This is a genomic window from Pseudomonas sp. GW821-FHT01A09 (assembly GCF_058986725.1).
On sequence record NZ_JBYSWB010000017.1, the window covers coordinates 1 to 56,910 of the forward strand.

The following is a 56,910-nucleotide window of genomic DNA, read 5'->3' on the forward strand; positions in this document are numbered from 1 at the left end:
CCCCCCCCCCCCCCCCCCCCCCCCCCCCCCCCCCCCCCCCCCCCCCCCCCCCCCCCCCCCCCCCCCCTCACTACAGAGGAGCAAGCCTCTTACCAGAGTGGGGCAGTGCTTAGAGGACCACACCCTGACTGCGCAGGTAGTCATCGTATGTGCCGCTGAAGTCGGTCACGCCACTGGGGCTGAGCTCGATGATGCGGGTGGCCAGCGACGAAACGAATTCCCGGTCATGGCTGACGAAGATCAGCGTGCCGGGGTAGTTTTCCAGCGCTAGATTGAGCGACTCGATGGATTCCATGTCCAGGTGGTTGGTCGGTTCGTCCATGATCAGCACGTTGGGCTTTTGCAGGATCAGCTTGCCGAACAGCATGCGACCTTGCTCACCCCCGGAAATCACCTTGACCGACTTGAGAATCTCGTCGTTGGAAAACAGCATCCGGCCCAAGGTGCCGCGAATCATTTGTTCGCCTTGGGTCCACTGACCCATCCAGTCGAACAGGGTGACGTCGTCTTCGAAGTCGTGGGCGTGATCCTGGGCGTAGTAGCCCAGCTCGGCGGCGTCGGTCCACTTGATGCTGCCGGCGTCCGGGGTCAGTTCGTCGACCAGGGTGCGCAGCAGGGTGGTCTTGCCGATGCCGTTCGGGCCGATGATGGCGACGCGTTCGCCGGCTTCGACCTGGAAGCTGAAGTCCTTGAACAGCGGCTTTCCGTCAAAGCCTTTGGCCATGCGCTCGACGATGACCGCCTGACGATGGAGCTTCTTGTTTTGCTCGAAGCGAATGAACGGGCTCACACGGCTCGAAGGCTTGACCTCGGCCAGCTGGATCTTGTCGATCGCCTTGGCGCGGGACGTGGCCTGCTTGGCTTTCGAGGCGTTGGCCGAGAAACGGCTAACGAAGGATTGCAGTTCCGAAATCTGTGCCTTCTTCTTGGCGTTGTCCGACAACAGTTGCTCGCGGGACTGGGTCGCCACGGTCATGTATTCGTCGTAGTTGCCCGGGAACAGGCGCAGCTCGCCGTAATCCAAGTCAGCCATGTGGGTGCACACGCTGTTCAGGAAGTGACGGTCGTGGGAGATGATGATCATCAGGCTGGAACGCTGGGTCAGAATGTTTTCCAGCCAGCGGATGGTGTTGATGTCCAGGTGGTTGGTCGGTTCGTCGAGCAGCAGGACTTCAGGGTCGGAGAACAGCGCCTGGGCCAGCAGTACGCGCAGCTTCCAGCCAGGCGAGACTTCGGTCATGGGGCCGAAGTGCTGCTCCAGAGGGATACCCAGGCCCAGCAGCAGCTCGCCGGCGCGGGATTCGGCGGTGTAGCCGTCCATTTCGGCGAATTCGGTTTCGAGCTCGGCGACGGCCATGCCGTCTTCTTCGCTCATTTCCGGCAGCGAATAGATGCGGTCACGCTCGGCCTTGACCTTCCACAGCTCCTCATGGCCCATGATCACGGTGTCGATCACGGTGAATTCTTCGTAGGCGAATTGATCCTGGCGCAGTTTACCCAGGCGCACGTTCGGCTCCAGCATCACTTGGCCGCCGGTCGGTTCGAGGTCGCCGCCGAGGATTTTCATGAAGGTCGACTTGCCGCAACCGTTGGCGCCGATCAGGCCATAACGGTTGCCGCCGTTGAACTTGACCGAGACGTTCTCGAACAGCGGCTTGGAGCCGAACTGCATGGTGATGTTAGCTGTGGAGATCAAAGGGATTACCTATCAATAACTTACGGAGTGCTGTTGTCTGCCGATACCAATTTGCAGTTTCTCCAGCTCGCTCCAATCTGAACTTGAGTTGACCCAACGCGCATACGTTGTCGGCAGCATCTGCACACTGTGGCCGAGCTGCTGGACTATGACTGCGGGATTCAAACCGGACATTAAGCATATTGTCGCATAGGTGCGGCGGCAGTTGTACGGTGGGTGGTAACTGATTCCGGCGGCCTCCATGGCTCAAGGAGCCGTCTGCTACCGAGTTTCTGGCTGTCAGGGGCTGTCGTGCGTCCCGCACCAGCAGTGTCCAGGTAGGAAATATCCGAATCTCTGGTTTTTTCAGGCACGTGAGGTTGTTTAGCGAGCGGCGAGCGGGTTATTGAACGATGGGCCTGGGTATCGAGGTTGAGCTGGCTATGGGGCTGCACGACTCGGGGCCTGGGTAGAAACGTCTTTGCTTGCAGGAGTCATGCTGATGCCTATTGAATTAGATCGCAGTGTCAAGGGGGGGACGAATCCGCGCGAACGCCCCAAGACAGTCCGTCCTGCACCTTCCCCGCTATCGAGGGAGTTGCGTAGATGCACCAATGGCGTCGATCAAAACCGTCTGCTTCGCTATAGCATGGTGGGGGGCTCGGCAGGGGCTATAGCGAGCACACTGATACCTGTCTTCAGCAGTTGGATGCCGGTGGCTGCGCTCTCCGGTATGGGGACCATGCTGGGCGCTGCCATGGCCATCCGCGAAGATAAAGAGCTGCAATCCAGGATAGATGCTTACCCGCAGCGTCTGGAGGAGATTCGGTACCATCCTGGTTACGCCAAAGAGACTGTGGACTTGCCAAGCGATCTATCCAGATGCAACCCGACGCTACGCGCCAAGCGTGCGAATTTGATTCACGATTTCTACCAACGCTATATCACCAGCCCTGCGTACCAACAGGCCAGAGAATCCGCCGAAGGAGTGCTCGCGCAGTTCTGGCAATATCTGGAAGACGAGAAAGCCAAGCGCTCCGACATAACGTTCGAGGCGCTGTCCAAGAGGCAGGTGCAAACAGTGACCCGCACCATAAAAAGGCATCCCAAGTTGCAATGTGCGTTGGAGAATCGCCTGCTAGAGGATGGTCGAGGCAAGATCGATATCTTGTTCACTATCCCGGAAAAAGATCAGCACGCTGCGCAAACGCAACGGGACAGGGAGGAAGCGATCGAAGCGCATGAGCAGGCGTGCGATGAAGCGGGCAGCGAGAATGTGATCTCACTGGCGACGTGGTTCACCTTGCGGGGCGTGCCGTTCATTCATATCAATCCCGACCCGCTGCCAAGCACCGATGCGGTACGGCACGACACGTCAGCTGCCACTTCCGCGGTTTCCCCATTCCCCGCGCAACCCGCTTCTCAGCTACGTCAGCGACGAGGCAAACGGGCTAACGTCCATCCCGAACCCGCCGCAGCGTCCCCTGATCGCGGGCGGACAAAGCCGGCCAAGGCCGCTGCAGTCATCACCTATGGCGCAGCGATGCAAAGGCAAGTAGATCGACAATTACCCGCAGTATGTGCGGCGCAGTTGCAGAAAATCTCCCAGGACTTGTGCCTAGGGCGATGCGTGAGGAAGACGGTCAATGGCATGCTGGCCTACGACATTAGTATGGGGTCAGCCAATGGACGAGGAGCTTGGCGGCTACTGGTCAAGAAACTGCCCACGCCAGGGACTGCAGCCTACGAGTTCTATGGGATCGTGGATTATCACAAAGCAGTGCCGGAGTTCTGGTGACAGCTTGAACGCTAACGAGGCCTGCGGCCCATCCCACAGATGAAGAAAAACCCAGACAAAGAAAAGCCCGCGATGGGGCGCGGGCTGAAGGGATCACACAAAGGAGTGACTTGAAGATGCGCTTTGGCGCGTGAACGAGTCGTGAAATGGATGTCGATGAATCGGAAACTTGGTCTATTGACAAATCCCAGGCAAGAAAAAGCCCGCGATGGGAGGCGGGCTAAAGGGATCACACAAAGGAGTGACTTAAAGATGCGCCTCAGGGCGTGAACAAGGCGTGAAATGGATGTCGACGATTCGCAACACGTGACCATTCGTCGCCTACCACGAGACGCGCAGCCCCAGGGTGCCTTGCAGTGATTCCTCGGCGACGCTGTCGAGATTGCGACTGTAGCCGACGCTCAGATAGAACTGCGTGCTGTTATTCAGCCTTGCCGCGATGCCGCCGCCCATGTCCAGCGTGGTGCTGCGCTGGCGGCTATGCAGGGTTTCGGTGCGATCATAGGTCACGCCGTCGTCGCCCCCTGAAGTGCGCCACAGATCGGTACGCAGATACGGCTGCACTGGCACGCCGCGAATCTGGTAGTCGCCCAGCAGCCTGGCACCGAGGCGGCCGCGCCAGGTGGTCGGGTTATCGAAAGCCACCTTGGCGATCGCATCGTGGCTATCATCGAGGTCGATGCGCTGGGCGACCAACTGCGCCTGCGGCTCGACCCGCCAGTGAGGGCCGATGGGGAGGGGATAGCCGACCTCCGCAGAGGCGCTGACCGCGTGGCCGTCCAGATCGAGGGTCAAGCCGCGTTCCGACCGGCTGCGACCGTCGTAGCGGGTGCCCATCAGTACCAGGTCCAGGTACTGCTCTTTGGGACCGATCAAGGTCCAATAGGCGCCCAGGCTGTCGCCGTCCAGGCGCAGACGACCAGCGCGGGTGTTGTCGAAGCCCAGAGCGAAGCCTTTGACGTCGCCGCCCAGATGCGCGTGGCTGACGAATACGCCGCCGCGCTGCCAATAGCCGTCGTCGCTCAGGTGAGCGTAAAGATCATGACCTATCTGATAGCCGTCGATGCTGGCGTTCAGACTCGGCGCGGCATCGCCGGCCCAACGCTGGCGCAGGCTGTTGCCAAACACCCGGGCCCAGCCGGCGGGCGCCCATCCGGTCTCGTGCAGCAGGCGTTGGCTGCCTTGGCGCTCGTGGAAGGTCCCCAGGCTGGTTTGTGCCAGCAGCGCCGCGGCAGGAGGGACCGCGCTGTACAGTGGCACCTCGACGCGGTACAGCGCGATGCTCTGCCCTGGGGCGGCCACCGGCAAGACGGGGGTACCGACCGCTGCGATGGGTGCACTTTGCGCTATGGGTTCAGTAGGTGGAAAGGGCTCGCTCGGGGTGCCCGGCGTCACTGGCGTGACTGGCGAACCGGGCGAACCGGGCGTGACGGGCGGGATTGGCGGTGCAGCCGCCGGCAGTGCCACGACACTGGAACGCAGGTACCAGCTGTTCTCGCTGCCCGCCGTAACGCCGCCCTTGAACAGGTAATACTGATACGCCCCGGCGGATACCGCGCCAGCGAGGGAAAACGCCCCGTTGCTGCTGGTCGCACCGTTATTGGCCTCGACCACTTCAATACCGTTGGCGGTAGTGAGGGCGCCAGTGCCATTGAGGTTGGTGACGTTGATCGCCGTGGTGCCGCTCAACGTCCCTTGCGACACCATCAGCCGATCGGATGCCGCGCCATCGCCTGCCAGCACGCTTTGCACGCGTAATTGGCCGTTGCTGCCGGTGTAGTCGCCGATGATGGTCAGGCGATCGTCGGCGTTGCTGCCGCTGCGGGTCAGGTCGATCAACCCGGCGTTGTCGACGGTGACGTTCCGGCCTGCGGTGAAAGGCCCGACGCTGCCCTGACTGGCGCTCACCACGCTGCTGCCATCGATGCCAAGGCTGCCAGTGCCGGTCACCGTATCGCCCAGCACCAGGCGGTCGGCGAGATCCAGGCTCGAGGCGTTGGTGAGGTTGACTGCCTCGAAATTGCTATAGCGCGCGCCATTGCCGCTGCTGGTGTGGTCGAAGGTCAGGGTGTCGACGCCGGTGCTGCCATCGATACCGGCACTGCCGGCCAGCAGGGTCTCGTTGAGGCCGCTGAGCAATACGCTGTCAGTGCCATCGCCCATTTGAACAGTGCCGGCGATGGTACCGCCGTCGCGCCAGGTGAAGCGGTCGTCGCCGAAACTCATCAACACGTTGCCACCCACAATGCCGCCGCTCACGGTGACTACGTCGTTGCCACCGCTGACACTGATATTGCCGCCGATGCTGCCGCCGGTGACGCTGATGGTGTCGCGCCCGAAGCCGGTGACCAGATTGCCGATGATGCGCCCCCCCGGATAGCTCGAAGATATTGTTGTCCAGCTTCATGTCGACGCGCCCGATGGTGCCGCCAGTCATGGCCGCCACATCGCCATCTTCAAAGGCACCGACGATGGTGCCACCGGTCATGCGGAAGGTGTCGCGGCCGTCACCCTGGGCCAGCGACGCGATCCGCCCGCCGCTCATGACGAAGTCGTCGATGCCATCGCCCTGGTTGATGGCACCGCCGACGGTACCGGAGGCGATGGTGATCTGGTCGGCGCCAGCGCCAAAGATAACGGCGCCGGTAATGGTACCAGTGCCTGAGGCTGGCAAAGTCAGACGGTTGTTGCCCTGCAGGTCGGTGAGACTTGCAGCCGTGCCGCTGTCACAGACGTACGCATCGTCGCCCAGGGTGGGAGAGAAACTGCAGGCGCCGTGAGCAGCCTGGGCAAATACGACCAGCGACGTGAGCGTCGCCAAACCTGAAAACCGTAATACACGCATCCGCTCGCCTTCCATGCACAGGTGCGGGAGCGGTTCAATGCGAATAGGCCGGTAGCTCCGTACCTTGAGGACTCTTCTAGTCCGTAAGGTATAGATGCGTATCGGAACAGATACAACCTAGTAGTTCTGCGAGCTTGACTCAGGAGGCCTTCTTGGTCCGGCGGGTTGCCGGCTTGGTGGCGGGCGCAGCCTTGGCCGTGCGCTTGCGCGGTGCCGCTGCCTTGGCCGGCGCCTTGTCCTTGGCGGCCTTGGGCGCGGGTTTGCCACCCAGGCTACGCTTGAGCAGTTCAGTGAGGTCGATGACATCCGCACTCTGCCGTTCGTCCTGCGACTCGCCGGTCTCGACGTCCTCGATCTTGCCGTCCCGAGCCTTCTTGTCGACCAGGGCCATGATCTTCTCTTCGAACTGATCGACGTAATCCTCCGGCTGCCAATCGCCGCTCATGTCGTCCACCAGCCGTTGCGCCATGTCCAGCTCCTTTTTGCTCAGGTCGGCTTTCTTGACCGCATCGCCGAGCTCCAGGATCGACAGCTCACGTACTTCAGCGGGCCAGCGCAGCTTCACCAGCACCAGCGCATCGTCCAGCGGCATGACCGCCGCCAGGTACTGGCGGGTGTGCAGCACCACCTGGGCGAGGGCGACTTTCTGGCTGCGGATCAGCGTTTCGCGCAGCAGTGCATAGACCTTCTCGCCGCGCCGATCGGGTGCGAGGAAGTAGGGCGTATCGATGTTCTGCAAGGGGATCTGGTCACTGGCGACGAAGGAGAAGATCTCGATGGTCTGGGTCGAGACGGGGTGGGCGTTGCGAATCTCGTCCTCACTGAGCACCACGTAGCGGCCTTTTTCGTATTGCACGCCCTTGACGATGTCGTCCTTGTCCATCTCCTCGCCCGTTACCTTGTTGATGCGCTTGTAGCCGACCGGGTCCATGCTGCGCTTGTCGAGCCAGTCGAAATCGACTCCCTTGGAGGCAGTGGCCGACACCAGCGCCACGGGGATATGCACCAGTCCGAAACTGATCGCGCCTTTCCAGATTGCCCGTGCCATTGCCAGTACCTTTCAAAAGTGGAAGTGATGAACAGGGGACATTCGGGTGCGGCTACAAGTTGCAGGCGCTTCGCTTTGGGGCGCACGGCCATGCAAATTGCAGGGCGCATTTTCAGCCATCGTGCAATACGCATGCTGGCTTTTTAGCGAATTCTAAGCTTTATGATCTAACTGATTGATTTTCATAGTGGAGACGAACGGTATCAGCGCAGGCACAAAAGCTGCTGCTATACAGCAAGAGTCCACGGACGCGTTCATGTCGAACGAGCACTGGTTACGGTTAGGCAGCGGTTTGCCGCCTCTGTTCCCCGCGGGTGCCACGGACTCTAAAATTACAAGGAGATGTCGCTATGCTGTCCACTCTAGAACTTCGCAACATTATTGAAAGCAGCTTTCTGCCAATGCGCTGCCAATGCACCCAGGCTCAGGACAAATCCCTGACCGTGCGGGTGTTCGACCAGAAGACCGATCACGTCGACTTGACGGTTACCGGCATCAACACACAATCCTTGACCAGCAGCCGCGCCATTTCCAATCTGGTCGCAGGCTTGCGCAGCGACTTGGCGCTGAACCACAAGAAAGGCCAGATCGAACAAGCCAAGCGCGCCAGCGCAGCGCTCTGACAGCGACTACCCGACACCGGGCCGACATCAGATGAGCCGCCGACACCCTCGGGTGTCGGCGGCTTTTTCATGTTCGCTTGGTAGATGCGAGAGCACCCTCAGTCCCGGTAGAACACTTGAACCAGGTGGTAACCGAACTTGCTCTTGACCGGCCCATGCACCACGCGCAGAGGCTTTTTGAAGATGATCTGGTCGATGGCGCCGATCATCTGCCCCGGTCGCACTTCACCCAGATCGCCGCCGCGCTTGCCCGACGGGCAGATAGAGAACTTTTTCGCCAGCACATCGAAGGCTTCACCCTTGGCGATGCGTTGCTTGAGTTGTTCGGCCTCGTCGCTGGTCTTGACGAGGATGTGCCGGGCTTGTGCTTTCACGGGAGCGCTTCTTTCTCTGTAGGGTTGCATGGCTGGCGCAGCGAACTGCGCGTATTGCGAACTATGCAAAGCGAGCTAGGCATTGATCATGTCGCGAATCTTGTTCGCCAGGACGTCAATGGTAAAGGGTTTGGCGACCATGTCCGTAGCGTCGTCGAGAAAATGTTGTTTTTCCGCGGCCTTCTCGGCGTAACCGGTCATGAACAGCACCTTGAGCCCCGGCCGGTGCTGGCGCGCGATCTCCGCCAGTTGCCGCCCATTGAGGCCCGGCAGCCCGACGTCGGTAACCAGCAGGTCGATGCGCAGCGAGGATTCGAGCAGCGGTATGGCGGTGCGCGCATCGGCGGCGGGGTGGCCGCGGTAGCCCAGTTCGTCCAGTACGTTGAGCACCAGCATGCGCACGGCCGGATCGTCCTCGACCACCAGCACGCTTTCGCCTTGCTGGGCGCGCGGGATGTTTTCCGGTGTCTGCAACACGTTTTCCACTTCGGCGGTGTCCGCGTGGCGGGGGAGGTACAGGTGCACGCCGGTACCTTCGCCGACAGTGCTTTGCAGGGTGACATGGCCGCCGGATTGCTGGGCGAAGCCATAGATCATCGACAAGCCCAGGCCGGTGCCCTGGCCGGTGGGTTTGGTGGTGAAAAACGGGTCGAAGGCCTTGGCCAGCACAGCCGGTGACATACCCGAGCCGGTGTCGGTGACGCTGATCATCACGTACTCGCCGGCAATCACCGGCTCCAGGCCCAACTGCCTTGCGCTGCCATCGAGCACGCAGTTGGCGGTCTCGACCCGCAGCACGCCGCCATCGGGCATGGCATCGCGGGCATTGATGACAAGGTTGAGCAGGGCGTTTTCGAGTTGGTTGGCATCGGTGTCGACGGGCCAGATGTCGTGACCGAAGCGTATGCGCAATTCGATGTGCTCGCCTTTGGTGCGGCTGAGCAGCTCTTCGAGGGAGTGCACCAACTGGTTGGGGTCGATGCGCTGGCGGTTCAGCGATTGGCGCCGCGAGAACGCCAGAAGACGGTGGGTAAGCGCGGCGGCCCGTTGCGCCGAGGTCACCGCGGCTTCGGCGAAGCGGGCGATCTCGGCGCTGCGGCCATTGGCGATATAGCGCTGCATCAGATCCAGGCTGCCAATGATGCCGGTCAGCATGTTGTTGAAGTCGTGAGCGATACCGCCGGTCAACTGGCCCACGGCTTCCATCTTCTGGGCATGACGCAGGGCGTCCTCGGCGCGCTCGCGCTCTTGCATCTCTTCCCGCAGGCGTTGGTGCATCTCGATGCTGGCCTGGGAGCGGCGTTGCAGTTCGGCCTGCACCTCCAAGCGTGCATTGGCCTCGATGGCGGTGACCAGGATACCGCTGATATGGCCGCTTTCGTCGCGCACCGGGCTGTAGGTGAGGTCGAGCCACACCTGGGCCTCATGGTCGCCACGGGGCAGCGAGAAGCCTTGCTCGACATAACTGCGGACTTCGCCGCCGAGCACCGCCTGGTAGATCGAATCGGTGAACGGGCGCAGTTCCGGCCAGATCAGATCGACCGGTTGTCCGAAGGCGCGGGGATGCTTGCTGCCAGCCAGCAGCGCGAAGCTATCGTTATACAGCTGGCACAACTGTGGCCCCCACAGCAGCAACATCGGCATGGGGGCGTGGATGATGATATCCACGGCGGTGCGCAGACTCTGCGGCCAATCCTGCGGCGCTGGCAGCGGACTGCCGCTGGCCTGCAGTCGCGAAACGAGCGTGGCTGCCATGCCGCCCTCGGACAATCCGGTCATTGCGTTACCCTTTATTTGCACGTTGGCCTGAAAAACCGCCAAGCTATAGCTTACTTCCTATCGATTGCCCGCGGACTTTGCCCCAATGGATATCCAGGCCCTGTTGAAAACCCTCGTCAGCCAGGACGGCTCCGATCTTTATCTGTCCACGGGAGCACCGCCTTGTGCCAAATTCAACGGCGTACTCAAGCCGTTGAGCAGTGAATCGCTGAAACCGGGCGAGATCGCCGTCATTGCCATGGACATCATGGACGCCGAACAGCGCGCGGAGTTCGACCGCGATCTGGAAATGAACCTCGCACTGTCGATGCACGGCGTCGGGCGCTTTCGGATCAATATCTTCAAGCAGCGCAACGAAGTGTCCATCGTTGCGCGCAACATCAAACTCGACATTCCCAAGTTCGAAGACCTCAAGCTGCCGCCGATCCTGCTCGACGTGATCATGCGCAAGCGCGGGCTGGTGCTGTTCGTCGGCGCCACGGGGTCGGGCAAGTCGACCTCGCTGGCGGCGCTGATCGACTATCGCAATCGCAGCAGTAGCGGCCACATCATTACCATCGAGGACCCGGTGGAGTATATCCACCGGCACAAGAAGTCGATCATCAACCAGCGCGAAGTCGGGGTCGACACCCGCAGCTTCCAGGCGGCGCTGAAGAATACCCTGCGCCAGGCGCCGGACGTGATCCTCATCGGCGAGATTCGCGACCGCGAGACCATGGAGCATGCGCTGGCCTTCGCCGACACCGGTCACCTGGCGATCTCGACCCTGCACGCCAACAACGCCAACCAGGCGCTCGACCGCATCATCAACTTTTTCCCGGAAGACCGCCGCCCGCAATTGCTCAATGACCTGGGCAACAACCTGCAGGCGTTCGTCTCCCAGCGTCTGGTCAAGACCGTCGACAACAAGCGCCGGGCGGCGGTAGAGGTGATGCTGGGTTCTTCGACCATCCGCGATCTGATCCACCGCGGCGAATTCAGCGACCTCAAGGGCATTATGGAAAAGGCCGGCAATCAGGGCATGCAGACGTTCGACAGCGCCCTTTATGAGCTGGTCGTCGAGGGCGCCATCGATGAGGAAGAGGCGCTCAAGAACGCCGACTCGCAGAACAACCTGCGCCTGCGCCTCAAACTTCATGCCGACGGTGGCGCCACCCATACCACGGCGCCGGAGCCACCGACCCCGGTGAAGGAACTGCCCAAAGGCGACTGGGGGCTGGTCAACGACGAAGAGCAGTTTTGACGGCAGAGGTGTGCTGGGCCATCGGACCTCTTCGCGGGCAAGCCTCGCTCCCACGGTGTCAATTGTGGGAGCGAGGCTTGCCCGCGAAGAGGCCAATCCGGCTAACATCAGGACTCAGCGCGCCAGCCAGCCACCATCGACATTCCAGGCCGCGCCGCGGACCTGGCTGCCGGCTTCGCTGCACAGGAACAGCACCAGTTCACCCAAGTGCGTGGGGGTGACGAACTCCAGTGAGGGCTGCTTCTCGGCCAGCAGTTCGCTTTGCGCCTGTTCGGCGTCGAGGCCCTTGGCGATGCGCGCATCGATCTGCTGTTGCACCAGAGGCGTCAGCACGAAGCCCGGGCAGATGGCGTTACAGGTGACCTGGGTAGTGGCGGTCTCAAGGCCCACTACCTTAGTCAGGCCGATCACTCCATGCTTGGCCGCGACGTAGGCAGCCTTGCCGACCGAACCGACCTGGCCGTGCACCGAGGCGATATTGATGATCCGTCCCCAGCCACGCTCGCGCATGCCAGGCAGGCTGAGGCGCGTGGCATGAAACACCGACGACAGGTTGATGGCGAGGATGGCGTCCCACTTTTGCACTGGGAAATCTTCGACCGCGTCGACGTGCTGGATCCCGGCGTTGTTGACCAGAATATCGACGCCATTGAATTCGTCGCGGGCGTAGTCGACCATCGCCGCGATCTGCTGCGGATCGCTGACATCCGCCGGATGATGGCCGACACGCGTGCCATGGGCCGCCACTTGCGCGAGGGCGGCGCTGGCATCGCCAAAGCCATTGAGGATGACGTTGGCGCCCGCCTTGGCCAGGCATAGCGCGATGCCCAGGCCGATGCCGCTGGTGGAGCCGGTGACCAGTGCGGTCTTGCCTTGCAGAGTCATGGTCTATCTCCCGATGTTGTTATGGTTATCACTGCTGTCTTTGTAGCAGTTGCGGGGAAATCTGCCGTGCTTGCCGGTCGATAGCCGGCTACTCGGCGAACACCAGAGCCTTGAGCCCGGCCTCGGGATCGATATCGACGAACTCCGGCGGATTCTGCAGCCGTTGCTGAAAGCGCAACTGCGGCGTCTCGGTGGCCATGCAGTCGATCAAAAAGTCGGCGCCCACCTGCGGATCGTTGAGGCAGGCCAGTACCTGACCACCCGGGTTGAGCACTAGCGGCAGGCGCCGCAGGACCTTGCGGTAATCCTGGGTCAGGACAAAACTGCCTTTCTGGAACGATGGCGGGTCGATGATCACCAGATCATAAGGGCCGGCCTTGATCACCTTGCCCCAGGACTTGAACAGATCGTGGCCCATGAAGCTGACCTTGCTCAGGTCATGATCGTTGAGGCGGTGGTTGTCGCGCCCGCGGCTCAGGGCAGCCTTGGCCATGTCGAGGTTGACCACACTGGTCGCGCCACCTGCGATCGCCGCCACGGAGAAACCACAGGTGTAGGCGAACAGATTGAGCACGCGTTTGCCTTGGGCGTGGGCCTGCACCCATTGGCGGCCGTAGCGCATGTCGAGAAACAGCCCGGTATTCTGCGAGCGCCCGAGCTCCAGCTGGTAGCGCAGGCCGTTTTCTTCGATCACCCAGGGCGAGACGATTTCGCCGAGCAGGCATTCGGTGGGGCTGGCGGGCAGGTAGCGGTGTTGCAACAGCAGCGCCTTGCCTCCCGCATCGACCCAGGCCGGTCGATCCGCCCATTGCAGCAGCAAGGTTTTCAGCGCCTGCAGTGGCGCGGGCTCAGGCTCGCGGAACAAGGACACCAGGACCATGCCCTGCAGCCAGTCCACCGTCACCTGCTCAAGCCCCGGCCAGCGCTGCCCGCGCCCGTGCAGCAGGCGCCTTGCCTCGCCGACAGGCTGGGCAAGGGCGAGGTCGAGGTGTTGCTGCAGCACGGTCAAGGCGTCGGGCGTCATGGGGATGGCGATCACAGGCAAAAACAGGGGCGCGCATTCTAGCGGGTTTCATGCAGCTCTGGTGGCCAACGCCGAGGTGAGGTAGCAAAGCCCCTTACCTCGTTTGATCGCTGCTGCCGTCAGTGGTTGAAGTCATCCTCGAAATATTCCTGATCACGGCGCAGCGCCGATTCGCGTACCCGCGCTTCCAACAGGCGCAATTCCACCCGGCGGATCTTGCCGGAGATGGTCTTGGGCAACTCGGTGACGAATTCCAGGCGCCGCACCCGCTTGTAGGGCGCAAGTTTCTCCCTGGCGAACACGAACAGCGTGCGTGCCAGGTCGGCGTCGGCCTCGACACCCTCGGCCAGAATCAGAAACGCCTTGGGCACCGCCAGGCGTTGCGGGTCGGGGCTGGGCACCACGGCCACTTCGACCACCGCCGGGTGCTCGATCAGCAGGCTTTCCAGTTCGAACGGGCTGATGCGGTAGTCCGACACCTTGAACACATCATCGGCGCGGCCGACGAAGGTGATATAGCCATCGCTGTCGATGGCAGCGGTGTCGCCGGTGCGGTACACGCCGCCGCGCATGGCTTCGGCGGTCTTCTCGGGGGCATCGGCGTAGCCGAGCATCAGCCCCAGGGGTGCGCTGGCCAGTGGTAGCGCCACCTCGCCTTCATTGGCCGGTTGGCCGTCGGGGTCGAGCAGCGCCACCTGATAACCCGGTAGCGGCCGGCCCATGGATCCTGGTTTGAGCACTTGGCCAGGGCTGTTGCCCACCAGCGCAGTGGTCTCGGACTGGCCGAAGCCGTCGCGCAGATTCAGGCCCCAGACCGCCTTGATGTGTTCGATGATTTCCGGGTTCAGCGGCTCGCCGGCTCCGACCAGCTCACGCAGTTGACCCTGACGGCCCTTGAGGTCGAGCTGGATCAGCATGCGCCACACCGTCGGTGGCGCACACAGGCTGGTGATGCCATGTTGCGCGATGATCTCCAGCAAGGCGCCGGGGTTGAAGCGCGGGGTGTTATGGATGAACACGCAGGCGCCGGCATTCCAGGGCGCGAACACGCAGCTCCAGGCGTGCTTGGCCCAGCCCGGCGACGAGATGTTGAGGTGGATATCCCCCGGCTGCAGGCCGATCCAGTACAGAGTCGACAAGTGCCCGACCGGGTAGCTCTGCTGACTGTGCAGGACCATCTTCGGTTTCGACGTGGTGCCTGAAGTGAAATACAGCAGCGCCGGGTCGGTGGCCAGCGTCGGGCCGCTGGGGACGAAACTGGTCGGGTACAGGCGCGCGTCTTCATGATCGATCCAGCCGGGCACCCGGGCGCCGACGCTCAGGCGATTGTAGTCGCCGGCCAGGTCGGCGAACTTGTCGATCCACTCGCTGCCGGCCACGACATGACGGACCTGGCCGCGATCGAGGCGATCGCGCAGGTCTTCGCTGGTCAACAGAGTGGTGGCGGGGATCACCACGGCGCCGAGCTTGAAGGCGGCCAGCAGGGTTTCCCAGAGCGCGACGTGGTTGCCGAGCATCACCAGCACCCGATCCCCGCGGTTCACGCCCAGCCAACGCAGGTGATTGGCGACCTGATTGGAACGCTGCGACAGCTGCTCGAAGCTGTAGCGGCTGGATTGGCCATCGTGCTCGACGATCCACAGCGCCGTGGCGTCATTGCCCCGGGCCATGTCATCGAAGTAGTCCAGCGCCCAGTTGAAATGCGTCAATTGCGGCCAACGGAAATCCCGGGCGGCGGTGCTGTAGTCGGTGCGATGGGCAAGCAGAAAGTCTCGAGCGGCGAGAAACTCGGGGCAGGGCATGGCAGTGTCCTTTTTTTATTATTGTGCGGGTGCTGCGGCGGCGCTCGTGTACATCTGAATCGAGTCACGTTTTGCAGCCGCAGTCTGCACGCCAGAGTCTAGGTCAGCGCCGTGCATTTGAAATGGGTAAATCTGCCGAAGCGACATGCAAAATAACCACGCGTGTGTCGGCAGTTGCGGCCATCCAGCCTGACGGGTGACAGGGAACGTCCCATGCGCCTGGCCCTCCAACAGTCATGCCCAGGTCACTCGAGGAACCATCATGCTGGATACCTATAGCGCGGATCAGCCCGACCGCACCGACGTCAACGCCCGCAAAGGCTTTGCCGTGGTGGAGTTCGGCACGAACTGGTGTGGCCATTGTCAGGCTGCGCAGCCGCTGCTCAAGCAAGTCTTCGCCGATTTCCCGCAAGTCCATCACCTCAAGGTCGAAGACGGCAGTGGGCGACCGCTGGGCCGCTCGTTCCGAGTAAAGCTCTGGCCGACGTTGATATTCCTTCAGGACGGCCAGGAGGTGTCCCGCCTGGTGCGCCCCACGCGGATCAGCGACATAGAGGAAGCGTTCGAGCAGCTGACTCACGAGGCTTGATAACCCTTGGTTATGGTCAGGCCCATCCAGGTATGAGCCTTGTCCTCCGTGACTTTGTAAGATGATCGAACTCCATCCCTGTGGCGAGGGGGCTTGCTCCCGACAAGATTCGCATACATCCCATGTGGCCCCTGATACGCCGCATACAAAGCAAGCGCCCCCGCCACAGGGTCATCCGATCGATCGTATCCAAGGTCATACCCATGCCAGGCATCGGCGTCGCTCACTTGAGCGCACTTGATCTACCCCCCATCGCCTTCGCGCGCCAGGCCGCAGCCGCCGGTTTCAGTTCCATCGGCCTGCGCTTGAGCGCCGCCATGCCCGGCGGCCTGGCCTATCCATTGCGGGCGGCTTCGGCGCAATTGCGCGAGCTGAAGCAGGTATTGGCCGGCGAGGGGATTGCCGTAGCCGACATCGAGTTCGTCGCCTTGTTGCCCGATATCGATATCCCGCAGTTGCAGTGGATGCTCGAAGCCGGCGCCGAGCTGGGCGCCCGCAGTTTTACCGTGTCCGGCGATGATCCACATCGCCTGCGGTTGATCGAGCATTTCGCGCGGCTGTGCGAACTGGCGGCGCCCTTCGGGCTGCGCATCGACCTGGAGTTCATGCGCTGGCGTGAGGTCGCGGATCTGTCCGCTGCCGTAGCGGTAGTGCAAGGTGCCGCTCAGGCCAATGGCGCGATCCTGCTGGACGCGCTGCATCTCTATCGCAGTGGTGGTGACGCTGCAAAGGTGGCGGCTTTGCCGCCGGGATTGATCGCCGCCGTGCAGCTGTGCGATGCGCCCCGGCAGGCGCCGCCGCCGGAACTCATCATCCAGGAGGCGCGGGAGGGGCGGCTGGCTCCGGGGCAGGGCGAGTTGCCATTGACCGAGCTGTTGGCGGCGTTGCCCGGTCCTGTCGAATTCAGCGTCGAGATGCCCGCACCCCAGTTGGCCGTCGGCGAACGCCTGGCGTTGGGCTACGGCGCTACCCTGCAATTGCTGGGCGACGTCGGAGCGATCTACCCGCGCGGTCAAGAGTGATATCCTGCTGGCCGTGACTTCCTGACACCCGCGATCTCGACACCATGGCCCTCGCCGCACCCCCCGACTTGAGCGACCCCAGCCTTCCGGTACTGCCTCTGGCGCGTACCTATGCCCGTGGGCACTTCACCGAGCCCCATTGCCACGACTGGGGGCAGGTGCTGTATGCCGTGTCCGGAGTGATGTGGGTCGAGACCCCGCGCGAGGCCATCGCGGTGCCGCCGCAACGGGCCGTATGGCTGCCGCCGGGGGTGTCCCATGGGATCCGCGTAGTGTCGGACCTGCAGATGCGCAATATCTATCTGCGCCCGGCGCTGGCGGCGACGCTGGACGCGCAAGTGCGGGTGCTGGAGGTCAACGGCCTGCTGCGCGAGTTGATCGTCGGGCTGGTTGCCCAGGCGTATGATCCCCTGGGCCCGGCTGGCGGCGTCGAGCCGCAGTACTACGAAGCGCTGGTCGGCCTGGCCTTGCTGGAGCTCAAGCGCGCCCAGCATCGCGGCGCCAGTATTCCCATGCCCGAGCACAGCGATCGGCGCCTGCGCAGCCTGTGTCAGGCGGTGATCGACTCGCCGTCGCTGGATATCTCCTTCGAGCAGCATGCCGAGCAGGTCGGTGCCAGCGTGCGTACCCTGGCCCGACTGTTCCAGGCCGGCATGGGTGTCGGTTTTGCGCAGTGGCGTCGCCAGGTGCAACTGGCCACGGCGACCGCGCAGTTGCTGCAAGGGTTGCCGGTCAGTCGAGTTGCCCATGCGCTGGGGTATTCACCCAGCAGTTTCAGCGACATGTTTCGCCGCGAGCGCGGCATGACGCCATCGGCCTTCGTGCTGCAAGCTGGCCGGTAAACCGAAGTCCTTGGCTGATACCCCCTGCGTAGCCGCCATACACTGGCGCCTCAGTCAATCGACAGCCTATCGATCAACCCCAAGGAGCCTCCATGCAAGCCCTGCAATTTTCCCGCACTGGCGATCTTGCCGCGTTGCAATGCGTTGAAGTGCCGCTACCCGTCGCCGCCCCCGGCCAGTTGCTGGTACAGGTCAAGGCCGCCGGCCTGAACCCCAGCGATGTCAAGAATGTGCTCGGGCGCTTCCCCTACACCACCTTGCCGCGTATCCCTGGCCGCGATTTCGCTGGCGTAGTGGTCGAAGGGCCGCAGGAGTGGGTGGGTCAGGAAGTCTGGGGCACGGGCAGCGATCTGGGGTTTTTCAATGATGGCTCACACGCTGCCTATCTGACCCTGCCCAACGGCGGGGTGGCGCGCAAGCCGCAGTCCTTGAGTTTCGCCCAGGCCGCCAGCCTCGGTGTGCCCTATACCACGGCCTGGGACGCGCTGGAGCGTAGCGGCGTGAAGCAAGGCACGCGGGTGCTGGTGATCGGCGGTAACGGTGCGGTCGGCAGTGCGGCATTGGCCTTCGCCAGGATTCGCGGCGCTCAGGTGCTAGGGGCGGTGCGCAAGCCGGAGCAAGCCCAGGCGCTGCGCGCCAAGGGCTATGAAACCCTGGTGCTGGAGCAGCCCGATAGCCTCGCCGCGCAGGTCCAGGCGGTATTCGAGGACGGTGCCGAGGTGATTTTCGATACCACTGGTTTCTGGCTGCCGGCGGCGGTAGGCGCGCTGGCCAAGTTTGGCCGCATCGCCATCATCGCCGCACCGGTGGATGGTCATGTGCAATTGCCGGCGCTGGCGCTGTACCGCAAGGGCGGCTCGGTGGTTGGGAGCAACTCGCTGCTGTACGACTGCGCCGCCTGTGCGCGGATGCTCGAGCACTTTGGCGGCTACTTCGACCAGGGCTTGCTGGCGATGCCCGAAGACCTGCTGGAAGTGCCCTTGAGCGAGGGGCCGCGGCGCTTCGCCGAGGTGAATGCGGGCAGCAGCGACAAGGTGATTCTGGTGCCTTGAGCACGGCGTGAGGGGCCACTCAAGGAACATTGGCAAGCCACCGCTGCCTGAGGTCTACTACGCGTGCGCATACACGCTCGTCGACAAGGCCACCCGATGGATCGCTACGCCCCTCACAACTGGCAACCCCACGAACGGCCGAGCATGCCCGGCTCGCCGTCGACGCCGCTGCACTCGACTCCCAAGCGTTACGCCTTCGCCGCCGTCGGCTTGCTGGTCGGCATTACCGGCGGCCTGGGCAACGCGCTGGTCACTGCCAATCTGGTGTACCTGCAAGGCGCGCTTGGCGCCACCACGGCGGAGATGGCCTGGTTGCCCGCAGCCTACGTCATGACCAACGTCTCGATGAACCTGCTGCTGGTGAAGTTTCGCCAGCAGTTCGGCCTGCGCGCCTTTACCGAGGTGTTTCTGGCGCTCTACGCACTGGTCACTTTTGCCCACCTGTTCGTCAACGACCTGGAGTCGGCCATTGCCGTGCGCGCCGCCCACGGCATGGTTGGCGCAGCGCTGAGCTCCCTGGGCCTGTACTACATGATCCAGGCGTTCCCGGCCAAGTGGCGACTCAAGGCGCTGGTGCTGGGATTGGGCACGGCGCAGCTGGCGGTGCCCCTGGCGCGGTTGTTTTCCGAAGACCTGCTGCAGATTGCCGAATGGCGCGGCCTGTATCTGTTCGAATTGGGCCTGGCGTTGTCGGCCCTGGGTTGCGTGTTGCTGCTCAAGCTGCCGCCGGGGGACCGCTTCAAGACGTTCGAAAATCTCGATTTCCTTACCTTCGCCTTGCTTTCCACTGGTGTCGGCCTGCTGGTCCTGGTGCTGTCGTTGGGGCGCATCGACTGGTGGTTGGAGGCGCCCTGGATCGGCTGGGCCTCTGCGGCGTCCATCGCCTTGATTCTGGCCGGGCTGTGCATCGAGCATAACCGCACCAACCCCTTGCTGATGACCCGCTGGCTGGGCAGTGGGCCGATCTTTCGCTTGTTTCTGGCGGTGCTGCTGATTCGCATGGTCACCTCCGAGCAGTCCACCGGTGCGGTCGGCTTCATGCAGTACCTGGGCATGAGCAGCCAGCAGTTGTACAGCCTGTACGTGGTGATGCTGATCGGCGCCGTGGCCGGGCTGGTGACCAGCGCTCTGACCATCCATGCCGATCACCTGTTCATGCCGCTGCTGGTGTCGCTGGGCATGATGGCGATCGGTGGGGCACTGGACAGCTTCTCCAATAACCTCACGCGCCCGGCCAACCTGTACCTGAGCCAGTTTCTACTGGCGTTCGGCAGTACTTTCTTCCTGGGCCCGACCATGGCCCTGGGGGTGCGCAATGTGGTGACCAACCCGCGCAACCTGGTCAGTTTTTCAGTGATGTTCGGTATCAGCCAGAACCTCGGCAGCCTGGCGGGCGCGGCGTTGCTGGGCACCTATCAGATCGTGCGGGAGAAATACCACTCCAGCTATATCGTCGAACGCCTGGTCATGGACAATCCACTGGTGGCCGCGCGGGTGCAGAGCGGCGCCAACAGCTACCTGTCGAGCATCCCCAATGCCGCCGCGCGCAACCTGCAAGGCACCAGTTCACTGGCCAGCGCCGCCACGCGCGAAGCCAATATCATGGGCTATAACGATGTATTCGCCTTGATCGCGATCATTGCCACCCTCACGCTGATCTGGCTGAGCATCCGCGTCCTCTGGCTTAAAAGCACCACCCGCAGAGCCGCTGCAGCGGCCACCACGACCTCGACCACGACCCCTGGCGCCCGTACTTCATGACCGAACCGACCACCACGACCACCAACGCCATCGCCGCCACCCCGGAAGGACAGACACCGCCACCCGCCGCAACCGCCGCCGCCGCCGCCGCCACCGAGCCGCGTTCGCGCCGCACGCGCGTGCTGTCGGCCATGCTGTTCGGCACTGTCGCCCTGGCCGGCGTGCTGATCGTGCTCTATGCCTGGCAGCTGCCGCCGTTCAGCAGCAAGATCGAGTCGACCGAAAACGCCATGGTGAGGGGCCAGGTCACGATCATCAGCCCGGAGACCTCGGGCTATGTCTATGAAGTGGCGGTGCAGGACTTTCAGTTCGTCAAGGCCGGCGACCTGCTGGTGCGCATCGACGACCGTACCTACCACCAGCAGCTCGACCAGGCTCTGGCTCAGGTGCAGGTGCAAAAGGCCGCGCTCGACAACAACACCCAGCAGCAACGCAGCGCCGAGGCGACCATCGCCTTGCGCCAGGCCGCCATCGCCGACGCCCAGGCCCAGGCCGACAAGAGCGCCGCCGACCTGCGCCGCAATCAAGCCTTGATCAGTGATGGTTCGGTGTCCCGCAGCCAGCTCGATGTGGCCCGTGCCGCCAACGCCCAGGCCGTGGCCGCGGTAACCCAGGCCAAGGCCAATCTGGAAATTGCCCGCCAGGACCTGCGTACCGCTGTCGTCAATCGGGGTTCGTTGCAGGCTTCGGTGGCCAATGCCGAGGCGGCGGTGCAGCTGGCCCGCATCAATCTGTCCAATACCCGCGTGACGGCGCCGCGCGACGGCCAGTTGGGGCAGATTGGCGTACGCCTGGGCGCCTATGTGAGCGCCGGCACGCAGTTGATGGCGTTGGTGCCGGATACCTTGTGGGTGATCGCCAACCTCAAGGAAACCCAGATGAATCACGTGCGGGTCGGCCAGCCGGTGACCTTCACGGTCGATGCGCTGGACCACCAAAAGCTGCGCGGACACGTGCAGCGCATCGCCCCGGCCACCGGTGCGGAATTCAGCCTGTTGCAAGCCGACAACGCCACCGGCAACTTCGTCAAGATCGCCCAGCGGGTGCCGGTGCGCATCAGCGTCGATCCCGACCAACCCCAGGCGCAGCGCTTGCGTCCGGGGCTGTCGGTGGTGGTGAGTATCGATACCGGATTTGTGGTGGAAGGCGATCGTGGAGAAACGCCGCAGCCTTGATGGCTGTCGGTGTCTGCCGTTGCTGCGCTTCAGGCCAGATAGCGCTTGAACCAGGCGATCGTCCGATTCCATGCCAGCTCCGCTGCGGCCTTGTCGTAGCGGGGCGTCGAGTCGTTATGAAAACCGTGATTGCAGCCCGGATAGATATACGCTTCGTACGTCTTGCCATCCGCCTTGAGCGCTTTTTCGTAGGCGGGCCAGCCTTCATTGATGCGCGTGTCGAGCTCGCCATAGTGCAGCAGCAGCGGTGCCTTGATGCGCGCCACGTCCTTGGCCTCCGGCTGGCGACCGTAGAAGGGCACCGCTGCGGCCAGCTCCGGGTAGGCCACGGCAGCGGCGTTGGCGACGCCGCCGCCATAGCAGAAACCGGTTATGCCGACCTTGCCGGTGCCGGCATCATGCTGCATCAGCCATTCGACGGCGGCGAAGAAGTCGTTCATCAGCTTGGTCGGGTCGACTTTTTCCTGTAGCTCGCGTCCCTTGTCGTCGTTACCCGGATAGCCGCCCATGGAGGTCAGGCCGTCGGGGGCCAGGGCGATGAAACCCGCCTTGGCCACGCGCCGGGCGACGTCTTCGATATACGGATTCAAGCCACGGTTCTCGTGTACCACGACCACGCCGCCGACCTTGCCGGCGGGTTTGGCCGGCCGCACCAGATAGCCGCGGACCTGGCCGTTGCCTTTGGGCGAGGGATAGGTGATGTACTCGGCGACGATATCCGGATCGGTGAACTCCACCTGCTCGGCCAGCGCGTAGTTGGGACTGAGCGACGCCAGCAGCGCACTGGCACTCATGCCCGCAACGGTAAAGGCAGCGGCGCGATCGAGAAACTGCCGCCGGTTGATCCGGCCGTGGGCGTAATAGTCGTACAGCTCCAGCAGTTCAGGGGCGAAGTCTTTGGCAGTGAGACGGTCCATGCAGCACTCCATGAGCGAGGGTGGGCGAGCCTTCTACTATGGTCGGGATTTGCTGATTGGGCCAGGTGAGGGCGTGGGCGCAGACACATTGTGCAAGGGAAAAGGCACGTTGCCCTGTGAAACCGGGCTTGTCATGCTCACAATGCCGCGCTTGGCTGCCGTGCTGCTGTACAGCATGGGCATGTTCAGCCACGGCTGATACTCCTCGTCAATCACTGCGCCCCCATCATCGCCGTCCAGTAGATCCCGGCATCGCTTTTCGGGTCTGTGGCATAGCCGGCGCCCAATTGGTTGACTCGCGGGTTCATCAGGTTGGCGCAGTGCCCCGGGCTGGCCAGCCAGGCGTCGACTACCTTGCGGGCACTGTCCTGGCCGGCGGCGATATTTTCGCCGATCTCCCTGGCCACGTAGCCGGCCAGCTCGGCGCGGTCGCCCGGCATGTAACCGTCGCGGTCCTTGTGATCGAAGTAATTCTTGTTGGCCATGTCGCGGCTGTGGCCATCGGCGGCGCTGGCCAGTTGCGCGTTCCAGGTCAGCGGGCCGGTGGCGTTGAACGGCTGGCCGCCGCACTGATGGGGCTGGGCACGGGCGCTATTGATCAGGGTCAACAGTTGCTGACCCTCGCTGGCCGAATCCCCCAGCCGTGCGCTGATCAGAGGTCGGGCCAGGACGATGCGCCAGTCACGGTCCTGACGACTGACGCCGATGTCGACGAATTGCGGGTCGAGCACTACCTTGCAGAAGGTCTGCAGCACGGCGGTCATGGCCGAAGCGGCATCGCGCGGGCCGGACAGGCTGATGGCCTGGACATTGACCATCGGATACGCCGCCTTGGCCATGGCCTGCTGCAGATCGCCGACACCATTGGCCGGCAGCACCAGGCGCGGGTCCGCCGACAGCGGCGGTAACTCCGGTGAGGCGCTGTCACCACAGCGTTGCGGCTGACTGCGATAGGCATTGATGGACTCCACCAGCTCGGACTCTTCGCTGGCCAGCGCATTGCCCGCCAGGGCGACTCCGACCGACAGCACGATGCAACGCACAGCGGATGACATGGCACCCATGAACAGTCTCCTCAGGTTGATTGCCGCCTATCTTACAAAACACCACGCAGCCGCGCAGCCACATCGCTGGCCTGTAACGCGTCGGCGACATTGGTGAAACCCATCAGCAGTCCGGGGCAGGGTGGTGCTTGCAGGTACCAGGTCGACAGCGGCTCCATGGACAACCCCACCTCACGCGCTGCAGCGACGATGGCGCGATCATCGCTGCCCGCCGGCAAGCGGGCCAGCAGGTGCATGCCGCTGGCCTGGGCATCGATCTGCAACTGCTCGCCGAATGCATGCTGCAGCGCTTCGCTCAGCCCCTGACGGCGCTGTGCGTAAAGGCTGCGGGTCTTGTTCAGGTGACGGGCGAAATGCCCTTGTTCCATGAACCGGGCCACCGTCGCTTGCAGCAACTGTGGGCAGTGGTTGTGCAGGGCATCGGCGACCTGGGCAAAGCGCTCCACCAAGGCCGGCGGCACCACCAGATAAGCCAGGCGCAGCCCCGGCATCAGCACCTTGCTGAAGGTCCCGCAGTAGAGCACTCGGCCCTTGTGATCGAGACTCTTGAGCGCCGGCAGAGGGCGGCCGTGGTAGCGATACTCGCTGTCGTAGTCGTCCTCGATGATCCAGCTGTTCTGGCGGTTGGCCCAGTCCAGCAGGGCCTGGCGCCGCGGCAGTGACAGCGACACGCCCAAGGGGCTCTGATGGGTAGGAGTGACGAGGGCGCAGCGGGCCTGGGGGGCCGCTCGCAGGCCGGCGTCGACATCCATGCCATGGCCATCGATCGGCACCGGCACCAACTCGATAGCTGCCGCTTGCAACACCCGACGCGCCATGAAATACCCCGGATCTTCGAACCAGCATCGATCGCCACGCTGCAGCAAGGCGCTGCAGATCAACTGCAGACAGGCACGATAGCCGGCGCCGATGAACACCTGCTCGGGCGCGCAGACGATCCCCCGGGAGATGCCTAGATAACTGGCCACCGCCGTGCGCAAATCCGGCAGCCCGCGGGCATCGGGATACACCAGACCGTCGATGCCGCCATGGCGCAGCTCGCGGCTGGCCAGGCGGTTCCAGGTCTTGCGCGGGAACAGATCCAGGGCCGGCAGGCCCATTTGCAACGCCATTGGCGCGCCACCGCCGTGCATCAGCGACGCCATCGGTGGCGGGGCGAGGGCCGGCGCCAGGGTCTGCGCGCTTGCCTGCAACTGCGGCGACACCACGGTGCCGGCGGGGCCGCGCGCCTGTAGATAGCCTTCGCCGATCAGCAATTGATAGGCGCTGTCCACCGTGCCGCGTGCCAGGTTCAGCTCGGCCGCCAAGGCTCGCACTGAGGGTACCCGGTCGCCGGGGCGCAGGCGGCCTTCAGCGATCGACTGGCGAAAGCGCAGATAAAGCTGGCGGTAGACCGGCAGGTCCGCGGAAGTGGGCATGGGGATATGGCCTAGTCGTTATGACAATTCTTGGTTCTACAGGATAGGCCATGACGGCCCTAGACTGGGCACACTTTCTGCCATAGGAGCTTGACCATGAGCCAGTTGCGTTTACCGTTTTCGACCCTTTCCCCGGCTGCCTATCAAGGCCTGCTGGATACCAGTCAAGCCTTGACCGACAGCCCTCTGGGCCAGCCGCTGGTGGAACTGGTGTACCTGCGGGTATCGCAGATCAACGGCTGTGCCTTTTGCCTGGAGATGCACGCCAAGGCCCTGCGCGACAGCGGCATGGCCCAACGCAAACTCGATTGCCTGGCCGGCTGGCGGATCAGCGCGCAGTTCGATCCGCGCGAACGGGCGGCGCTGGCCTGGGCCGAAACGCTGACCCACGTATCGGCGCAAGGCGCGCCGGACGAGCTGTATGAACCCTTGAAGACAGTGTTCACCGAGGCGGAAATTTCCGATCTGACCTTCGCAGTCTCGTTGATGAACGCCTTCAACCGTCTGGCAGTGGGCATGCGCCTTTAAGCCGCTCACTGCCAGGCCGGCGTTTCAGGCCGACTGAGTGCCTTGCATCTGCTCGATCTGCGCCCACAGGCGCGGGTCGTTGTAGTCATCGATCACCAGGTCGGCGCCAGCGGCCTTCAGCGCAGCGGGGCTCTGGGTCGTCGCCAGGGCCACGGTGAAAATCCCGGCGGCCTTGGCAGCGGTCAGGCCCGGAATCGAGTCTTCGAAGGCCAGGCCCACGTGCGCCTCGGCCTTGAGTTTTTCCAGGCCGGTGAGGTAAGGCAACGGGTGCGGCTTGGCATGGGGCAGCTCTTCGGCCACCACCACGCGCGCCAGGCGCTCACTGAAACCCAGGGCCGCGAGCATGTGATCGGCGTTGGCGCGCGGCGCATTGGTGACCACCACCATGCCGATCCCGTGCTGTTCGGCATAGTCGAGCAAACGGCTGGCGCCGGGAATGGGTTCCAGCTGCGTGGCCAGATGACGAAAGCGCGCTTCCTTGCGATCGGCGAACGCCTGGTGCTCGGCGATGCTGCGCTGGGGAAACAGGTTCATGCACATCTGCGCATTGGCGCGCCCCGCGCAGTGTTGCTCGAACTCATGCTCGGTGAACGCGCGGCCGTCTTCTTCCAGCAGCAGTTGCTGAATGGCCACCAGGTGCAGGGTATCGGAATTGGTCAGGGTGCCATCGAGGTCGAACAGCAACGCAGCAAGCATGGGCGAGGATCCATCATGGAAAAAGGGACGCTCATCCTAACAAAGAAAACGGGGTAACGAAGGCGCTTGACACCTTCGTTACCCCGTTATCCTCATGCCGAGGCGATCACACCTTGAAGGTGTTGACCATCTGGCTCAGGTCCAGCGCCAGGCGCGACAGCTCCTGACTGGCGGCGGTGGTCTGGTGGGCGCCGGCCGAACTTTGCATCGACAGATCACGGATGTTGACCAGGTTGCGGTCGACCTCGCGGGCCACTTGCGCCTGCTCTTCGGCGGCGCTGGCGATCACCAGGTTGCGCTGGGAAATCTCGCTGATGCTGCGGGTGATCTCTTCCAGCGCGTCGCCGGCGCCACGGGCTGTCTCCAGAGTGCTTTGCGCCTTGCTGCTGCTGTTTTCCATGGCGCTGACCGCCTGGCTGCTGCCTTGCTGAATGCCGCTGACCATGGTTTCGATTTCCTGGGTCGACTGCTGAGTTCGATGGGCCAGGGCCCGCACCTCATCGGCCACGACCGCGAAGCCGCGCCCGGCCTCACCGGCACGGGCGGCTTCGATGGCGGCGTTGAGGGCCAGCAGGTTGGTCTGCTCGGCGATGGCGCGAATCACCTCCAGCACCTTGCCGATGTCGCGGGTCTGCCCGGCCAGTTTGCGCACCTGCTCGGAGGTGGCTTCGACGTCCTGGTTCATCTGCGAGATGGCACTGACGGTGGCGCTGACTCGCTGCTGGCCTTGCAAGGCCGCGGCCGAGGACTGCTGCGAGGCCTCGGAAGTGGTCACGGCGTTGCTGGCGACTTCTTCGACGGCTGCGGTCATTTCGTTGACGGCGGTGGCGGCCATGTCGATTTCGTTGTTCTGCTGCTGCAGGCCGCGCGAGCCTTCTTCGGTCACGGCGTTGAGTTCTTCGGCGGCGGAGGCCAGTTGCGTGGCCGAGCCGGAGATACGCTGAATGGTGCCGCGCAGGTTGCCTTGCATGGTGCTCAGGGCCTGTTGCAGGCGCGACACCTCGTCCTGGCCATTGACCTCGACGTTTTTGCTCAGGTCGCTGTTGGCCACGTCTTCGGCGACTTTAACTGCCAGGTTCAAGGGGCCGACGATGCTGCGGGTCAGCAGGATGGCGAGCAGGATGGTCAAGGCCGCCACCAGCACCAGCACGCCGATGACCAGGTTGCGGGCTTCGCTGTAGTCGGTTTGCGAGTCGGTCACGGCGGCGTCGGCGCCTTTGCGGTTGAGCTCGATCAGCTTGACCAGAATGGGCGACATCTGATCCGAGTAGGTTTTCAGCTCGCCGTTGATCATGCCGCCGAGGCTGTCTTCCTGCTTGGCCTTGGATGCCGCTCGCAGGCGATCCTGCGCGCCGATGTAGTTGTTGAGGGCCTTGCTCAAGTCGTCGTAGAGGCTCTGCTCGGCGGGGCTGCTGATGGTTGGCTGATAGGCCGCCATCAAGCCGCGTACCTGCTGGGTCAGGGTTTCCAGACGAGCGTCGGCCTTGTCGATGTCGGCCTGGCTGCGGTTGACCTGAATGAAGTAGCTCATGGTCCGAAAGCGCGTGGTGCCGTCGGCGAGCTCGCCAAGGATGCGCGTCGATTTCAGCCAGTTCTGTGCGATGTCGACGGCGTTCTTGTTGAGTTCGGACATCTGTCGCAGGCTCATGACGCCGAGAAACAGCACGAGCACGGCGATGATGCCAAAACCTAGAGTGGCGCGTGTGGCGATGCCGATACTGCGCAATGACATGGGGTTGAGCCTCGATCCGATGGTGATGGTCATTGAGGGTCATATCGGCTGCCAAACCCCCGGCAATAGGGGGCGAAGCAGGAATTTTCGAAATGAATCGGTACAGCAGCGTGAATGCCGCGAGCTAGAGGGGCATAGCTCTGCGCTTCGAGTTGAATCACGGGGGGATCCATTCAGTAACATAGCGCTGATGTGCAGCTATATTTGCCGATTCATACTAGAGCACCTTCAAATGCTATCGCCCCTTCGAGGTGCGCTTTTATCATCCGTCGCGTTTTTCCCTAGGCCGTTTTCTAATGGTGTGGGTGGCATAAAAACTGCAGAGCAGAGTTTGGGTGATTTAGGAACATAGAGCATACGAACTATCGAGCCGAAACTCCATTTCAACTTTCGTTCGCTGATCTGGTCGCTGCAGGCAGCGAGCTACTTCAGAGTCGTCAATAAATTAATTATGGATGTAGGTAAAATTTCACATAAGACCTAAAGCATTCTTCGCCACCTGCGAACGATGCATCAGAGGAAAGATATGAAACCGTGGAAAGTATCGACCGACACATGCCCCATTATCGAACGCGCCAGAATATGGCAACGGGCAATGGACAAGCTATACATGCCGACCTGCAACTACGGTGATGACGTGGCGGAGTTTCGAGGCAGTGTGAATTGCCTCACGACACCGCAAGGTGTTGAGTTTGCTCAGGTCTTCGGATCGCCTCTGCAGTTTTCCGGTAAAAGTGACGACCAGCCCTACACCATATGGCTGGCACTGATCCTGGAGGGAAAATTCTCGTTGCGTTACCGTGACCTGGAATTGCCCGCCCATGAAGGCGATATCATCTATGCGCCTACCGGCCTGGATATGTCGTTGACTGCCAGTTCGGAATTCAAGATCCTGTATGTAAAGATTCCTCCCGACCTCGTCCATTCGCGCATTCTGAATCCGGACCTCGTGGATGTCGGTTATTTGTCCTGCGAAAGTGGTATCAATCGTATCTTCGCTGATATGTTGCGTTCACTCAGCAATAATATCGAAAGTGTCGATCCCACCACGTTGCGGCCCATTGAAATCGCCTTGGCGGAGTTTCTGGTAATCAACCTGACGCAGCAGGCGATCGTGCAGGATTTTGGCGGGACGGCAAAAATGATGCACTACAAACGCATCTGCCAAACTATTGATGCGCAACTGGCGGACCCTGAACTCACGTTAGGCCGGATAGCGGAAACGCAACACGTATCGGTGCGCTACATTCAGAAGCTGTTCGAATCTGCCGGCAGCAGTTTCATCAGCTATGTACGCGATCGGCGCCTGGACCGCTGCCGCTGCGAGCTGGGCAATCCGGAGTACAACCATCTGTCGGTGTCCGATATCTGCTTTCGCTGGGGCTTCAATGATGCGGCGCATTTCAGCCGCGTGTTTCGCAATACGTTCGGTATCGCCCCGCGTGAGTATCGGCGTCAGAAAACTGAAATGGCCACCCTGTAGGGGGTGGCCGTTTTGCACGTCAGACGGTTTGGCTCACGGGTGAGATTTCAACGCGCCAGCCAGGTCGGTGCGATTTGCGTACCCTTGCCGGCGCCGTAGCCCAGGTAGATATTCAGGCCGGCGAGTGGTTCCAGGTAGCGCGCGTTGATCAGGCCGCCGGCATCGACGACGCTATAACCCAGGCTGCTGAGCACTTCGCTCACGGTCTGCTTGGCGGTGGCGTCGTCACCGGCGATAAAGCCACTGGCCTTCACACCGGCGAAATCGGCGCCCTGATCGATGACTTGGGCGAACAGCGTATTGAATGCCTTGACCACCTTGGCGCCGGGCACCAGCTTGGCGATTTCTTCGGCCGCCGAGGTGCTGTAGCCCAAGGTCAGGCCCATGTAGTCGGCGGTCAGCGGGTTGGTCGGGTCGATCACCACCTTGCCGCTCAAGTCGCCAGTGGCCGCGACTATGTCCTTGACGCCATCGAAGTACACCGCCATCACCAGGATGTCGCTGGCCTGCGCGGCTTGTGCCATAGGCAACACCTTGGCGCCATGAGGTGCAGCCACGGCACCGGCTTTTTCCAGGTCACGGCCGCTCACGACGACGTCGTGGCCTGCCTGGGTCAGTTGCTTGGTCAATGCCGAACCGATGTTGCCGTAGCCAAAAATGCTGATTTTCATGAAGTGCTGTTCTCGTGGGTTAGGTTTGGAAGGTGAGCGGCCTGGCGCTGCCGGACCGTTCGATTGCTGCGTGCGGTTCACGGCAGTGCCGAAGGCCACAACGCGATGCTCATCATGCTCAGCGACCCGAGTACGCATTTGGGAGTGATGAACTCCACGGCATCGTCCTTGTGATCGCGAGCGCCCAGTACGTAGAGCACGGGCAGAAAGTGGTCGGCGCTGGGAATGGCACGCTTGGCGTCGGCGCCTAAACTGGCGAACTCGATCAGGTCGCGGTCATTGCCGCTGGCGACGATGTCCAGGCAGCGCTGCTGAAAGCGTTCGGCCCAGTCGTAACCGCTGTCTGCCTGGGCGAAGCTCAGCATGCCCAGGTTGTGCACGACGTTGCCGGTACCGACTATCAGCACCCCTTCATCCCGCAACTGGCGCAGGCGCTCGCCCATTTCGTAGTGAAAGCTCGGTGGCTGGTTCAAGTCCATGCTCAGTTGCAGCACCGGCACCTCGGCGCGCGGATACATATGCACGAGGACCGACCAGGTCCCATGGTCCAACCCCCATTGCTCATCCAGACGCACGGGTAGCGGCGCCAGCAGGCGAGCGATACGCTCGGCCAGCGCGCCATCGCCGGGCGCCGGGTAACGCACGTCGAACAGCGTTTGCGGGAATGCACCGAAGTCGTGAATCGTGCGTGGTTGCGGCATGGCGGTAACGGCCACGCCGCGGGTGTGCCAGTGCGCCGACACCACCAGAATGGCCTTGGGCTTGCCGATGCACTCGCCAAGCTTGCTCCAACTGCGGGTGAACTCGTTGCTCTCAAGTGCGTTCATCGGCGTGCCATGGCCGATGAACAAGGCTGGCATGCGGGTAGAAGGAACAGTCGTTTTCATGGGATCACTCTAATTATCAGAGGGTAGCGGGACGCCAGATGGCGGCCGGGTCGGTGGGCGGCACAGAGGCGATCAACGCTTGCGTATAAGGGTGCTGCGGGTTCGACAGGACCTGCTCGGTGGCGCCGCTTTCGATGACTTCGCCCTGGTGCAGTACCAGCACCTTGCTGCACAGGTAGCGCACCACGGCGAGGTCATGGGAGATCAGCACCAATGAAAATTTCTGCTCCTTGCGCAGGTCCAGCAGCAGATTCATGATTTGCGCCTGCACCGACACGTCGAGGCCAGAGACGATCTCGTCGGCTACCAGAATCTGCGGCATGTCGCACAGGCTACGGCCGATGTTCACCCGTTGCCGCTGGCCGCCGGACAACTGCGTGGGGTAGCGCTCGATGGCCGACGCCGCAAGGCCGACGTCGGCCGCCAGTTCGAGCGCGCGGGCACTGCGTTCACTGTGCAGGTGGGCGCGTGATTCCATGGCCTGGGTAAGCAATCTGGCCACCCGGCGCTTGGGGTTGAGCGCCGCACGGGCATCCTGGAAGATCATCTGGATGGAAGAGATGCGCCGTTGCCAATCCAACGGTCCGAAGCGCAGCGGCTGGGCGTTCAGCGTGATACTGCCGCTGGTGGGCTCTTCGAGTCCCATCAGCAGCCTGGCCAAGGTCGATTTGCCGCTACCGCTGCCACCGACGATGCCGATGAACTCACCCGGCGCGATGCTCAGGTCCAGCGGCTTGAGTACCTCGACCCCCGGCTTGCGCCGAAAACCCTGGCGTTTCCCCGGCCACGTCCTGCTCAGGCCCTTGGCATTGAGTACTTCCTGGCCGCTCATGGCTTGTCCAGGCAGATGTGCGTCGCCCCCTTGTGCGCAGGGCGTCACGGGTTCTATCTGTGCCCAGCGCACGCAGCGCACCCGCTGTCCGTCAGTCAGAGTCTGCAGCGGCGGTGGGCGCTGCCTGCAGAGTTCCACCGCATACTCGCAGCGGTTCTCGAAGCGGCAACCGCCCAAGAGCGGGAACGACTCGATCCCCGGCATTTGCCCAGCGAGTGGCTCGAGGCGCAGCAACGGCCCGGTCATGCCCGGGATCGCCCGGCGCAACGCCTGGGTATAGGGGTGGCGCATGGCGCTGAACACGCGCCGGGCGGGGCCGGATTCCATGATTTCGCCGGCATACAGCACCGCCACGTCGTCACAGGCATGGGTGGCCAGGCCCATGTCGTGGGTCACGAACAGCACTGCGGTGCCGTGCCGTTCCTGCAGGCCGCGCAGCAACGAAATGACGTGCGCCTGGCTGCTCACATCCAGCGCCGTAGTGGCTTCGTCGCTGACCACCAGCGCCGGCAGGCTGGCGAAGGCCATGGCGATCATCACCCGCTGGCACATGCCCCCCGACAGTTCATGGGGATACTGCTGCAGGATCGCCGCGGCCCGCGGCAGGCGCACGTCCTCGAGGGCGAGAATTGCCCTCTCGGGGCATTCCTGAGGGCTGACGCCGATACGCAGCAGGTGCTCGGTCATTTGTTGGCCGATGGTCATCAGGGGGTTGAGCGCCGACATCGGCTCCTGCGGAATGAACGCCATGCGCGCCCCAAGCCATTCGCTGTGGCGTTCGGTGGAGGCCCGGAGCAGGTCTTCGCCAGCGAATTCCACGGTACCCGAGGTGACCTCGAAGCCCTGGGGCAACTGGCGCGAAAGGATGCGCCCGAGCATGCTCTTGCCAGCGCCGGACTCACCTACCAGGCCCAGGGTTTTTCCGGCCGCCAGGCTCAGGCTCAAGTCCCGCAGAACCACACTGTTGCCTGCCGCAGTGCGGGCGCTGACGTTGACCTGGTCCAGTCTCAATACCGGCGTGGGTTGCGGTGCAGGGACAGCGCTGGGCGCCGCAGATGTATCCAGCACTTGCAAAGACAATTCGCTGTTAGTCATTTTAGGCCGCTCCACTGCGCTCAAGCGCTCGCACATCGGTCGCCTCACTCAGGCACTGGCCCAGGAACGTGGCAGCCAGCACGGTCAGGATCATCATCAGCACCGGCAGCAATAGCGGGTAGGGTGAGGAATACATGCTCCCCAGGCCGTCGCTGATCATCGCGCCCCAGGTCGGCGTGGTGGCGCCCACCGACATGCCGGCAAACGACAGCACGCTCTCGGCGACTACGGCGATGCTGACCTCCAGCGCCATCAGGGCGATGAGGCTGGGGACAATGCCGGGCAGCACCTCGCGCTTGATCACGCCATAGGTGCTGGCACCGCTGATCCGCGCGGCGGCGACATACTCGTGGCGGCGGATCACCAGCACCTCGGCCTTGATCACCCGGCAAAAGCGCGCCCAGTCGACGAAGATGATCGCCAGGATCACGTTCTGCAGGCCCGGCGACAGCGCAACCATGAAGATCAGCGCCAGCAACACCGATGGAAACGACAGCCACACATCCACGAAGCGATCGATTGCCCAGTTCAGCCACCCGCTGTGGTAGCCGCCCAGTAATGCCAGCAGGCAACCGACCAGCGCCGCGCCTATGGGGGCGGTAATGGCGATGATCACCACGATACGGGCTCCGTACAGCAGCCGCGACAACACGCATTGGCCCAGGCCGTCGGTGCCCAGCGGGTAGTCCAGGCTGCCGCCATCCGCCCAGAAGGGTGGCAGCAGTACTTCGAGCAGGTTCTGATCATTGGGGGCGTGCGGCGCCAGCAGGGGCACGAACAGCGCCACCAGCACCAGCATCGCGAGGAACCCGGCACTCAGGCAGAAGCTGCGTTTGCGCAGCAGTCGTCGCCACAGGGAAGCAGGCAGGCGGGGGTTCATGGCGCGCTCCTCAGGCGGGGGTTGATGCGTTGTAGCGCCCAGCTGGTGATCAGGTTCACCACCTGCACGGTGATGGCGTACACCACGGCCAGCGCCTGGATGGTTTGCATGTCGAAAGCGCCCAGTGCGCGCAGCATCAGCGCGCCAATGCCGGGCAAGCCGAAAATGGTTTCGATCAACAGGGTGCCGCCGATGATGACGCTGGCCTGTACGCCGATCAGGCTGATGGTGGGCAGCGCCGCATTGCGCAGTGCGTGGCGCAGCAACAGCGGGCGCTCGCCGACCCCACGCAGCCTCGCGGCCTGGATGTAGTCCTCGTGGTAGACCTCGGCCAGACTCGCATGCAACATCCTCGCGATCGGCGTCGCCACGCACAGGCCGAGCGCCAAGGCGGGCAAGGTCAGGTGGCTGATGACGCTGGCGAATGCCGCGAGGTCGCCGCTCAGCAGGCTGTCGATCAGGCTGAAACCGGTGAGCTTGCGGACCTGCAACGCCGCGTCGATTGGGCCGACGAAGGGCAGCCATTGCAGGCCCACACCCAGACTGATGATCAGCAGGATCGCCCACAGATAATCCGGAATCGCGATCATGATGCCGTTCAGCGTCATGATCGCCGGCTCCAGGCGCGTGCCGCGCAAATGAAAGCTCAGCAAGCCACTGCCCACGCCGGTCAGCAAGCCGATGACAAAGCCCGCGCAGAGCAGCTGCAAGGTCGCAGGCAGCGCTTCGAGCACCATCGGGGTGACCGCAGTGCCGGTCTGGATCGACACCCCGAAATCGCCGTGCAGTACCGCCAGCAGCCAGTAGCCGTATTGCACCAGCACTGGCCTGTCCAGGCCCAATTGGTGCGAGAGTCGGGCGATGTCTGCCGCAGTGGCGTTCGGCGGTACCAGCATGTTCAGCGGGTCGACCGGAATGCCGCGCAGGATCACGAACACCACCAGCGAAATGACCACCAGCATCGGTATCCGCCACAGCGCCTGCCTGAGCAGCAGCCAGAGCAGCCGGGCCGGGCGCGCGATGAGCCCGAGGGCAAAGTGCGGTTCTAGGGTGGAGGTTGTGTTCATCAAGGTGACGACTCCCGGTATCGAGCGGACTCAAGTGTTATGCAGGTCGTGCAGCGGGATCAGTTCAGGCGCCAGCATGGTTTTTACCCGCTGCCAGGTGTCCTGATAGCGCGATACGGCCCATTTGTTGAAGTCGCTCTGCGCCTGCTCCTGCCACGAATACCGGCCCCGCACAGCGAAGCGCGAGCGCAGGCCTTTCTGCACTTGCTCGTCGACATGCAAGTCCTGGGCAATGATCTCGGCAGACGCGTGATGGACCATGTCGAGCAAGTGCGCGAAAGCCGGGTCGTTCATCGCGCCTGGGGCACATAGCACGCCGGTGTCGTTGAAGTGGCTCTCGGCGCCATCCGCGCGCAGGATCAAATACATGACCAGGTCGGGGGTCAGTACCAGCGACAGGGTGGGCGGCAGATTGACGAACAGAAAACGCTTGCGCTCCTCCTCGGTCAGTTGCGCGAAAATCGGCAGTACGGCTTTTTGCGTAGGGTTGAAGCTGGCATCGGCGTGCAGCGTGCCGTTGGTGCGGTAGTAGCCGGCGGTGTCGGCGGGCAGGTCATCGGGAAAGCGTGCCAGGCTGCTCGGTGCGAAGTCGTGCAAGGGGCCGTGGTGGAGGCGATTGGCGTGATAGCCGTCGTTGTTGTTCTCCATCATGACTTTCCAGTTCCAGGGGTAGCGTGGCCCGGCTTCCGGCCGTGGGCCTTGGGCGTTGGCCAGATCGTAATGTTCGAGCACCTGGTCCACCGCCCGCAGACGCGGGCCGAGCGGTGCGGCCTCAGCATCGAAGTTGACGAAGATGAAGCCCTGCCAGAGCTCGACCTTCAAGGTGGGCAGGCAGAAGTCCTTGCGGTTGAAGCTTTCGGTCTTGTGCATTTCCGGGGCGCCGATCAACTCGCCGTCGAGGTTGTAGGCCCAATGGTGGTAGGGGCACAGGAACGCCTTGGTATTACCCGTGCCCTCGGCCACCAGCATTGCGCGGTGCTGGCACACGGCGGACATGGCCTTGATCTGGCCGTCGCGATTGCGTGCGACCAGCAGTGGCTCGCCGATGATGGTGGTGGTGAAATAATCACCGGCCTCCGGCACCCAGTCTTCGCGGCCCAGGCACAGCCACTCGTGGTTGAACAGTGCCTCTTTTTCGAACTCGTAGAATTCGTGGTCGGTGTAGCACAGCGGGGGCAAGGTGTCGGCGGCGCTGACGTCGATGGCCGAGCTGCCGAGGCTGGTGAAGAACGCATCCGATTTGAAAGGGGTCATGATCAGGCTCGCAGGTGTTGAGGTGTTGTCTGGCATGGCTTGAAGTCTATCCAGAGGGCTATGTGCGCACTTGAACCGGTGCGCACGAAAACTGGCCTTTAAGCGCATTCGCAAATGCCCGCCGCCCGGTGCAGGCGCAACGGTGCCAAGCATCGCGGTGGCGGACGACGAAATGAAAACGGCCCTGCATTGCAGGGCCGTCGAGTGTCGCGGGGGAGGCCTCAGGCACTCCAGTGCGCGGGCAGCATCCAGCCGTTCTGGTAGGCGGCGTAGTGCAGGGTCTTGGCATGCGCGACGCAGGACACCCCTTGCAGCAATGGCAGGCTGTAGCCTTGCTCGACCACCCAGCGGTTGAAGGCTTTGTATTGCTCGATGCGTTTGGCGTAGTCGAGCTCCACCAGCAGGGGCGAGAGTTTGTCCATCACGTCCCGGCTGCGCCACACCGAAAACGCCGTATCGGCATTCAGGTAGCTGCCGGCGTATAGCTCCGGGTCGGCGGTGGTGTTGTTCCAGAACCACAGCGCCGGCCCTTCGAGGGTGCCGGCCGCCACCGACTGGAAGTACACGCCTACATCGATGGTCTCGAGGCTGGCCTGGATGCCGACCTTGGCCCACATCTGCACGATTGCCCGGGCCATCTGGTTGTCGACCGGGTGTACGCCGCTGGTGGCGAAGAACCTGAAGGTTGCGGGCTTGCTTTCGCTATAGCCGGACTTGGCCAGGTAGGCCTTGGCCTTGTCGACGTCGTAGGGGAACTCGAAGTCGGGGTCATAGCTGGGCGTGCCAGGTGGCGACGGCGCCGACAAAGGCGCCGGCAGGTCGTTGAGCAGCGCCCGTGCCAGGGCTTTCTTGTCGATGGCATGGTGCATCGCCAAGCGCAGGTTGATGTCGTCCAGCGGTGGCTTGTTGAGCATCTGGATCAAGTAGGTATCCAAGGTCACGGTCAGCTCGCTGCTGACATTCGGCAGCTTGCCCAGGCGCAACGCTTCGCGTACCGGCAAGGCGAAGCTGAAGTCGACCTGGCCCGACTGGGTCGCCGAGGCCCGCGAGTTGGGATTGGGGATGATCTGGATGGTGACGTTGTCGAGCGCAGGCTTGCCGCCCCAGTAACGATCGAACGCCTGCAGCACAATACGGTTGTTGCGCTGGTAGTCCACCAGCTTGTAGGGGCCGGAACCCACCGGCTTGGCCAGGAAAGCGTCCATGCCCACGGCGGTGATGTACTTCTTCGGCAAAATGAACGAGCCAGCGAAGCCCAGGTACTGTGGCGCCGTCACGAACGGCTTGGTGAAGCGAATGACCGCGCGGGTCGGCGAGGGCGTCTGGATGCTGTCGATCATGTTCCAGATGTAGCCGAGCTGCAGGGTGTGGTCGGCCTTGAGGCGGTCGAAGAACGTGTATTTGAAGTCGTCCGACGTCAGTGGGTCGCCGTTATGGAAGAACACGTCGCCGCGAAACTCCAGTTCCAGCTCCAGGCCGTCGCTGCCTACCCAGGTGTAGGCCTTGATCACCCCGGCGCCCAGTTGGCTGTCGGGTCCATATTCCAAGGGCTGGTCGAACACGCACTTATGCAGCGAGGTGGCCTGGGGAATGATGCGCGCGGTAGGGTCCCAGCTGGCCACATCGAAGGGGAAGGCCAGGGAGATATCGCGCCCGGCCGCCATGACGTTCTTCACGCCCGCTTGCGCCAGCAGCGCGGCGACTGCACTGAGCGGTACCGCTTTCAACAAAGTTCTACGATGCACTGTCGATTACCTCTGAAATGGTCTGTCAGGTAAATGAAGAACCAGCCTTAAAAGGTGTAAACCATGCCGATCCGTGCGGTGTCTTGCCGGTTGTCGCTGGAATTGTCGAGGTACCAGCCAGCGCCCTGGTTGGCCTTGATGCCGTCCGAAGCCTTCATCAGCGAGTAAGACGCATAGAGCCAGGCCTTGTCCGACAGGTCACGCTTGAGGCCGAATGTCACCTGGTTCCAGTCGTCGTTTTCCAGCGTCGAATGCTGGTAGGCCAATATACCGGTCAGCTTTGCCGCCAGCGGGTAGTAGCCACCAATTTCATAAACGTTCTGCGTGGCTTTTTCGCCGTAGCCTTTGAACGTTGTGCGCGAGGTGTTGCCCACCAGGGTGAACTTGCCCAGTTGATAGTGGCCGCCGATGATCGCCGTTTCCTGATCGACCACCAGTGCGCTGCCATCGAAGTTCAGCGGCTGATCGAGCAGGCTGGTAACGCCGATCTGCAGGTCGGGGTAAATGGCGTTGTTGTCGATACGGATATAGGCGCCCGCCAGGCTCCATGGGCCGGCGAAATAGCTGGCGCCGAAGCTCAGGGTTTTCTGGTCGCCGGTCGATTGGCCCGCATAGCTAGGTTTGTCGGAGCCATACATGATGCCCCACTTGAAGCCACTGAGCGTTGCACTCTGGAACTTGATGGAGCGGTCCACGCGCCAGCCGGAGATGCGGTCGAAGTCGCCATGGTGCCCCGCGTACGTGGTCGCGTAGCCGCCGATGTTGAGTTGGTTCATGTAGTCGTAGATGAAGTCGTATTGACGCCCGAATGTCAGCGCGCCCCATTTGTTCTGCAGCCCCGCGTAGGCCTGGCGGCCCCAGGTGGTGCCGTACTGCGAAGTGGTGCCGTCGCTGAGGTTGAAACCATGTTCGATGGTGAAGATCGCCTTCAGTCCCCAGTCCAGATCCTGCGAGCCGGTCAGCCCCAGGCGGTTGCCCCAGTTGACGCCGTCGCGTTCGTTGGTGCTGCTGTGGCCGCCTTCGTTGCTGACGTGGCTGATGCCGTAGTCGAGTACGCCGTAGAGCCGGACCTTCTCGGTGACCTCGTTGATGATCGCGGCGGTATGGTCGGTTTTCGCCGGCGCCGCAGCCACTTTGGCCTGGCTGACTTCTTCCTTGACGATGCCGCGGATGGCTTCCTTGGTGTCATTGCTGACGGGGGTCGGCGTGGCGGCGACCTGCTGCTGTCTGGCCAAGGTATCGCGAACCACTTGCTCGACGATGGCGCGGATGCGTGCCTCTGCCGCAGGGTCCAGCGGTGCCCCGGCTTCGGCACCGTAGCTCAGCGGCGCGTGGGCGCCGATGGCCAGGGAGCAGACCAGTGCCAGGGTCGAATATTGATTGCGTTGCATAGCTCTACTTCCCCATTTCTCGAAATTGGCTTCATGAAATAAGCAGTGGCTCAAGCAAGGAGAGCGGGGCACGGCTGCGTCGAAAGTCCTGGGGTTGGCTTGCGCATCGTCAGCTCGGTGTGCCTCGGTGGAACGCGGTGGCAGGCCTCAGGTAATGATTCGTGGTACGGCGGCCTGGACGATCCTGAAGTTGCCTTGGCAATCGTCCGCCTGTTCGTCGCGGTGCGAGGCACGGCTCTGCACCACGCTTTTGCCGAAGCCGGCGGTGATCGGGCGCGGCTCGCGCAGGTGCAGCCACAGCCGCAGCAGGTGCCGCCGGCGTTGTGGCTCGGGGTAGTCGGTGAATTCGGTGCGCGAGTGCAGCGCGGCATGGTTGGACAGCCACTGGATATCGCCGGGACGGAAGTCCATTTCGATCGCCATCCCCGGTTCGTAAGTGATGTCTTCGAACAGTGTCAGCAGTTCGCGCTGCTGTTCGGTCAGCCGTGGCACTTCCGGGTAATCCTGCGCGGTGAGGATGTACAGCGAACCGGCGTACATGCTGAACACGCCATCGACGATGCTGATGATCGGCGAGGTATAGGTGTTGCGCGGCGCGGCCGGGTCCTGTCGGCGCCAGTCCCAGTGGAAGGGTTCGAACAGCAACGGCGCGAGGTCGGGACGGCGGGCGAGAATCTCGTTATAGATACCGGCGCCCGATACCAGACACGAGGCTCCCCCTTCCTTCGACGGGCGCAGGCACATCAGCGCGACGACGTCGGAGCTGTCGGAATGGAAGGGCAGCTTGTCGCGGATCGATTTCGACAGGGCGTCGGGGTCTTCGAGTTTCTTGTCGGAGGTGGCGTAGATGTGGTCGATCAGATCCCCCAGCTCGTTCTGGCGCATCGGCTCGCCGATATGCAAACCGAGCACGTAGTAGATCGCTGCGCTGAGCGCATCCGAGTACAGCTGCGTGCGCAAGCCGCGTACCAGCACGAAGCCATGACCTGTTTCCATGCGCTGTTTCCAGTCGATCACGGCTGGCAGGCAGCGCTCCAGAGGGTAGTCGTCGAGCGTGATACGGCGTAGGTCCGGATCATCGTTGACCAGCTGCGCACCCAGGGTTTCGAGCTCCTGTATTTGCCCACTATCCAAGTGGTATATCCAGTCGCCGCCCTTGGCCAGTTCGTCCCCGCGCCACGCTGCCGACGTGGTGACCGGTACCAGATTGATCTGCGTTGCCATGACCCGAAACCTCTGTTGTGCGAACGTTTTTCGTGTCCCGAAACTGTCGCAGCAGCGGCGTGGAGGGTCTTGTCCAGTTGCGCACGAACAGTTGGACGCGCGCCGGGGCACGTCCAACTGTTCGTGCGTGGCTGTCCAAGTTTCCGGGTTTCGTGGCCGTGACAATGTTGCCCAAGTCATCAGTAGGCATTGGCAGATGGAAAATTCGCTTTTTGCGCAGCAACCGGTGGGGCACGCAGAGATCGTCCGGCTGCGCGTGGTCAAGCGCGAGCAGGTCGCGCAACAGGTGTGGATGTTCGAGCTGCTGCCGGTCGACGGTTCGCCCTTGGCCGCATTTGACGCCGGCGCGCACCTGGCATTGCACCTGGGCGCCGGGGTACGTCAGTACTCGCTGTGCAATGGTCCACAGGACCGAGAGGCCTACCGCATCGCGATACGCCGTGAAGCAAGTGGCAGCGGGGTTTCACGCCATTTGTGCGACGTCGTTCAAGAGGGCGACGAGATCGACGCGAGCGGGCCGTTCAATCATTTCCCGCTCCTCGACGCGCCACGGGCGCTGTTGCTCGCCGCTGGCATCGGCATCACGCCGATCCTCGCCATGGCGCTGGAGCTCGACGCCCAGCATCGCCCGTTCGAGTTGCACTACACGGGCCGCAGCCAGGCCGCCATGGCGTTCCTGCAACCACTGCGTGATCGCTTCGCGGCGACTGCCCACTTCTACAGCCCCGACCTGCACGCTGCCAACGCCTCCAGAATGCCTCTCGACCAGATCATCGGCGACCCCGCCCCCGATCTGCACCTCTATGTCTGCGGCCCCAGCACCTTTATCGAGGCCGCCTGCCTGGCGGCCCGCAGCAAAGGCTGGCCGGACACCCACATACATTTCGAACGCTTCCAGGGCGAACGTCCCATCGCCCAGGACGGCGATGCCCCTTTTGAAGTGCAACTGCGCTCCAGCGGCCAACGCATCACCGTGCAGCCCGACGAAACCGTGGCCCAGGCACTGGAGCGCAGTGGCGTCTACGTCAACCTGTCGTGTGGCTCTGGGGTGTGCGGCAGCTGCCGCACCAAGGTGCTGGAGGGCGAAGTCGACCACCGTGACTATTTCTATTCGGCGGCCGAGCAGGCGCGTCACACCGAGTTCACCCCTTGCTGTTCCCGTGCCCGCAGCGCCCGTCTGCTGCTCGATCTTTAAACCACGTCCCCCAAGAGGTATTGCCAATGCACATCAACAAGTCCCTGGCCGCCGGGCGCACCTTCCCCATGCCTGGCGCGCTGCACACGCTGCGTGCCACACCGCAAAACGTTCATTGGGGGTATTTCGACGCGGCGTTGGCGCCGGCGATCAAAGTCAAAAGCGGCGATATCATCCAGGCCGAAGCCATCACCCACCATGCCGGCGACGCTCCGGAACTGATGATGGACGACACCATCTGGCGGTTGTTCAACACCATCCCCGAGGCCGACCGCAACCCCGGAGTACACATCATGACCGGCCCCATCTGGGTCGAGGGCGCCAAGCCTGGGGATATGCTCGAGGTGCGCTACCTGTCGATGACGCCACGCAACCCGTACGGCTCCAATCTGGCCGCCAACTGGGGCTATCTATACGACGAATTCGACCAGACCGAACGCGTGACCATCTACCAGTTGGACAACAACTCCAATAACGCCCGCGCGCTGTACGCCTACGACGTAGCCGAAAAGTACATTACCCCCGGGCGTGTGACCCATTGCCCGGAATGCGATCGGCAGACCACCCTCAATGGCGTGCGCGTGCCCGTGCGCCCGCACCTCGGCACGGCCGGCGTGGCCCCTGACGTGCGCGGCCGGATCAGCACCATTCCACCGGGCTTGCACGGCGGCAATATCGACAACTGGCGTATCGGCGCTGGCTCGACCATGTATTACCCGGTGGCCGTAGACGGCGCGTTGTTCTCGGTGGGGGATCCGCATATTTCCCAAGGCGACGGCGAAATCAGCGGCACGGCGATCGAGTCGTCGCTCAACGTGACGTTCCAGGTGATCCTGCGCAAAGATTTCTTCTTCCCCTCACCACTGCTCGAAGCCGATGACTGCTGGATCGTTCATGGTTTCGACGAAGACCTCAACAAGGCCGTACGCAATGCTTCGCTCGACATGCTGACCTTCCTGACCGAGCAGCAAGGCTTGTCGCGCAACGATGCCTATTCGTTGATGAGCGTCGCCGGTGACCTGGGGATCACCCAAGTGGTCGATACCCGGCAAGGCGCGCACATCCGCATGCCCCGGGGGATATTTCCGGTGGACTGAGGGGTGGATTACCGTTCGAGCCGGAGCGAAGCAAATACCGAAGCAAATACGGGAGGCAGAGTCGGCTCCCGGCTCCCGGCTCGTTCGAGTGACGGCGGTGCCCAATAGCTGAAGAATTGACAGCTTATCGGGCCGATACCGAATGCAAAAATTCAGTTCGTAGTGAACCTGCATCCCGGCTTTTTGTAGCGAACGACCAAAGGCGCTGGTCAAGCAAAACGCAAAAGAGTACAAATGTACTCCATGACGACTCTATCCCCGCGCCGCAGCGCCATTCTCGAATTCATCCGCCAACGCCTGAACGAACAGGGGCAGTCGCCGAGCCTGGCGGAAATCTGCGCAGCCTTCGGCTTTGCCTCCCGCAGCGTGGCCCGCAAGCACATCGTGGCGCTGACCGAGGCCGGCTTCATCGAGGTCCGGGCTGGCCAGGCGCGGGGTATCCGCCTGCTCGATCAGCCACCGCGCAGCGCTTTGCTGGAGATCCCCTTGCTCGGGCGGGTCGCGGCCGGGCGTCCGATCGAGCCGGATGCCCAGATCCACGATCACTTGCTGTTCGATCCACGCATGTTCGTCCGGGCTCCGGACTTTCTGCTGCGGGTAGAGGGCGACTCGATGATCGAAGACGGCATCCTTGATGGCGATCTGGTGGGTGTGCAGCGCCAGGGCGAGGCGCGCAATGGCCAGATCGTGGTGGCGCGGCTCGAAGGCGAGGTCACCATCAAGCGCTTCGAGCGCCGCGCCGAGGGTATTCGCCTGCTGCCGCGCAATCCGGCCTACGCGCCCATCGAGGTCGGCCCGGAACAGGACTTCATCATTGAAGGCATCTTCTGCGGATTGGTGCGGCGATGATCGGCGCGCAGGCGGATAGCGCCATGAACGGCCCGACTGTGCACATGGCCGGTGCCGTCACCAGCCTTGAAGGGTTGCTCGATCAACGTCGGCTGTGGAAAGGCCGTGCGACTCCCAAAGTCAGTGGCCAGCAGCCCACCGGCCATGCAGCCCTCGATGCCGTGCTGCCGAGCGCAGGCTGGCCGGCCTCGGCACTCAGCGAAATTCTGCTGCCGGCCCATGGCTGTGGCGAGTTGCACCTGCTCTGGCCGTCCCTGGCCCGGCTCACCGCCAGTGGCGAGCGTGTGGTGCTGGTGGCGCCGCCCCATGTGCCCTATGCCCCGGCATGGCAGGCCGCCGGGGTCGAGCTGCGGCATCTGTCGGTGATCGCCGCCGAGGGCAAGGATGCCTTGTGGGCCGCTGAACAGTGCCTGCGCTCCGGCAGTTGCGGGGCCGTGCTGTGCTGGCCAGCGCACGCCGATGACAAGGCCTTGCGGCGCTTGCAGGTGGCAGCCGAAAGCGGCCAGACCCTGGCGTTCGCCTGTCGGCCCCAGGCGGCGGCCTTCAATGCCTCACCGGCGGCCTTGCGCCTGATCATCGAACTGCAACCACCGCAGTGGCGGGTGCTCAAGTGTCGCGGCGGGGTCGCACCGGCGGCGCCCATCGCCTGCGATCAGGCCGGGTGAGGCGAGCATGCTCTGGGCCTGTATTCTCCTGCCGCAGCTGGCGCTCGACGACGTGTCGCGCCGCCACGAAGACCCCACCCAACCGCTGGTACTGCTGAGCGGGCCAGCGCAAAGGCGTGTGCTGCAGGCCGTCAATGCGCCCGCCAAGGCGCTGGGGTTGCGAGCAGGGCAGTTGCTGAGCACCGCCCAGGCCCTGGCCAAAGGCTTCAGTTGCGCCGAGCACGATCCGGCGCGTATCGATCATTGCCAGCAATTGCTGGCGGCCTGGGGCTATGGTTTCAGTTCCCAGGTCAGCCTGCATTTCCCCCGTGCACTGCTGATGGAGGTGCAATCAGGCTTCAATCTGTTCGGGCCCTGGTCGCGCTTTGAGGCGCGCCTGCGCCAGGAGCTGCAAGGCCTTGGCTTCAGCCATCGCATCGTGCTGGCGCCCAACCCCATGGCCGCGCGGATGCTGGCCAATGTCTACGATGGCCTGGCGGTGATGGATGAGGCCATGCTGCACGCGACTATCGGGCAGATGCCCATCGATCGCGTGGGCCTGGCGCCCGAGGTGTCCACCGCCTTTGCGCGCATGGGCCTGCGCTGTGTCGAGCAGGTGCAGGCCTTGCCCCGTGACACCTTGGCCAGGCGCTTCCCCAAGGAGGTGCTGGTGCACCTCGATAGGCTGTCGGGGCGCCGGCCCATGGCGCTGGAATGCTATGTGCCGCCGGATCGTTTCGATACTCGCCTGGAGCTCAACTTCGATGTGGAGTCGCACCAGGCCTTGCTGTTTCCGCTGCGCCGCCTGATTGGCGATCTTGGCGCTTTTCTGGCCGGTCGTGATGGCGGCGTGCAGCGTTTCAATCTGCATCTGGAGCATGTCGAACAGCCCGATACGCTGATCCCGGTAGGTCTGCTGGCCGCCGAACGCGACCCGGCCTTGCTCTTCGAATTGGCCCGCGGGCGCCTGGAGCACGTGCAGGTGCCATGCCCCGTGCGCAGTCTGCGACTGGTGGCCGAGCAACTGCCGAGCTTCGTGCCGACCCACCGCGAGCTCTTCGATGAGCGTGCTCAGCAGTCTCAGCCCTGGGAGCAGTTGCGCGAACGCTTGCGCGCAAGGCTGGGTGACGACGCCGTACAGGGCTTGTGCGCACAGGCCGATCATCGCCCGGAATGCGCCTGGCTGTTGACCGAGCAGGGGCAGGGCTATCCACAGGCGCTGCCCACTCCGCGGCCCGGCTGGTTGCTGCGCGAACCCCAGGCCTTGAGCGCCTACGCCGGGCAGTTGCTCGGTGGCCCTGAACGCATCGAGACCGGCTGGTGGGATGGCGCCGATGTGCGCCGCGATTATTACCGGCTGCAAACCCCCGAGGGCCAATGCGCCTGGGTCTATCGATCGGTGGCCACGCCGCAGCAATGGTGGCTGCAAGGATGGTTCGGATGAACGTCGTCCCGTTGCATGGCCAGGGCCGTGCACGGCAAAGGCCGCTGCCCATCGATCCCCCGGCTGCGGTGCCACCCCGGGGCTATGCCGAACTGCATTGCCTGTCCAATTTCAGTTTTCAGCGTGGCGCGTCCAGTGCCCGGGAGTTGTTCGAACGCGCCAAGGCGCAAGGCTACAGCGCCTTGGCGATCACCGACGAATGCACCCTGGCGGGGATCGTGCGGGCCTGGCAGGCGGCCCAGGCAGTGGAGTTGGCGCTGATCGTCGGCAGTGAAATCCAGCTGCACGAAGGCCCCAAGATCCTCTTGCTGGTAGAAAACCTGCAAGGCTATCAAGCGCTGTGCCGGTTGATCACCCTGGCGCGGCGACGGGCGCCCAAGGGGCAATACCGCGCCTTGCGCGAAGATTTCGAGGCGGCTGATCTGTCCGGCTTGCTGGCGGTGTGGCTGCCTGGCGCCGATGAAGCGGACAACCATGGCTGCTGGCTGCGCAGCCTGTTCGCCGAGCGCCTGTGGCTGGGCATCGGCCTGCACCGCGGTGCCGAAGACAGCAAGCGCCTGCAAAGCTGGCAGGCACAGGCTCTGCGTCTGGGGTTGCCCGCGGTGGCCGTCGGCGATGTGCACATGCATGCCCGCGGCCGCCGAGCACTGCAGGACACCCTGACCGCCATCCGCCATCACACCCTTGTGGCCGAAGCCGGCCACCGCCTGTTCGCCAATGGCGAGCGGCACCTGCGCTCTCTGGCGGCGCTGGCCGAGCTGTATCCAGCGGATCTGCTCGAGCAGACGCAAGTGATCGCCCGGCGCTGCCACTTCGACCTCGGCCAATTGCGCTATGAATACCCCCGCGAGCTGGTACCCGAAGGCCAGACCGCCAGCGCCTGGCTGCGCGAACTGACTCTGCAGGGTGCCCGGGAGCGCTGGCCGCAGGGCATGACGGACAAGGTGCGTGAGCAGATCGAAACGGAACTGGCGACCATCACCGATCTGCACTACGAGAGTTACTTCCTCACCGTGCACGACATCGTGCGCTTCGCCAAGGAGCGCAGCATTCTGTGTCAGGGTCGCGGTTCGGCGGCCAACTCGGTGGTCTGCTATGCGCTGCAGATCACCGCTATCAATCCGGTCAACCAGAACATGCTGTTCGAGCGTTTCATCTCCCGCGAGCGCAACGAGCCGCCGGACATCGACGTCGATTTCGAGCACGAGCGCCGTGAAGAAGTCCTGCAATACGTGTTCCGGCGTTATGGCCGCGGGCGAGCGGCGCTGACTGCCGTGGCCAGCAGCTATCGCGGTGCCGGGGCAGTGCGCGATGTCGCTCGGGTGCTCGGCTTGCCGCCGGATCAGGTCAATGCGCTGGCCGATTGCGTGGGCCGCTACAGTGATGACGTTCCGCCGGTAGAGCGCCTGCGGGAGGCCGGTTTCGACCCCGAGAGCCCGTTGTTGCGTCGGGTGCTAACGCTGACCGGCGAATTGATCGGCTTCCCCCGGCACCTGTCCCAGCACCCCGGTGGCTTCGTCATCTCCGAACACCCGCTGGATACGCTGGTGCCGGTAGAAAACGCCGCCATGGCCGAGCGCACCGTCATTCAGTGGGACAAGGACGACCTGGATGCCGTGGGCCTGCTCAAGGTCGACATTCTCGCCTTGGGCATGCTCAGTGCCCTGCGGCGCAGTTTCGACCTGTTGCACGCTTACCGAGGGCGACGACTGGATCTGGCCAGCGTGCCTCAGGAGTGCGCCCAGACCTACCAAATGATCAGCCGCGCCGATACGGTCGGGGTATTCCAGATCGAATCTCGGGCACAGATGGCCATGCTGCCGCGCCTGAGGCCCGAGACTTTCTACGACCTGGTGATCGAGGTGGCCATCGTCCGTCCGGGGCCGATCCAGGGCGACATGGTTCATCCCTATCTGCGCCGACGCAATAACGAGGAGCCGGTCGACTATCCCTCCGAGGAGCTGAAAAAAGTCTTCGAACGCACCCTCGGGATCCCGCTATTCCAGGAGCAGGTCATGGAAATGGCCATAGTCGCCGCCGGCTATACCCCCGGCGAGGCCGATCAGTTGCGCCGCTCCATGGCCGCCTGGAAACGCCACGGCGGCCTCGAACCGCACCGACTGCGCCTGACCGCAGGCATGCTCGCCCGGGGTTACACCGAGGCCTTTGCGGCGCGCATCTTCGAACAGATCAAGGGCTTTGGCAGCTATGGTTTTCCCGAGTCCCACGCGGCCAGCTTCGCCTTGCTCACTTATGCCAGTTGCTGGCTCAAATGCCATGAGCCGGCGATCTTCGCCTGTGCCCTGATCAACAGTTGGCCCATGGGCTTCTACAGCCCGGACCAGGTGCTGCAGGATGCGCGCCGCCACCGCATTCAGACGCGCCCGGTGGATGTGCTGCACAGTGACTGGGATTGTTCGCTCGAAGATCACGGTGAGCCCCAGCCGGCCATCCGCCTGGGCTTGCGCATGATCAAGGGCTTCAGGGAGGTCGATGGCCAGCGGATCGCCCAGGCGCGGGCGCTGATGCCTTTCGCCGATGTCAATGATCTGGCCACCAGGGCCTGCCTGGAGCCGGCGGCGCTGGAGCGTCTGGCCGATGCCGGTGCCTTGCGCGCATTGGCCGGGCATCGGCACCAGGCGCGCTGGGAGGTGGCCAGCGTCGAAGCGCAGTTACCGCTGTTCGCCAGCCTGCCCGCGGTCCAGGAAGCCGCCGTGGCCTTGCCCGTGCCGAGCGTGGGGCAAAATCTGCAGGCCGATTACGCCAGCGTCGGCACCACCTTGGGACCGCACCCTTTGGCATTGCTGCGTACGCGCCTGGAACGCCTGCGCTGTCGCAGCTCTCGGACGTTGGCCGAGGTCGAGCATGGGCGCCCGGTGACCGTCACCGGGCTGGTGGTCGGTCGCCAGCGGCCCGGCACCGCCAGTGGGGTGACCTTCGTCACCCTCGAGGACGAGTTCGGCATGATCAATGTGGTGGTCTGGCGCGACCTGGCCGAGCGCCAGCGCCGGGTCCTGGTGGGGTCGCAGTTGCTGCAGGTCCGTGGCCGGCTGGAACACGTGGGTGAAGTGCGCCACGTGATCGCCGGCCATCTGCAGGATATGACGCCCCTGCTGCATGGCCTCGATGTGCGCAGTCGGGATTTTCGCTAAACCCTGACTCAGCTCGGTGCCGGCAAGGCCAGTGCTCCAGGGTAGTACTGGGCGAAATTGACCTTGTCGGTCTGGTCCACGGACTTCTTCAAGCGTTCGTTGAACGAGCGGCTGACCCCGTACTGCCCGCCGGAAATGGTGCGGAACTGGGCGGTGAGGGTGATGCCGTTGAGGTCCATCTTGTCGACCCCGAACACCTGCAATGGCCCCTGCAGGTTGTTCTTGAGCAGCAGGTCGTCGCTGATCTGCTGACCGACGTCGCGAATGATCTGCAGGGCTTCGTCGATATCGCTGTCATAGCTGACCTGCACCGAGAAGAACGCATAGGCGAACTGCCGCGACTGGTTGGTGACAGCCTTGATCTGGCCGAACGGTACCGAATGCACGAAGCCCTTGCCGTCACGCAGGCGCAGGGTGCGGATGGTCAGGCTTTCGACGGTGCCGGCATGACCGGAGTCGAGTACCACCCAGTCGCCGATGGCGATGGTGTCCTCGATCAGAATGAACAGCCCGGTGATCACGTCCTGCACCAGTTGCTGCGAACCGAAGCCGATCGCCAGGCCGACCACCCCGGCACCGGCCAGCAACGGGGCGACGTTGATACCCAGGTTGGCCATGGTGGTGATGGTGCAGATGACCACCAGAACGATTTTCACCGCGTTGCGCAACATCGGCAGAATGGTCTTGACCCGCGTACTGGGCTGGCGCGTGCTGCGCTTGCCCACGGCAGGCTTAAGCGCCTCCTGGATGGCGGTGTCGATCACCACCCACAGCAGCCAGGTCACCAGCAGGATCAGGCCGATGCTGCTCAGCGAATTGCTGACCGCGCGGCCGAAGCTGTTGTTGGCGGCGAACGCTAGCACGGAAACGCCCCAGATGCGCCCGAGCATTTCGATGAACGCCACGGCAATGAAGATCCGCGACAGCGCATGCAGCAAGCTGCGCAGCAGTTCGCGGTAAGGGCGGATCTGCTCGGCAGCGGTGTGTTCGTGGGGCCTGAACAAATGATGCATCAGGGTACTGGCGAACACCGCGCTGACCAGCAGCACGGTGGTCATCAAGGCGCGTTGCAGCGTGGCCTGACTGTTCTCCTGGGCACCGACCAGATGCACCAGCGACACGAGGATCATCAGCAGGATCGGCCAATACCACAGGCCCGAAAAGATCCGCAGGGTTTCCTGAATCGCGCGGTGGTCACGGCGCTGCCTGTAAGGGCGATTGCGAATCAGATGGGCCACCGGACGGCGCACGTGAATCACCAGCGCGGCGAACATCAAGGTCGCGATCAGGCCGGTGAACACCGCCAGGCTGCTGGCCAGGTTGCCGCCAAACTGATGGGCGATCTGCGGGCTGTCGAACGCATCGCTCAGCGCTGCGAGAAAACCAATGGCAAACAGCCGCATGGGCGTGTACCTGCGCAACAGCTGTACGGCACGGTGCTTGTGGCCGATATCGAACAGGGTGATGACGCACAGGATCAGCGTGGTGGAGAAGATCCCGCTGGTGGTGGAGTAGGCCAGGCACAAGGCCAGGGCGCGGGTCACCGACAGGTCCAGCTGGTGACTCACCGCCAGGGTTACCGGCAAGCTGGCCATGGCCGGCAGGGTCCAGCACAGCAGATAGCCCAGCAGTCCGAGCAAGCGCGTGCGGGTGCCGAAAAACTTCGAGGCGGCCGCTCGCTGGCGCAACCAGCGGCCGATGCCGGACAGCACCACGAAGGTGGCTATCCAGCTCAGCGTGAGGATCACGAAGTCCAGCAACAGGCTGGTCACGGAGCGGTTCGAATGCGTGCTGATCAGGGTATCGACTTCATCGGCAGCGCGATCGGTGCGCAAGCGCCAGGCATCCAGCACGTTGTTGTCGATCGATAGCTGATCCTGCACGGTATCCAAACCCGTGGTGATGGCACCGAGCAGACCGCCCTGGACCAGTGCGGATTTGTCATCGTCGGGTTGGGCGGTGTTGCTGGTGGCCGGCGTGGCAGGTGCGGTAGTGGTGGCGGCGGCCGGAGCGGCAGCCAATAGATGAGTACTGAAGAGGAGCATTGCCAACGCGGCGAGGGTAGGTTTCAGACTGAACACGGGGAGGGCCTTTGTGGTCGTTACCTAGGTGACAGATCGTCATGACGCGCGCAAGTTCGCCAACTGTTCATGAACAACGGCATAAGCTTGCCCAGCGCTGGTTGTTTTTTGCACCCCGAGTGCACTTTTTTCCATCGTGGCGCCTCAGCGCGTCACCGTTGTCAAGGCTGACCGATGTCTTCCACCACCTCCCTGTCACGGGCCTTGCCCGGCAAACGCGAGCAGTTTTCCACCCGCGTGGCGTTTTTCGTTGCCGGGTTTTCCATGGCCAGTTGGGCGCCCTTGGTGCCGTTGGCCAAGCAGCGCGTCGGCATCGACGACGGGACCCTGGGCTTGGTGCTGCTGTGTCTGGGCGGCGGCTCGATCCTTGCCATGCCGTTGGCCGGCTACTTGACGGCGCGGTTGGGATGCCGCCGGGTCATCAGCGCAGCGGGGTTATTGATGTGCCTGATGTTGCCGCTGCTGGCGAGCGTTGCCAGCCTGCCGGCGTTGATCGCCTCGGTGCTGTTGTTCGGCGCGGCGTTGGGCATGCTCGATTGCGCGATCAATATCCAGGCTATCATCGTCGAGAAGGCCAGTGCGCGGGCGATGATGTCGGGCTTTCACGGGTTGTTCAGTCTGGGCGGCATCATGGGCGCGGCGGGCATAACGGCGTTGCTCAGCGCCGGGCTGACGCCGCTGATCGCGGTGCTGGTGGTGGTCGCGATTCTGTTGCTGGCGCTGCACCGGGCGGCGCCGAGTTTGCTGCCGTTCGGCAGCGAGAGCGACGGGCCGCTGTTCGCCGTGCCCCGCGGCATCGTGCTGTTGCTCAGCGTGCTGTGTTTTATCGTGTTTCTCACCGAAGGCGCGATGCTGGACTGGAGCGCGGTGTTCCTGGTGTCTGCGCGGCACATGGACCCCAGCTACGCGGGCCTCGGCTACGTCGCGTTCGCCACCACCATGACGGTGGGCCGGTTGACCGGCGATGCCATCGTCAATCGCCTGGGCGGCGCGCGGGTGACCATAGTCGGCGGCGTCTGCGCAGCCGCCGGGATCGCCATTTCCCTCTGGGTACCGGCCTGGCCGGCGGCGCTGCTGGGCTATGCCCTGGTGGGCGCCGGCTGCTCCAACATCGTGCCGGTGCTGTACACCGCCATCGGCCGGCAGACGCGCATGCCCCAGAGCGCGGCGATTCCGGCGCTGACTTCGCTGGGCTATGCCGGAATTCTGATGGGGCCGGCGGCGATCGGCTTCATGGCCCACGTCACCGATCTGCCGTTGGCCTTGGGCGTGTTGATCCCCTTGCTGCTGGCGGTGGCCTGCAGCGGTCGCTATCTGCGGCCGTAGCCTGGAGAAATCCGAGGAAACCGTCGGCGCGATGCAGGGGTCTATCCTCAACACTCACCGATCGGGAGCCTCACCATGCACCTGGAAGGATCTTGCCACTGCGGCGCCGTCACCTTCAGCCTCGACAGCGCCCATCCGTATCCCTACCAACGCTGCTACTGCTCGATCTGCCGCAAGACCCAAGGCGGTGGCGGCTATGCCATCAACCTGGGCGGCGATGCGAAGAGCATGAAGGTCCAGGGCCGCAAGAATATCAGCATCTATCACGCCAAGATGCGCGAGAAGGGCGAGCAGCGCAGTCACGCCAGCAGCGCCGAGCGGCACTTCTGCCACTTGTGCGGCAGCGCGCTATGGCTGTTCAGCCCGCAGTGGCCGGAGTTGATTCACCCCTTCGCCAGCGCCATCGATACGCCGCTCCCGGTGCCACCTGAGCATACCCATCTGCTGCTTGATTCCAAGGCGCCTTGGGTCGAGGTGCAGGCCGGGCCCAAGGACCAGCAGTTCGAGCAGTACCCCAAGGAGTCGATCGCCGACTGGCATCAACGCCTGGGGCTGGAGTAATAGCCTCAGATCTTCCAGCGCCGCGCCGTGCGGGCGAGTTTGTCCTGCATGGCGTCCAGGGTGTGGGAGAGCTGCACGGTCATCATCTGATAGCCGACCCACTCGGCGGGCACCGCGATCAAGGGTGGCGCGTCGGTCTGGCGTTCCAGTCGATCGATGGCGCCGGCCTGCAGCGCTCGCGCCATGGCAATGAACTGATGGCGAATCTTGCGGTGCTCGGCCTGCAAATTGTCACGCAATACCGCCATGGCTCCTTCGTCGTTGACGTTGGGGCGCAGGTTGCCGAGCAGTTCGAGGCTGCTCAGGCACATGCGGAACAAGCGCTGGATTTCATCGAGCTGAGTCATGGACACCCGCACTTCCTTGGACACCGACGGCATCAGCGAACGCAACTGCAGCATGGTGGCGTTGAGGCGATTCATCAGCTTGACCAGCTCGTCGCTGCTCACTGGCTCGCCATTGATCAACCGAGCGTGCACTTGCGCGCAATCACGCAAGCCACTGGCCAGGTTGTAGCGCCACGAGTACACCGCATACAGCGGCAGGGCGAAGGAGAACGCCAGCGCCAGGACGATACCGATGAGGATATCGACCGTACGCCACAGGCCATCGGACATCGGGTTGTCGCCATGGCCGGCGACGATGAACAAGGTGATCGCCGACAGCAGCGCGGTGTAACCGCCCTTGCCGATGGCGTGGTAGGCGAAAAAACCGCAGGCCAGGCACATCAGCACATAGGTCAGCAGCGGCAGGCCCAGGTAGTTTTGCTGGGCCACCAGCGCCAGGCCCAGGCCGGCGCCGATCAGGGTGCCCCAGGCGCGCTCGATGGATTTCTTGCCGATGTTGCCGTGGTGCTGCAGGCCGCCAATGACGATCAGCAGCGTCACCGAGGCCCATTCGCCATGGGGCAGGTTGAGGCCGGTGGTCAGCAGGATACTGGCCAGCAGGCTGACGACGATACGCCCGGCATGAATGAACCGCGCGTGCCGATAGCGGCGATAAGGGTCCAGCAGCGGGCGCAACAAGCGCCGCAACCAGAAAGGCAGAGGAAAAGTTTTCTGTAATTTCATGGGTTAACTGACCATCATTGGGCTGATTATATCCTGACACAACTTTATAACCGCGAGGCTCATCGTCGCATGCCAGTGCTCCAACGTTTCAGTGGATTCTTCGTTCAGGCGGCGCGGGCCATGGGCCTGGTATGGCAAACGTCGCGCGGGCTGTTCATCGGCCTGATCATCGCCACGCTGGTGGCCGGCATGCTGCCGGCACTAGCGGCCTGGGTCGGGCAGCGCATCGTCGATGCGGTGGTGCATTCCATGGCCTTGCCGGCCACGCCCCAAGGGCCGCCGCTGTGGCCGGTGCTGCGCTACGTATTGCTGGAGGCCGGGGTGCTGGCCTTGCTGGCCGCTGCGCAGCGTGGGCTGTCGGTGCAGCAGTCGTTGCTGCGGGCGCAGTTGGGGCAGAAGGTCAATCTGCTGATCCTGGAAAAGGCCCAGACCCTCTCGTTGTTGCAGTTCGAGAACTCCGAGTTCTACGACAAGCTGGTACGGGTCCGGCGTGAGGCCTCGACGCGGCCGCTGGCGCTGGTGACCAAGTCCCTCGGACTGGTACAGAACCTGATCCAGCTGATCAGCTTCGCCGTCTTGCTGGTGCATTTTTCGCCCTGGGCACTGGCGATATTGCTGATCGGCGCGCTGCCGGTGTTTTTCGCCGAGGCGCATTTCTCCGGCGATGCGTTCCGATTGTTCACCCGTCGTGCCCCGGAAAGCCGCCGCCAAAGCTACATAGAAGCGCTGCTGTCGCAAGAGGCGCATATCAAGGAGGTCAAATTGTTCGGCTTCGCGCCGCTGTTATTGCAGCGTTACCGTGACGCCTATGGGCGCCTGTACGCTGAGGACAGACGCCTGACCTTGCGCCGCGACAGCTGGGGTTTCGCCCTGGGATTGTTGGGTACTGCGGCGTTTTATCTGGCCTATGCCTGGGTGGTGATCGACACGGTGGGAGGGCATATCAGCCTGGGGCAGATGACCATGTACCTGGTGCTGTTCAAGCAGGGGCAAGGCGCGGTGAGCAGCAGCCTGAGCGCGATCAGCGGCTTGTACGAGGATGGCCTGTACCTGGCCGACCTGCATGAGTACCTGGCGCAACCGGTGACCGCGGTGGGCGGCAGCCTCACGGTGGGGATCAAGCCCGGTGACGGCCTGCGCCTCGAGGGTGTGGGGTTTCGTTATCCCGGTGCCGAGCGCATGACGCTGGAGGGCATCGACCTGCATCTGGCGCCTGGGCGCAGCGTGGCGCTGGTGGGCGAAAACGGCTCGGGCAAGACCACCCTGATCAAGCTCATCACCCGCCTGTATCAGCCCGAGCAGGGCCGCATTCTGCTGGACGGCAGCGACCTGCAAAGCTGGAACGAAACCGCGCTGCGTGAACGTATCGGGGTGATCTTTCAGGATTACATCCGTTATCAGTTCTCGGTCGGCGAGAACCTCGGCGTGGGCGATGTGCGGGCATTCGATGATCGTCAGCGCTGGCAGGACGCGGCGGAGCAGGGCATGGCCGCGCCCTTCATCGAGGGGCTGGCGCAGGGATACGGCACGCAGTTGGGGCGCTGGTTCGCCGGTGGCCAGGAGCTGTCGGGCGGGCAGTGGCAGAAGATCGCCCTGTCACGGGCCTACATGCGCCGCGAGGCCGATATCCTGATTCTCGACGAACCTACTGCGGCATTGGATGCCAGTGCCGAAGCGGCGGTATTCGAACACTTTCGCGAGTACGCGCGCGGGCGCATGACGCTGCTGATCAGCCACCGGTTTTCCAGCGTGCGCAACGCCGACCATATCGTCGTGCTGGACCAGGGACGGGTGCTGGAGCGCGGCGACCACGCCAGCCTGATGGCGGCTGGCGGGCGCTATGCGCAACTGTTCGATCTGCAGGCGCGCGGGTATCGCTGAACGCTATTGGTCCTCGAAAGGCCCCATCGCCGCGAACGCACCGCCCTGATAGATGCGCTGCGGATCATTGGCCGGCAGCGGCGGCAAGGCCTCGACCTTCTCGCGAAACGGCTCGGAGCTGTCCTTCGGCGCGTAGCCCAGGTGTGCGGCATAGCGGTTGTCCCACCAGCCGGCGGCGTTGTCCGAGACGCCATAAACCACCGTATGCCCTACATCGGTGGCATACAGCGAGCGCTCCATCAACTGCACCAGATCGTCATAGCTGAACCAGGTGGCGAGCATCCGCACGTTTTGCGGTTCCGGGAAGGAGGAGCCGATGCGCACGCTGACGGTCTCGATGCCGTAACGGTCGAAATAGAAACTCGCCAGGTCCTCGCCATATGACTTCGACAGTCCGTAATAGCTGTCCGGGCGGCGCAAGCAATGGGCGTCCAGGGTCTCGGTCTGCTGGTGAAAGCCGATCACGTGATTGGAGCTGGCGAAGATCACCCGCTTGACGCCATGGCGGCGAGCCGCCTCGTAGATGTGGAAAGTGCCGCAGATATTGGCGCCGAGGATGGTCTCGAACGAATGCTCGGTGGACACCCCGCCGAAGTGCAGGATCGCATCGACACCTTCGACCAACCGGTCGACCGCCTGCTTGTCGGCAAGGTCGCAACGCACGACTTCTTCATGCTCCGAGGTGGCTGCAGGCATTTCGGCGATGTCGGACAGCCGCAGCACCTTGGCGTAGGGCTTGAGGCGTTCGCGCAGAACCTTGCCCAGGCCACCAGCGGCACCGGTCAACAGAAGGCGATTGAAGGGGGTAGGGCTGCTGCTCATGAAGAAAATCCCGAATTGTTATTGGAAGGCACTGCAAAGGCTAAGCCTAGCTCAGGTTGCGGACATTCTGTCAGCTGTCATGTTGTCGTACAAGATCCGATGTCTGTGATTTGCGACGCTGTCGCCAGCGCTGACGATAAGGTCCTTTAATTCCGATATTGACTAGGGTACATCGCCGATTTAAGTCATTTGCAGAACCCGTCAGTCATCATGACAGGTGCAACTTTTTCGTTTGACATATCTAGAAACAACTAGCTATAAATAGCGCAGTGGTACGACGACCTGTTTCCCCAACGGCGTCGCCACATAACAATAAAACCCGAGTAGACCGCCATGATGAACCTCCCTCGTCGGCTGTGCCGTACAC

General features: G+C 63.2%; 47 protein-coding genes and 1 pseudogene. 21 read left to right on the plus strand and 27 right to left on the minus strand.

Annotation, left to right across the window (positions count from 1 at the left end):
* Positions 1-109: 109 nt before the first annotated feature.
* Both AC3WJP_RS18855 and AC3WJP_RS18860 read right to left on the minus strand, forming a co-directional pair.
* Entirely contained in the window at positions 110-1,696 is a 1,587-nt protein-coding gene (locus tag AC3WJP_RS18855) for an ABC-F family ATPase (RefSeq protein ID WP_493722209.1), read from the minus strand.
* A 12-nt stretch (positions 1,697-1,708) separates the two neighbouring features.
* Positions 1,709-1,927: pseudogene (locus AC3WJP_RS18860) on the minus strand (hypothetical protein); the annotation flags it as partial.
* A gap of 490 nt (positions 1,928-2,417) precedes the next feature.
* Between AC3WJP_RS18860 and AC3WJP_RS18865 the strand changes: the two are divergent.
* Positions 2,418-3,473: a hypothetical protein gene (locus AC3WJP_RS18865; RefSeq protein ID WP_493722210.1), complete on the plus strand. Its 1,056-nt coding sequence runs from the start codon at positions 2,418-2,420 to the stop codon at positions 3,471-3,473.
* A 321-nt stretch (positions 3,474-3,794) separates the two neighbouring features.
* Here the strand turns inward: AC3WJP_RS18865 and AC3WJP_RS18870 are convergent, their stop codons facing one another.
* The 3 genes from AC3WJP_RS18870 to ku all read right to left on the minus strand — a co-directional run bounded on the left by AC3WJP_RS18870 (position 3,795) and on the right by ku (position 7,366).
* On the minus strand, positions 3,795-5,732 hold the full coding sequence (locus AC3WJP_RS18870) for an autotransporter family protein (RefSeq protein WP_493722211.1): 1,938 nt from the start codon (positions 5,730-5,732) through the stop codon (positions 3,795-3,797).
* Entirely contained in the window at positions 5,620-6,333 is a 714-nt protein-coding gene (locus AC3WJP_RS18875; RefSeq protein WP_493735685.1) for a hypothetical protein, read from the minus strand. The genes AC3WJP_RS18870 and AC3WJP_RS18875 overlap by 113 nt, the downstream gene beginning before the upstream one ends.
* Before the next feature lie 124 nt (positions 6,334-6,457).
* Positions 6,458-7,366: a non-homologous end joining protein Ku gene (gene ku / locus AC3WJP_RS18880; RefSeq protein WP_493722213.1), complete on the minus strand. Its 909-nt coding sequence runs from the start codon at positions 7,364-7,366 to the stop codon at positions 6,458-6,460.
* Positions 7,367-7,716: 350 nt separating this feature from the next.
* Between ku and AC3WJP_RS18885 the strand changes: the two genes are divergently transcribed.
* Complete coding sequence (locus AC3WJP_RS18885) at positions 7,717-7,989, plus strand: DUF1652 domain-containing protein (protein ID WP_493722214.1); 273 nt, start codon at positions 7,717-7,719, stop codon at positions 7,987-7,989.
* A gap of 98 nt (positions 7,990-8,087) precedes the next feature.
* Here the strand turns inward: AC3WJP_RS18885 and AC3WJP_RS18890 are convergent, their stop codons facing one another.
* Positions 8,088-8,393, minus strand: coding sequence for a peptidylprolyl isomerase (locus AC3WJP_RS18890; protein ID WP_493722215.1), 306 nt, complete (start codon positions 8,391-8,393; stop codon positions 8,088-8,090).
* 45 nt (positions 8,394-8,438) lie between these two features.
* Positions 8,439-10,142, minus strand: a complete 1,704-nt coding sequence (locus AC3WJP_RS18895) for an ATP-binding protein (protein WP_493722216.1) — start codon at positions 10,140-10,142, stop codon at positions 8,439-8,441.
* 85 nt (positions 10,143-10,227) lie between these two features.
* On the opposite strand from AC3WJP_RS18895, the gene AC3WJP_RS18900 reads away from it, so the two are divergent.
* The gene (locus AC3WJP_RS18900; protein ID WP_493722217.1) at positions 10,228-11,385 is read left to right on the plus strand and encodes a PilT/PilU family type 4a pilus ATPase; all 1,158 of its coding nucleotides are present in this window, start codon (positions 10,228-10,230) and stop codon (positions 11,383-11,385) included.
* 114 nt (positions 11,386-11,499) lie between these two features.
* On the opposite strand, the gene AC3WJP_RS18905 is transcribed toward AC3WJP_RS18900, so the two are convergent.
* The 3 genes from AC3WJP_RS18905 to AC3WJP_RS18915 all read right to left on the minus strand — a co-directional run bounded on the left by AC3WJP_RS18905 (position 11,500) and on the right by AC3WJP_RS18915 (position 15,096).
* On the minus strand, positions 11,500-12,270 hold the full coding sequence (locus AC3WJP_RS18905) for a 3-hydroxybutyrate dehydrogenase (RefSeq protein WP_493722218.1): 771 nt from the start codon (positions 12,268-12,270) through the stop codon (positions 11,500-11,502).
* A gap of 88 nt (positions 12,271-12,358) precedes the next feature.
* Positions 12,359-13,294, minus strand: coding sequence for a class I SAM-dependent methyltransferase (locus tag AC3WJP_RS18910; RefSeq protein WP_493722314.1), 936 nt, complete (start codon positions 13,292-13,294; stop codon positions 12,359-12,361).
* 119 nt (positions 13,295-13,413) lie between these two features.
* Positions 13,414-15,096 (minus strand): AMP-binding protein, encoded by a 1,683-nt coding sequence (locus tag AC3WJP_RS18915; RefSeq protein WP_493722219.1) that lies wholly within the window; start codon positions 15,094-15,096, stop codon positions 13,414-13,416.
* Positions 15,097-15,358: 262 nt separating this feature from the next.
* On the opposite strand from AC3WJP_RS18915, the gene AC3WJP_RS18920 reads away from it, so the two are divergent.
* From AC3WJP_RS18920 to AC3WJP_RS18945, 6 genes are all read left to right on the plus strand, one after another.
* Positions 15,359-15,685, plus strand: a complete 327-nt coding sequence (locus tag AC3WJP_RS18920) for a thioredoxin family protein (RefSeq protein ID WP_493722220.1) — start codon at positions 15,359-15,361, stop codon at positions 15,683-15,685.
* Positions 15,686-15,888: 203 nt separating this feature from the next.
* Positions 15,889-16,707, plus strand: a complete 819-nt coding sequence (locus AC3WJP_RS18925) for a sugar phosphate isomerase/epimerase family protein (RefSeq protein ID WP_493722221.1) — start codon at positions 15,889-15,891, stop codon at positions 16,705-16,707.
* A gap of 44 nt (positions 16,708-16,751) precedes the next feature.
* Positions 16,752-17,549 carry an AraC family transcriptional regulator gene (locus AC3WJP_RS18930; protein WP_493722222.1) on the plus strand — a complete coding sequence of 266 codons (798 nt, stop codon included), beginning with the start codon at positions 16,752-16,754 and terminating at the stop codon, positions 17,547-17,549.
* A gap of 92 nt (positions 17,550-17,641) precedes the next feature.
* Positions 17,642-18,601 carry a quinone oxidoreductase family protein gene (locus AC3WJP_RS18935; protein WP_493722223.1) on the plus strand — a complete coding sequence of 320 codons (960 nt, stop codon included), beginning with the start codon at positions 17,642-17,644 and terminating at the stop codon, positions 18,599-18,601.
* Between the two features lie 96 nt (positions 18,602-18,697).
* A complete protein-coding gene (locus AC3WJP_RS18940) occupies positions 18,698-20,362 on the plus strand; it encodes an MFS transporter (RefSeq protein WP_493722224.1) in 1,665 nt (554 codons plus the stop codon).
* Positions 20,359-21,537: an HlyD family secretion protein gene (locus tag AC3WJP_RS18945; protein WP_493722225.1), complete on the plus strand. Its 1,179-nt coding sequence runs from the start codon at positions 20,359-20,361 to the stop codon at positions 21,535-21,537. The genes AC3WJP_RS18940 and AC3WJP_RS18945 overlap by 4 nt, the downstream gene beginning before the upstream one ends.
* A 29-nt stretch (positions 21,538-21,566) precedes the next feature.
* On the opposite strand, the gene yghX is transcribed toward AC3WJP_RS18945, so the two are convergent.
* Positions 21,567-22,454 carry a YghX family hydrolase gene (gene yghX, locus AC3WJP_RS18950; protein WP_493722226.1) on the minus strand — a complete coding sequence of 296 codons (888 nt, stop codon included), beginning with the start codon at positions 22,452-22,454 and terminating at the stop codon, positions 21,567-21,569.
* On the opposite strand from yghX, the gene AC3WJP_RS18955 reads away from it, so the two are divergent.
* Entirely contained in the window at positions 22,453-22,653 is a 201-nt protein-coding gene (locus AC3WJP_RS18955; protein WP_493722227.1) for a hypothetical protein, read from the plus strand. The genes yghX and AC3WJP_RS18955 overlap by 2 nt on opposite strands.
* 13 nt (positions 22,654-22,666) lie before the next feature.
* Here AC3WJP_RS18955 and AC3WJP_RS18960 read toward each other — a convergent pair whose 3' ends face one another.
* Positions 22,667-23,518, minus strand: coding sequence for a CAP domain-containing protein (locus AC3WJP_RS18960; RefSeq protein ID WP_493722228.1), 852 nt, complete (start codon positions 23,516-23,518; stop codon positions 22,667-22,669).
* 32 nt (positions 23,519-23,550) lie between these two features.
* Positions 23,551-24,936, minus strand: a complete 1,386-nt coding sequence (gene pdxR / locus AC3WJP_RS18965) for a MocR-like pyridoxine biosynthesis transcription factor PdxR (protein WP_493722229.1) — start codon at positions 24,934-24,936, stop codon at positions 23,551-23,553.
* A gap of 96 nt (positions 24,937-25,032) precedes the next feature.
* Here pdxR and AC3WJP_RS18970 point away from each other — a divergent pair, with 96 nt between their 5' ends.
* On the plus strand, positions 25,033-25,464 hold the full coding sequence (locus AC3WJP_RS18970; RefSeq protein ID WP_493722230.1) for a carboxymuconolactone decarboxylase family protein: 432 nt from the start codon (positions 25,033-25,035) through the stop codon (positions 25,462-25,464).
* Between the two features lie 24 nt (positions 25,465-25,488).
* Here the strand turns inward: AC3WJP_RS18970 and AC3WJP_RS18975 are convergent, their stop codons facing one another.
* Positions 25,489-26,160 (minus strand): HAD family hydrolase, encoded by a 672-nt coding sequence (locus AC3WJP_RS18975; protein WP_493722231.1) that lies wholly within the window; start codon positions 26,158-26,160, stop codon positions 25,489-25,491.
* Between the two features lie 106 nt (positions 26,161-26,266).
* Positions 26,267-27,925, minus strand: coding sequence for a methyl-accepting chemotaxis protein (locus tag AC3WJP_RS18980; RefSeq protein WP_493722232.1), 1,659 nt, complete (start codon positions 27,923-27,925; stop codon positions 26,267-26,269).
* Between the two features lie 493 nt (positions 27,926-28,418).
* Here AC3WJP_RS18980 and AC3WJP_RS18985 point away from each other — a divergent pair, with 493 nt between their 5' ends.
* The gene (locus tag AC3WJP_RS18985; RefSeq protein ID WP_493722233.1) at positions 28,419-29,375 is read left to right on the plus strand and encodes an AraC family transcriptional regulator; all 957 of its coding nucleotides are present in this window, start codon (positions 28,419-28,421) and stop codon (positions 29,373-29,375) included.
* A gap of 47 nt (positions 29,376-29,422) precedes the next feature.
* Here AC3WJP_RS18985 and AC3WJP_RS18990 read toward each other — a convergent pair whose 3' ends face one another.
* The 9 genes from AC3WJP_RS18990 to AC3WJP_RS19030 all read right to left on the minus strand — a co-directional run bounded on the left by AC3WJP_RS18990 (position 29,423) and on the right by AC3WJP_RS19030 (position 40,421).
* Entirely contained in the window at positions 29,423-30,184 is a 762-nt protein-coding gene (locus AC3WJP_RS18990) for an NADPH-dependent F420 reductase (protein WP_493722234.1), read from the minus strand.
* A complete protein-coding gene (gene ygiD / locus AC3WJP_RS18995; protein WP_493722235.1) occupies positions 30,124-30,933 on the minus strand; it encodes a 4,5-DOPA-extradiol-dioxygenase in 810 nt (269 codons plus the stop codon). The genes AC3WJP_RS18990 and ygiD overlap by 61 nt, the downstream gene beginning before the upstream one ends.
* A 16-nt stretch (positions 30,934-30,949) precedes the next feature.
* A complete protein-coding gene (locus AC3WJP_RS19000) occupies positions 30,950-32,860 on the minus strand; it encodes an ABC transporter ATP-binding protein (RefSeq protein ID WP_493722236.1) in 1,911 nt (636 codons plus the stop codon).
* A 1-nt stretch (position 32,861) separates the two neighbouring features.
* Positions 32,862-33,740 (minus strand): ABC transporter permease, encoded by an 879-nt coding sequence (locus AC3WJP_RS19005; protein ID WP_493722237.1) that lies wholly within the window; start codon positions 33,738-33,740, stop codon positions 32,862-32,864.
* On the minus strand, positions 33,737-34,807 hold the full coding sequence (locus tag AC3WJP_RS19010; RefSeq protein ID WP_493722238.1) for an ABC transporter permease: 1,071 nt from the start codon (positions 34,805-34,807) through the stop codon (positions 33,737-33,739). The genes AC3WJP_RS19005 and AC3WJP_RS19010 overlap by 4 nt, the downstream gene beginning before the upstream one ends.
* A 30-nt stretch (positions 34,808-34,837) precedes the next feature.
* Positions 34,838-36,061, minus strand: a complete 1,224-nt coding sequence (locus tag AC3WJP_RS19015) for an aromatic ring-hydroxylating oxygenase subunit alpha (RefSeq protein WP_493722239.1) — start codon at positions 36,059-36,061, stop codon at positions 34,838-34,840.
* Positions 36,062-36,282: 221 nt separating this feature from the next.
* Positions 36,283-37,806: an ABC transporter substrate-binding protein gene (locus AC3WJP_RS19020; protein WP_493722240.1), complete on the minus strand. Its 1,524-nt coding sequence runs from the start codon at positions 37,804-37,806 to the stop codon at positions 36,283-36,285.
* A gap of 47 nt (positions 37,807-37,853) precedes the next feature.
* Positions 37,854-39,197 carry a porin gene (locus AC3WJP_RS19025; RefSeq protein ID WP_493722241.1) on the minus strand — a complete coding sequence of 448 codons (1,344 nt, stop codon included), beginning with the start codon at positions 39,195-39,197 and terminating at the stop codon, positions 37,854-37,856.
* 147 nt (positions 39,198-39,344) lie between these two features.
* Positions 39,345-40,421 carry a TauD/TfdA family dioxygenase gene (locus tag AC3WJP_RS19030; RefSeq protein ID WP_493722242.1) on the minus strand — a complete coding sequence of 359 codons (1,077 nt, stop codon included), beginning with the start codon at positions 40,419-40,421 and terminating at the stop codon, positions 39,345-39,347.
* A 196-nt stretch (positions 40,422-40,617) separates the two neighbouring features.
* Here AC3WJP_RS19030 and AC3WJP_RS19035 point away from each other — a divergent pair, with 196 nt between their 5' ends.
* The 6 genes from AC3WJP_RS19035 (at position 40,618) to AC3WJP_RS19060 (ending at position 48,802) form a co-directional block, all read left to right on the plus strand.
* On the plus strand, positions 40,618-41,616 hold the full coding sequence (locus AC3WJP_RS19035; protein WP_493722243.1) for a PDR/VanB family oxidoreductase: 999 nt from the start codon (positions 40,618-40,620) through the stop codon (positions 41,614-41,616).
* A gap of 26 nt (positions 41,617-41,642) precedes the next feature.
* Positions 41,643-42,713: an acetamidase/formamidase family protein gene (locus AC3WJP_RS19040; RefSeq protein ID WP_493722244.1), complete on the plus strand. Its 1,071-nt coding sequence runs from the start codon at positions 41,643-41,645 to the stop codon at positions 42,711-42,713.
* Between the two features lie 234 nt (positions 42,714-42,947).
* Positions 42,948-43,562, plus strand: coding sequence for a transcriptional repressor LexA (gene lexA, locus AC3WJP_RS19045; RefSeq protein ID WP_493722245.1), 615 nt, complete (start codon positions 42,948-42,950; stop codon positions 43,560-43,562).
* A 44-nt stretch (positions 43,563-43,606) separates the two neighbouring features.
* Positions 43,607-44,227 (plus strand): translesion DNA synthesis-associated protein ImuA, encoded by a 621-nt coding sequence (gene imuA, locus AC3WJP_RS19050; protein WP_493722315.1) that lies wholly within the window; start codon positions 43,607-43,609, stop codon positions 44,225-44,227.
* A gap of 7 nt (positions 44,228-44,234) precedes the next feature.
* Positions 44,235-45,650 (plus strand): Y-family DNA polymerase, encoded by a 1,416-nt coding sequence (locus AC3WJP_RS19055; RefSeq protein ID WP_493722246.1) that lies wholly within the window; start codon positions 44,235-44,237, stop codon positions 45,648-45,650.
* On the plus strand, positions 45,647-48,802 hold the full coding sequence (locus AC3WJP_RS19060; RefSeq protein WP_493722247.1) for an error-prone DNA polymerase: 3,156 nt from the start codon (positions 45,647-45,649) through the stop codon (positions 48,800-48,802). Before AC3WJP_RS19055 ends, AC3WJP_RS19060 begins: the two co-directional genes overlap by 4 nt.
* 8 nt (positions 48,803-48,810) lie before the next feature.
* Here the strand turns inward: AC3WJP_RS19060 and AC3WJP_RS19065 are convergent, their stop codons facing one another.
* The gene (locus AC3WJP_RS19065) at positions 48,811-50,883 is read right to left on the minus strand and encodes a mechanosensitive ion channel family protein (protein ID WP_493722248.1); all 2,073 of its coding nucleotides are present in this window, start codon (positions 50,881-50,883) and stop codon (positions 48,811-48,813) included.
* A 174-nt stretch (positions 50,884-51,057) separates the two neighbouring features.
* Here AC3WJP_RS19065 and AC3WJP_RS19070 point away from each other — a divergent pair, with 174 nt between their 5' ends.
* The gene (locus tag AC3WJP_RS19070; protein WP_493722249.1) at positions 51,058-52,209 is read left to right on the plus strand and encodes an MFS transporter; all 1,152 of its coding nucleotides are present in this window, start codon (positions 51,058-51,060) and stop codon (positions 52,207-52,209) included.
* A 75-nt stretch (positions 52,210-52,284) separates the two neighbouring features.
* A complete protein-coding gene (locus AC3WJP_RS19075; protein WP_493722250.1) occupies positions 52,285-52,770 on the plus strand; it encodes a GFA family protein in 486 nt (161 codons plus the stop codon).
* A gap of 5 nt (positions 52,771-52,775) precedes the next feature.
* Here the strand turns inward: AC3WJP_RS19075 and AC3WJP_RS19080 are convergent, their stop codons facing one another.
* Positions 52,776-53,840 carry an FUSC family protein gene (locus AC3WJP_RS19080; RefSeq protein ID WP_493722251.1) on the minus strand — a complete coding sequence of 355 codons (1,065 nt, stop codon included), beginning with the start codon at positions 53,838-53,840 and terminating at the stop codon, positions 52,776-52,778.
* Positions 53,841-53,909: 69 nt separating this feature from the next.
* On the opposite strand from AC3WJP_RS19080, the gene AC3WJP_RS19085 reads away from it, so the two are divergent.
* A complete protein-coding gene (locus AC3WJP_RS19085; protein WP_493722252.1) occupies positions 53,910-55,721 on the plus strand; it encodes an ABC transporter ATP-binding protein in 1,812 nt (603 codons plus the stop codon).
* A gap of 3 nt (positions 55,722-55,724) precedes the next feature.
* Here AC3WJP_RS19085 and AC3WJP_RS19090 read toward each other — a convergent pair whose 3' ends face one another.
* Entirely contained in the window at positions 55,725-56,543 is an 819-nt protein-coding gene (locus tag AC3WJP_RS19090; protein WP_493722253.1) for an NAD-dependent epimerase/dehydratase family protein, read from the minus strand.
* Positions 56,544-56,910 lie beyond the last annotated feature (367 nt).

What these genes read in the sequence shown, in the direction of transcription:
- AC3WJP_RS18865 (WP_493722210.1), top strand. Translation starts at nt 2,418, where the DNA reads ATGCTGGGCGCTGCCATGGCCATCCGCGAAGATAAAGAGCTGCAATCC.
- AC3WJP_RS18875 (WP_493735685.1), bottom strand. Translation starts at nt 6,333, where the DNA reads ATGGAAGGCGAGCGGATGCGTGTATTACGGTTTTCAGGTTTGGCGACG.
- ku (WP_493722213.1), bottom strand. Translation starts at nt 7,366, where the DNA reads ATGGCACGGGCAATCTGGAAAGGCGCGATCAGTTTCGGACTGGTGCAT.
- AC3WJP_RS18885 (WP_493722214.1), top strand. Translation starts at nt 7,717, where the DNA reads ATGCTGTCCACTCTAGAACTTCGCAACATTATTGAAAGCAGCTTTCTG.
- AC3WJP_RS18890 (WP_493722215.1), bottom strand. Translation starts at nt 8,393, where the DNA reads ATGCAACCCTACAGAGAAAGAAGCGCTCCCGTGAAAGCACAAGCCCGG.
- AC3WJP_RS18895 (WP_493722216.1), bottom strand. Translation starts at nt 10,142, where the DNA reads ATGACCGGATTGTCCGAGGGCGGCATGGCAGCCACGCTCGTTTCGCGA.
- AC3WJP_RS18900 (WP_493722217.1), top strand. Translation starts at nt 10,228, where the DNA reads ATGGATATCCAGGCCCTGTTGAAAACCCTCGTCAGCCAGGACGGCTCC.
- AC3WJP_RS18905 (WP_493722218.1), bottom strand. Translation starts at nt 12,270, where the DNA reads ATGACTCTGCAAGGCAAGACCGCACTGGTCACCGGCTCCACCAGCGGC.
- AC3WJP_RS18910 (WP_493722314.1), bottom strand. Translation starts at nt 13,294, where the DNA reads ATGACGCCCGACGCCTTGACCGTGCTGCAGCAACACCTCGACCTCGCC.
- AC3WJP_RS18915 (WP_493722219.1), bottom strand. Translation starts at nt 15,096, where the DNA reads ATGCCCTGCCCCGAGTTTCTCGCCGCTCGAGACTTTCTGCTTGCCCAT.
- AC3WJP_RS18920 (WP_493722220.1), top strand. Translation starts at nt 15,359, where the DNA reads ATGCTGGATACCTATAGCGCGGATCAGCCCGACCGCACCGACGTCAAC.
- AC3WJP_RS18925 (WP_493722221.1), top strand. Translation starts at nt 15,889, where the DNA reads ATGCCAGGCATCGGCGTCGCTCACTTGAGCGCACTTGATCTACCCCCC.
- AC3WJP_RS18930 (WP_493722222.1), top strand. Translation starts at nt 16,752, where the DNA reads ATGGCCCTCGCCGCACCCCCCGACTTGAGCGACCCCAGCCTTCCGGTA.
- AC3WJP_RS18935 (WP_493722223.1), top strand. Translation starts at nt 17,642, where the DNA reads ATGCAAGCCCTGCAATTTTCCCGCACTGGCGATCTTGCCGCGTTGCAA.
- AC3WJP_RS18940 (WP_493722224.1), top strand. Translation starts at nt 18,698, where the DNA reads ATGGATCGCTACGCCCCTCACAACTGGCAACCCCACGAACGGCCGAGC.
- AC3WJP_RS18945 (WP_493722225.1), top strand. Translation starts at nt 20,359, where the DNA reads ATGACCGAACCGACCACCACGACCACCAACGCCATCGCCGCCACCCCG.
- AC3WJP_RS18955 (WP_493722227.1), top strand. Translation starts at nt 22,453, where the DNA reads ATGCAGCACTCCATGAGCGAGGGTGGGCGAGCCTTCTACTATGGTCGG.
- yghX (WP_493722226.1), bottom strand. Translation starts at nt 22,454, where the DNA reads ATGGACCGTCTCACTGCCAAAGACTTCGCCCCTGAACTGCTGGAGCTG.
- AC3WJP_RS18960 (WP_493722228.1), bottom strand. Translation starts at nt 23,518, where the DNA reads ATGGGTGCCATGTCATCCGCTGTGCGTTGCATCGTGCTGTCGGTCGGA.
- pdxR (WP_493722229.1), bottom strand. Translation starts at nt 24,936, where the DNA reads ATGCCCACTTCCGCGGACCTGCCGGTCTACCGCCAGCTTTATCTGCGC.
- AC3WJP_RS18970 (WP_493722230.1), top strand. Translation starts at nt 25,033, where the DNA reads ATGAGCCAGTTGCGTTTACCGTTTTCGACCCTTTCCCCGGCTGCCTAT.
- AC3WJP_RS18975 (WP_493722231.1), bottom strand. Translation starts at nt 26,160, where the DNA reads ATGCTTGCTGCGTTGCTGTTCGACCTCGATGGCACCCTGACCAATTCC.
- AC3WJP_RS18980 (WP_493722232.1), bottom strand. Translation starts at nt 27,925, where the DNA reads ATGACCATCACCATCGGATCGAGGCTCAACCCCATGTCATTGCGCAGT.
- AC3WJP_RS18985 (WP_493722233.1), top strand. Translation starts at nt 28,419, where the DNA reads ATGAAACCGTGGAAAGTATCGACCGACACATGCCCCATTATCGAACGC.
- AC3WJP_RS18990 (WP_493722234.1), bottom strand. Translation starts at nt 30,184, where the DNA reads ATGCGTACTCGGGTCGCTGAGCATGATGAGCATCGCGTTGTGGCCTTC.
- ygiD (WP_493722235.1), bottom strand. Translation starts at nt 30,933, where the DNA reads ATGAAAACGACTGTTCCTTCTACCCGCATGCCAGCCTTGTTCATCGGC.
- AC3WJP_RS19000 (WP_493722236.1), bottom strand. Translation starts at nt 32,860, where the DNA reads ATGACTAACAGCGAATTGTCTTTGCAAGTGCTGGATACATCTGCGGCG.
- AC3WJP_RS19005 (WP_493722237.1), bottom strand. Translation starts at nt 33,740, where the DNA reads ATGAACCCCCGCCTGCCTGCTTCCCTGTGGCGACGACTGCTGCGCAAA.
- AC3WJP_RS19010 (WP_493722238.1), bottom strand. Translation starts at nt 34,807, where the DNA reads ATGAACACAACCTCCACCCTAGAACCGCACTTTGCCCTCGGGCTCATC.
- AC3WJP_RS19015 (WP_493722239.1), bottom strand. Translation starts at nt 36,061, where the DNA reads ATGACCCCTTTCAAATCGGATGCGTTCTTCACCAGCCTCGGCAGCTCG.
- AC3WJP_RS19025 (WP_493722241.1), bottom strand. Translation starts at nt 39,197, where the DNA reads ATGCAACGCAATCAATATTCGACCCTGGCACTGGTCTGCTCCCTGGCC.
- AC3WJP_RS19030 (WP_493722242.1), bottom strand. Translation starts at nt 40,421, where the DNA reads ATGGCAACGCAGATCAATCTGGTACCGGTCACCACGTCGGCAGCGTGG.
- AC3WJP_RS19035 (WP_493722243.1), top strand. Translation starts at nt 40,618, where the DNA reads ATGGAAAATTCGCTTTTTGCGCAGCAACCGGTGGGGCACGCAGAGATC.
- AC3WJP_RS19040 (WP_493722244.1), top strand. Translation starts at nt 41,643, where the DNA reads ATGCACATCAACAAGTCCCTGGCCGCCGGGCGCACCTTCCCCATGCCT.
- lexA (WP_493722245.1), top strand. Translation starts at nt 42,948, where the DNA reads ATGTACTCCATGACGACTCTATCCCCGCGCCGCAGCGCCATTCTCGAA.
- imuA (WP_493722315.1), top strand. Translation starts at nt 43,607, where the DNA reads ATGGCCGGTGCCGTCACCAGCCTTGAAGGGTTGCTCGATCAACGTCGG.
- AC3WJP_RS19055 (WP_493722246.1), top strand. Translation starts at nt 44,235, where the DNA reads ATGCTCTGGGCCTGTATTCTCCTGCCGCAGCTGGCGCTCGACGACGTG.
- AC3WJP_RS19060 (WP_493722247.1), top strand. Translation starts at nt 45,647, where the DNA reads ATGAACGTCGTCCCGTTGCATGGCCAGGGCCGTGCACGGCAAAGGCCG.
- AC3WJP_RS19070 (WP_493722249.1), top strand. Translation starts at nt 51,058, where the DNA reads ATGTCTTCCACCACCTCCCTGTCACGGGCCTTGCCCGGCAAACGCGAG.
- AC3WJP_RS19075 (WP_493722250.1), top strand. Translation starts at nt 52,285, where the DNA reads ATGCACCTGGAAGGATCTTGCCACTGCGGCGCCGTCACCTTCAGCCTC.
- AC3WJP_RS19080 (WP_493722251.1), bottom strand. Translation starts at nt 53,840, where the DNA reads ATGAAATTACAGAAAACTTTTCCTCTGCCTTTCTGGTTGCGGCGCTTG.
- AC3WJP_RS19085 (WP_493722252.1), top strand. Translation starts at nt 53,910, where the DNA reads ATGCCAGTGCTCCAACGTTTCAGTGGATTCTTCGTTCAGGCGGCGCGG.
- AC3WJP_RS19090 (WP_493722253.1), bottom strand. Translation starts at nt 56,543, where the DNA reads ATGAGCAGCAGCCCTACCCCCTTCAATCGCCTTCTGTTGACCGGTGCC.